Source organism: Streptomyces flavochromogenes, from assembly GCF_000717595.1.
Lineage (GTDB): Bacteria > Actinomycetota > Actinomycetes > Streptomycetales > Streptomycetaceae > Streptomyces > Streptomyces flavochromogenes.
Genome location: NZ_JNZO01000005.1, coordinates 227,168 through 284,051 on the forward strand (window position 1 = coordinate 227,168; position 56,884 = coordinate 284,051).

Annotated in this window: 50 protein-coding genes and 1 tRNA gene (2 of these 51 cut by a window edge); 27 read left to right on the top strand and 24 right to left on the bottom strand. The window is 71.9% G+C overall.

Going from position 1 to position 56,884, the window contains the following annotated elements; all coding sequences use genetic code 11:
- Nucleotides 1-905, bottom strand: the 5' portion of a protein-coding gene (locus IF00_RS0107385; RefSeq protein ID WP_030315539.1) for an MFS transporter. 517 nt of this gene lie to the left of the window's left edge; the window shows 905 of its 1,422 coding nt (coding positions 1-905); its start codon is at nt 903-905; the stop codon falls past the left edge of the window.
- A gap of 169 nt (nt 906-1,074) precedes the next feature.
- Entirely contained in the window at nt 1,075-1,191 is a 117-nt protein-coding gene (locus IF00_RS43460; RefSeq protein ID WP_425338271.1) for a nitrite reductase (NAD(P)H) small subunit, read from the bottom strand.
- Between the two features lie 171 nt (nt 1,192-1,362).
- Between IF00_RS43460 and IF00_RS41005 the strand changes: the two genes are divergently transcribed.
- From IF00_RS41005 to IF00_RS0107410, 4 genes are all read left to right on the top strand, one after another.
- The gene (locus IF00_RS41005; protein ID WP_078944576.1) at nt 1,363-2,085 is read left to right on the top strand and encodes a sirohydrochlorin chelatase; all 723 of its coding nucleotides are present in this window, start codon (nt 1,363-1,365) and stop codon (nt 2,083-2,085) included.
- A gap of 144 nt (nt 2,086-2,229) precedes the next feature.
- Nucleotides 2,230-3,435, top strand: a complete 1,206-nt coding sequence (locus IF00_RS0107400; protein WP_037637705.1) for a low temperature requirement protein A — start codon at nt 2,230-2,232, stop codon at nt 3,433-3,435.
- Between the two features lie 26 nt (nt 3,436-3,461).
- Entirely contained in the window at nt 3,462-4,577 is a 1,116-nt protein-coding gene (locus IF00_RS0107405; RefSeq protein WP_030315544.1) for a P1 family peptidase, read from the top strand.
- A 110-nt stretch (nt 4,578-4,687) separates the two neighbouring features.
- Nucleotides 4,688-5,530, top strand: a complete 843-nt coding sequence (locus IF00_RS0107410) for a DUF6227 family protein (RefSeq protein ID WP_245234455.1) — start codon at nt 4,688-4,690, stop codon at nt 5,528-5,530.
- Between the two features lie 52 nt (nt 5,531-5,582).
- On the opposite strand, the gene IF00_RS47780 is transcribed toward IF00_RS0107410, so the two are convergent.
- Nucleotides 5,583-6,032: a hypothetical protein gene (locus IF00_RS47780; protein ID WP_051819950.1), complete on the bottom strand. Its 450-nt coding sequence runs from the start codon at nt 6,030-6,032 to the stop codon at nt 5,583-5,585.
- A 560-nt stretch (nt 6,033-6,592) separates the two neighbouring features.
- Here IF00_RS47780 and IF00_RS47595 point away from each other — a divergent pair.
- Nucleotides 6,593-6,721, top strand: coding sequence for a hypothetical protein (locus IF00_RS47595; RefSeq protein ID WP_280922606.1), 129 nt, complete (start codon nt 6,593-6,595; stop codon nt 6,719-6,721).
- 224 nt (nt 6,722-6,945) lie between these two features.
- On the opposite strand, the gene IF00_RS0107430 is transcribed toward IF00_RS47595, so the two are convergent.
- The gene (locus IF00_RS0107430; RefSeq protein WP_030315547.1) at nt 6,946-8,478 is read right to left on the bottom strand and encodes an MFS transporter; all 1,533 of its coding nucleotides are present in this window, start codon (nt 8,476-8,478) and stop codon (nt 6,946-6,948) included.
- Nucleotides 8,479-8,540: 62 nt separating this feature from the next.
- Here IF00_RS0107430 and IF00_RS0107435 point away from each other — a divergent pair, with 62 nt between their 5' ends.
- Complete coding sequence (locus IF00_RS0107435; RefSeq protein ID WP_030315549.1) at nt 8,541-9,500, top strand: helix-turn-helix transcriptional regulator; 960 nt, start codon at nt 8,541-8,543, stop codon at nt 9,498-9,500.
- A 73-nt stretch (nt 9,501-9,573) separates the two neighbouring features.
- Here IF00_RS0107435 and IF00_RS0107440 read toward each other — a convergent pair whose 3' ends face one another.
- Nucleotides 9,574-10,575 carry a sigma-70 family RNA polymerase sigma factor gene (locus IF00_RS0107440; RefSeq protein WP_030315552.1) on the bottom strand — a complete coding sequence of 334 codons (1,002 nt, stop codon included), beginning with the start codon at nt 10,573-10,575 and terminating at the stop codon, nt 9,574-9,576.
- A gap of 407 nt (nt 10,576-10,982) precedes the next feature.
- Between IF00_RS0107440 and IF00_RS0107445 the strand changes: the two genes are divergently transcribed.
- Nucleotides 10,983-12,071 carry a questin oxidase family protein gene (locus IF00_RS0107445; RefSeq protein WP_037637706.1) on the top strand — a complete coding sequence of 363 codons (1,089 nt, stop codon included), beginning with the start codon at nt 10,983-10,985 and terminating at the stop codon, nt 12,069-12,071.
- Nucleotides 12,072-12,122: 51 nt separating this feature from the next.
- Here IF00_RS0107445 and IF00_RS0107450 read toward each other — a convergent pair whose 3' ends face one another.
- Nucleotides 12,123-12,929: a dioxygenase family protein gene (locus IF00_RS0107450; protein ID WP_051819957.1), complete on the bottom strand. Its 807-nt coding sequence runs from the start codon at nt 12,927-12,929 to the stop codon at nt 12,123-12,125.
- A gap of 124 nt (nt 12,930-13,053) precedes the next feature.
- Here IF00_RS0107450 and IF00_RS0107455 point away from each other — a divergent pair, with 124 nt between their 5' ends.
- Complete coding sequence (locus tag IF00_RS0107455; RefSeq protein ID WP_030315556.1) at nt 13,054-13,542, top strand: MarR family winged helix-turn-helix transcriptional regulator; 489 nt, start codon at nt 13,054-13,056, stop codon at nt 13,540-13,542.
- Nucleotides 13,543-13,639: 97 nt separating this feature from the next.
- Here the strand turns inward: IF00_RS0107455 and IF00_RS0107460 are convergent, their stop codons facing one another.
- Entirely contained in the window at nt 13,640-15,169 is a 1,530-nt protein-coding gene (locus IF00_RS0107460; protein ID WP_030315557.1) for an MFS transporter, read from the bottom strand.
- Nucleotides 15,170-15,284: 115 nt separating this feature from the next.
- On the bottom strand, nt 15,285-15,950 hold the full coding sequence (locus IF00_RS0107465; protein WP_030315558.1) for a TetR/AcrR family transcriptional regulator: 666 nt from the start codon (nt 15,948-15,950) through the stop codon (nt 15,285-15,287).
- Nucleotides 15,951-16,369: 419 nt separating this feature from the next.
- On the opposite strand from IF00_RS0107465, the gene IF00_RS0107470 reads away from it, so the two are divergent.
- Nucleotides 16,370-17,641 carry a M6 family metalloprotease domain-containing protein gene (locus IF00_RS0107470; RefSeq protein WP_030315559.1) on the top strand — a complete coding sequence of 424 codons (1,272 nt, stop codon included), beginning with the start codon at nt 16,370-16,372 and terminating at the stop codon, nt 17,639-17,641.
- Nucleotides 17,642-17,647: 6 nt separating this feature from the next.
- Here the strand turns inward: IF00_RS0107470 and IF00_RS0107475 are convergent, their stop codons facing one another.
- Nucleotides 17,648-19,351 (bottom strand): class I adenylate-forming enzyme family protein, encoded by a 1,704-nt coding sequence (locus IF00_RS0107475; protein ID WP_030315560.1) that lies wholly within the window; start codon nt 19,349-19,351, stop codon nt 17,648-17,650.
- 232 nt (nt 19,352-19,583) lie between these two features.
- Between IF00_RS0107475 and IF00_RS0107480 the strand changes: the two genes are divergently transcribed.
- The 8 genes from IF00_RS0107480 (at nt 19,584) to IF00_RS0107515 (ending at nt 27,441) form a co-directional block, all read left to right on the top strand.
- Complete coding sequence (locus tag IF00_RS0107480; RefSeq protein WP_030315561.1) at nt 19,584-20,120, top strand: hypothetical protein; 537 nt, start codon at nt 19,584-19,586, stop codon at nt 20,118-20,120.
- 132 nt (nt 20,121-20,252) lie between these two features.
- Nucleotides 20,253-21,089, top strand: coding sequence for a DUF4097 family beta strand repeat-containing protein (locus IF00_RS0107485; protein WP_030315563.1), 837 nt, complete (start codon nt 20,253-20,255; stop codon nt 21,087-21,089).
- Between the two features lie 410 nt (nt 21,090-21,499).
- Nucleotides 21,500-21,961, top strand: coding sequence for a GtrA domain-containing protein (locus tag IF00_RS41015; protein WP_051819973.1), 462 nt, complete (start codon nt 21,500-21,502; stop codon nt 21,959-21,961).
- A gap of 239 nt (nt 21,962-22,200) precedes the next feature.
- Nucleotides 22,201-24,489 carry an MMPL family transporter gene (locus IF00_RS0107495; RefSeq protein WP_030315565.1) on the top strand — a complete coding sequence of 763 codons (2,289 nt, stop codon included), beginning with the start codon at nt 22,201-22,203 and terminating at the stop codon, nt 24,487-24,489.
- Between the two features lie 369 nt (nt 24,490-24,858).
- Nucleotides 24,859-25,902, top strand: coding sequence for an ATP-binding cassette domain-containing protein (locus IF00_RS0107500; RefSeq protein ID WP_078944577.1), 1,044 nt, complete (start codon nt 24,859-24,861; stop codon nt 25,900-25,902).
- Nucleotides 25,899-26,714, top strand: coding sequence for an ABC transporter permease (locus tag IF00_RS0107505; RefSeq protein WP_030315567.1), 816 nt, complete (start codon nt 25,899-25,901; stop codon nt 26,712-26,714). The genes IF00_RS0107500 and IF00_RS0107505 overlap by 4 nt, the downstream gene beginning before the upstream one ends.
- 129 nt (nt 26,715-26,843) lie before the next feature.
- Nucleotides 26,844-26,916: transfer RNA gene (locus IF00_RS0107510), tRNA-Arg, on the top strand.
- Between the two features lie 87 nt (nt 26,917-27,003).
- A complete protein-coding gene (locus IF00_RS0107515) occupies nt 27,004-27,441 on the top strand; it encodes a hypothetical protein (protein ID WP_030315569.1) in 438 nt (145 codons plus the stop codon).
- Between the two features lie 13 nt (nt 27,442-27,454).
- On the opposite strand, the gene IF00_RS0107520 is transcribed toward IF00_RS0107515, so the two are convergent.
- Both IF00_RS0107520 and IF00_RS0107525 read right to left on the bottom strand, forming a co-directional pair.
- Nucleotides 27,455-29,371 carry a DUF2339 domain-containing protein gene (locus tag IF00_RS0107520; RefSeq protein WP_078944578.1) on the bottom strand — a complete coding sequence of 639 codons (1,917 nt, stop codon included), beginning with the start codon at nt 29,369-29,371 and terminating at the stop codon, nt 27,455-27,457.
- 233 nt (nt 29,372-29,604) lie between these two features.
- Nucleotides 29,605-32,031, bottom strand: coding sequence for a D-alanyl-D-alanine carboxypeptidase family protein (locus IF00_RS0107525; protein ID WP_245234456.1), 2,427 nt, complete (start codon nt 32,029-32,031; stop codon nt 29,605-29,607).
- Nucleotides 32,032-32,205: 174 nt separating this feature from the next.
- Between IF00_RS0107525 and IF00_RS0107530 the strand changes: the two genes are divergently transcribed.
- From IF00_RS0107530 to IF00_RS0107540, 3 genes are all read left to right on the top strand, one after another.
- Entirely contained in the window at nt 32,206-32,904 is a 699-nt protein-coding gene (locus IF00_RS0107530; RefSeq protein ID WP_030315572.1) for a GOLPH3/VPS74 family protein, read from the top strand.
- A 212-nt stretch (nt 32,905-33,116) separates the two neighbouring features.
- On the top strand, nt 33,117-33,977 hold the full coding sequence (locus tag IF00_RS0107535; protein ID WP_030315573.1) for a helix-turn-helix domain-containing protein: 861 nt from the start codon (nt 33,117-33,119) through the stop codon (nt 33,975-33,977).
- Between the two features lie 204 nt (nt 33,978-34,181).
- Entirely contained in the window at nt 34,182-34,382 is a 201-nt protein-coding gene (locus IF00_RS0107540) for a DUF397 domain-containing protein (protein WP_030315574.1), read from the top strand.
- A gap of 132 nt (nt 34,383-34,514) precedes the next feature.
- On the opposite strand, the gene IF00_RS0107545 is transcribed toward IF00_RS0107540, so the two are convergent.
- A complete protein-coding gene (locus IF00_RS0107545; protein WP_030315575.1) occupies nt 34,515-35,348 on the bottom strand; it encodes a hypothetical protein in 834 nt (277 codons plus the stop codon).
- Nucleotides 35,349-35,430: 82 nt separating this feature from the next.
- Here IF00_RS0107545 and IF00_RS0107550 point away from each other — a divergent pair, with 82 nt between their 5' ends.
- Together IF00_RS0107550 and IF00_RS0107555 are read left to right on the top strand one after the other, a co-directional pair.
- Nucleotides 35,431-36,213, top strand: coding sequence for an SDR family oxidoreductase (locus tag IF00_RS0107550; RefSeq protein WP_030315576.1), 783 nt, complete (start codon nt 35,431-35,433; stop codon nt 36,211-36,213).
- A gap of 184 nt (nt 36,214-36,397) precedes the next feature.
- A complete protein-coding gene (locus IF00_RS0107555) occupies nt 36,398-37,942 on the top strand; it encodes a sodium:solute symporter family protein (RefSeq protein WP_030315577.1) in 1,545 nt (514 codons plus the stop codon).
- Here IF00_RS0107555 and IF00_RS0107560 read toward each other — a convergent pair.
- Complete coding sequence (locus IF00_RS0107560; protein WP_030315578.1) at nt 37,927-39,045, bottom strand: ADP-ribosylglycohydrolase family protein; 1,119 nt, start codon at nt 39,043-39,045, stop codon at nt 37,927-37,929. The genes IF00_RS0107555 and IF00_RS0107560 overlap by 16 nt on opposite strands.
- Nucleotides 39,046-39,149: 104 nt before the next feature.
- Here IF00_RS0107560 and IF00_RS0107565 point away from each other — a divergent pair, with 104 nt between their 5' ends.
- Nucleotides 39,150-39,329: a tyrosine-protein phosphatase gene (locus IF00_RS0107565; protein WP_030315579.1), complete on the top strand. Its 180-nt coding sequence runs from the start codon at nt 39,150-39,152 to the stop codon at nt 39,327-39,329.
- A gap of 28 nt (nt 39,330-39,357) precedes the next feature.
- On the opposite strand, the gene IF00_RS0107570 is transcribed toward IF00_RS0107565, so the two are convergent.
- Both IF00_RS0107570 and IF00_RS0107575 read right to left on the bottom strand, forming a co-directional pair.
- A complete protein-coding gene (locus tag IF00_RS0107570) occupies nt 39,358-41,943 on the bottom strand; it encodes a bifunctional FO biosynthesis protein CofGH (protein WP_030315580.1) in 2,586 nt (861 codons plus the stop codon).
- A 197-nt stretch (nt 41,944-42,140) separates the two neighbouring features.
- The gene (locus tag IF00_RS0107575) at nt 42,141-42,971 is read right to left on the bottom strand and encodes an LLM class F420-dependent oxidoreductase (RefSeq protein ID WP_030315581.1); all 831 of its coding nucleotides are present in this window, start codon (nt 42,969-42,971) and stop codon (nt 42,141-42,143) included.
- Nucleotides 42,972-43,160: 189 nt separating this feature from the next.
- Here IF00_RS0107575 and IF00_RS0107580 point away from each other — a divergent pair, with 189 nt between their 5' ends.
- Both IF00_RS0107580 and IF00_RS0107585 read left to right on the top strand, forming a co-directional pair.
- Nucleotides 43,161-43,901 (top strand): GNAT family N-acetyltransferase, encoded by a 741-nt coding sequence (locus IF00_RS0107580; protein ID WP_425338274.1) that lies wholly within the window; start codon nt 43,161-43,163, stop codon nt 43,899-43,901.
- A gap of 101 nt (nt 43,902-44,002) precedes the next feature.
- Entirely contained in the window at nt 44,003-44,470 is a 468-nt protein-coding gene (locus IF00_RS0107585; protein WP_030315584.1) for a carboxymuconolactone decarboxylase family protein, read from the top strand.
- Nucleotides 44,471-44,490: 20 nt separating this feature from the next.
- Here the strand turns inward: IF00_RS0107585 and IF00_RS0107590 are convergent, their stop codons facing one another.
- A complete protein-coding gene (locus tag IF00_RS0107590) occupies nt 44,491-44,982 on the bottom strand; it encodes a GNAT family N-acetyltransferase (RefSeq protein ID WP_030315585.1) in 492 nt (163 codons plus the stop codon).
- Nucleotides 44,983-45,051: 69 nt separating this feature from the next.
- On the opposite strand from IF00_RS0107590, the gene IF00_RS0107595 reads away from it, so the two are divergent.
- Complete coding sequence (locus tag IF00_RS0107595) at nt 45,052-45,267, top strand: hypothetical protein (protein ID WP_030315586.1); 216 nt, start codon at nt 45,052-45,054, stop codon at nt 45,265-45,267.
- A gap of 91 nt (nt 45,268-45,358) precedes the next feature.
- Here the strand turns inward: IF00_RS0107595 and IF00_RS0107600 are convergent, their stop codons facing one another.
- The 8 genes from IF00_RS0107600 to IF00_RS0107635 all read right to left on the bottom strand — a co-directional run bounded on the left by IF00_RS0107600 (nt 45,359) and on the right by IF00_RS0107635 (nt 56,695).
- The gene (locus IF00_RS0107600) at nt 45,359-46,942 is read right to left on the bottom strand and encodes an APC family permease (RefSeq protein WP_030315587.1); all 1,584 of its coding nucleotides are present in this window, start codon (nt 46,940-46,942) and stop codon (nt 45,359-45,361) included.
- Between the two features lie 238 nt (nt 46,943-47,180).
- Entirely contained in the window at nt 47,181-48,632 is a 1,452-nt protein-coding gene (locus IF00_RS0107605) for an aldehyde dehydrogenase family protein (RefSeq protein ID WP_030315588.1), read from the bottom strand.
- Nucleotides 48,629-50,368, bottom strand: a complete 1,740-nt coding sequence (locus IF00_RS0107610) for an N-acyl-D-amino-acid deacylase family protein (RefSeq protein WP_030315589.1) — start codon at nt 50,366-50,368, stop codon at nt 48,629-48,631. Before IF00_RS0107610 ends, IF00_RS0107605 begins: the two co-directional genes overlap by 4 nt.
- 504 nt (nt 50,369-50,872) lie before the next feature.
- Nucleotides 50,873-51,997: an LLM class flavin-dependent oxidoreductase gene (locus IF00_RS0107615; RefSeq protein ID WP_030315590.1), complete on the bottom strand. Its 1,125-nt coding sequence runs from the start codon at nt 51,995-51,997 to the stop codon at nt 50,873-50,875.
- Nucleotides 51,998-52,106: 109 nt separating this feature from the next.
- Nucleotides 52,107-52,868 carry an SDR family NAD(P)-dependent oxidoreductase gene (locus IF00_RS0107620; protein ID WP_030315591.1) on the bottom strand — a complete coding sequence of 254 codons (762 nt, stop codon included), beginning with the start codon at nt 52,866-52,868 and terminating at the stop codon, nt 52,107-52,109.
- 10 nt (nt 52,869-52,878) lie between these two features.
- Entirely contained in the window at nt 52,879-53,796 is a 918-nt protein-coding gene (locus tag IF00_RS0107625; RefSeq protein WP_030315592.1) for an LLM class F420-dependent oxidoreductase, read from the bottom strand.
- 216 nt (nt 53,797-54,012) lie between these two features.
- The gene (locus IF00_RS0107630; protein WP_030315593.1) at nt 54,013-55,038 is read right to left on the bottom strand and encodes a hypothetical protein; all 1,026 of its coding nucleotides are present in this window, start codon (nt 55,036-55,038) and stop codon (nt 54,013-54,015) included.
- Between the two features lie 439 nt (nt 55,039-55,477).
- Nucleotides 55,478-56,695 carry an amidohydrolase family protein gene (locus IF00_RS0107635; protein WP_030315594.1) on the bottom strand — a complete coding sequence of 406 codons (1,218 nt, stop codon included), beginning with the start codon at nt 56,693-56,695 and terminating at the stop codon, nt 55,478-55,480.
- Between the two features lie 183 nt (nt 56,696-56,878).
- On the opposite strand from IF00_RS0107635, the gene afsR reads away from it, so the two are divergent.
- On the top strand, nt 56,879-56,884 hold the beginning of the coding sequence (gene afsR, locus IF00_RS42575; RefSeq protein ID WP_030315595.1) for an SARP-family global regulator AfsR. The gene runs 3,288 nt beyond the window's last position; only the first 6 of its 3,294 coding nucleotides appear in the window; the start codon lies at nt 56,879-56,881; its stop codon lies beyond the right edge, outside the window.

The window sequence follows — 56,884 nt, forward strand, 5'->3', positions numbered from 1 at the left end:
ATCGAGTAGTCCGGGAACGTGGTCTTGATCAGCATCGGCAGGGCGGCGGCGAAGCCGATGAAGGAGCCGAAGGTGCCGACGTACAGCCAGGTCATCAGCCAGTTGTGCCTGCGCTTGAAGATGATCTTCTGCTGCTTGAACGGCGTCGAGGCGACCTTCAGGTCGTTCTGTCCGAACCAGGCGACGGCCGCCAGGACCAGCAGGACCGGGACCCAGAGGAACGCGGCGTTCTGCAGGTGGACCGGGGTGCCGTCGGCCTTGTGCTGGGCCGAGCCGATGGCGATGGTCGACCAGGTGATGACGATGGGGGTCAGCAGCTGCACGACGGAGACGCCGAGGTTGCCGAGACCACCGTTGATGCCGGTCGCGCTGCCCTTCCTCGCCTTGGGGAAGAAGAAGCCGATGTTGGCGAGGGAGGAGGCGAAGTTCGCGCCGCCGATGCCGCAGAGGGCGGCGATGGCGACCATCACGGCGTACGGGGTCGCCGGGTCCTGGATGGCGATGCCGAGCCAGATCAGCGGCACGATCAGGACGACCGTCGACAGGGCGGTGAAGCGGCGCTGGCCGACCATCGGGCCGAGGAAGGTGTAGAGGATCCGGGCGGTGCCGCCGGTCAGACCGGGGATGGCCGTCAGCCAGAACAGCTGGGAGGTCGAGAAGCCGAAGCCGACGTCCTTCAGGTTGGTCGCGGTGACCGACCAGACCTGCCAGACGACGAACGCCACGAGGAGCGCCGGTACGGCGATCCACAGGTTGCGGGTGGCGACCTTCCGACCGATCGACTTCCAGAAGAGCTCGTTCTCCGGCTCCCAGTCGGTGATCGGCCTGCCGGGGCGGTACTGCTCCGTGTCGTACGCGGCGGAGGGCCCGCCCGTCCTTCTGCTGTCCTGGACTACGGAACTCATGGCGCTTCCCTGACTTCCCTGTTCGGGGCTGACCTTCGAGGCTTTCCTTGCCCTTCCAGGCTGCGCCGCGGGGTGGTGGGCGGGTCAGTGCCGATGGTCGCCGGACGGGCGGGCCAAGGTCGGGCCGTCGGGCGGGCCGAGGTCGGGCGGTCGGCGGGCCTAGGTCCCCTCAGGGGCGGGCCGCAGGCACCGGAAGCACCGGGAGGGTCACCGCCGGGTCGTCGAGGCAGGCACCGGTCCGCAGGTCGAACTCCTGCTTGTGCATGGGGGACGCCACCACCGGCACCCCGTGGGGCGCGGGATGGGCGTGTCGGAGCCGTGAAGGGCCCGAGGATCCGGGACTTGCGGCCCCCCGGCCGGGGCCGAACGGGGCGGCGGCGCGGGCTTAGCGTGAACGGGTGGGGCCGCGACGACGAACGACACCGTCGCACGGCCCCCGGCCAGGCCGGGGGGTGCCTTGTCGATCGGACCGGGGCGAGTGGAGGCAGGGACGACACGCAACCTGGTCCTCGCCGTGCACGGGAGCGCCGTGCCCGGGGCCGGCGCGACGATCGCACGGCTCGCCGACTCCGTGCGCGGACGGACCGGCGCGCCCGTCACCGTCGGACACCTCGACCACCAGGCGCCGTCGCTGCCGTACGTCCTCGCGGACCGGCCCGGTGCGGTCGTCGTGCCGCTGCTCCTCGGCGACGGCTATCACCGCACCGTCGACATCCCGGCCGTCGCCCGCTCCTTCGACTGCGCGGTCACCCGCGGGCTGAGCGGCGAGCACGCGGTGGCCCTCGCCCTGTACGACCGGCTGCGGGCCGCGGGCGGTCCGGCGGACACGGTCGTCGTCGCCGGCGCCGGCTCCTCGCGGCCGGGCGGCAACGACGGCACCTCGCGGCGGTCCGGCAACTGGGCCTGCTCCTGCCGGTACCGGTCACGGCCGCGTACTGCTCGGCGCGCTCCCCGGCCCCGGCCGAGGCGGTCGCGCTGCTACAAGCCCGTGGCTTCCGCCGGGTTCGCGGTGGCCACCCACCCTCGCCCCGGGCCGCCTCACGCGCGCGCATGCCTCGGTCCCGGGCACCTGGGCGGTCGCGGCGCCGGTCGCCGACCACGCGCGCGTGCGCGGCTCGTGGTGGCGCGGTACGCGGAGGCGGAGGCACGGGAGGCCGCGCGGGCGCGGACCGCCGCCTGAGATCACTCCGGCCCGCGGCCTCCCGCCGCCCTGGGTCCCTCCGGCCCGCGGCCTCCCGCCGCCCTGGGTCCCTCCGGCCCCGGGCCGGTCCCGAATCGCGTGGCATGCAGGCAGGAGAGCCTTCCGTTCTGGTGTGCTGGGGCCATGACACAACCGTTCCTCCCCCTCACCGCACGCTCCCGCGAGGAGTCGCACCGGGCGGCCACGCCCCTGGAGTTGTTCTTCGACCTGTGTTTCGTCGTCGCCGTCGCACAGGCGGGCGCGGAGCTCGTGCACGCGGTGGCCGAGGGCCACGCGGGCGAAGGGATCCTCAACTACGCGATGATCTTCTTCGCGATCTGGTGGGCGTGGATGAACTTCACGTGGTTCGCCTCGGCCTACGACAACGACGACGTGCCGTACCGCGTCGTCACCCTCGTCCAGATCGCGGGCGTGCTGATCCTCGCGGCCGGGGTCTCGCGGGCCTTCGAGGACCACGACTTCCTCGTGGTCTACATCGGATACGTCGTCATGCGGCTCGCGCTCGCCTCGCAATGGCTGCGGGCCGCGCACCACGCCACCGATCCCGCCGAGCGGACGATGTGCCGGCGGTACGCGGGCGGCGTCGTCACCGTGCAGATCGGCTGGATCGCGCTGCTGCTGGTGCCGGAGTCGGCCCGCCCGTGGGTCTTCCTCGTCATGGCGCTGGCCGAGATGGCCGTGCCCCTGGTCGCGGAGAGGGACGCGCCCAGCACGTGGCACCCGCACCACATCGCCGAACGGTACGGCCTGTTCACCATCATCGTGCTCGGCGAGACCGTCGCCGCGGCGACGGTGGCCGTGAAGACCGGCATCGCCGAGAACGACGCCCTGGGCGAGGTGCTGCCGATCGCCGCGGGCGGGCTGCTCCTGGTCTTCGCCGCCTGGTGGATCTACTTCGTCGTACCCGCGCACAACCGGCTGACCTCCAGCCGTGCGGCCTTCCGGTGGGGATACGGTCACTACGTGATCTTCGCGGCGGCGGCGGCCGTCGGCGCGGGCCTGGAGATCGCCGTGGAAGAGGCCGTGGGCAAGGCCCACGTCTCCACGCTCGCGGCCTCGTCGGCGGTGACGATCCCGTCCGCCGTGTTCCTGCTGTCCGTGTGGCTCCTCCACGCCCGCTACTTCAAGGTCGGCATCGCCCAGCAACTCGTCCTGCCCGTCTCGGCGCTCGCGATCCTGATGTGCTCGTTCGCGGGCCGCTGGGCGGTCCTGGCCGCGGGCATCGTCGCGGCGGTGACGGTCGCGGTCGGCGTGACCCTGACGGCGAGGAACCCGGCGACGCGACCGGGTCCCGGCACGGGGGCGGGTACGGGTACGGCCGCCGGCTGAACCGGTCCGCGTGGTAGGCAGGGGACATGACACAGCCCGAACAGCACGGGACGACGGACTCGATCACCGATGTGCGCGGTCTGCGCGTGGGACACGCGCGCGTGGCGGGTGACGGGGCGCTGAGCGGTACGACCGTGGTGCTCGCGCCGGCCGGCGGAGCCGTCGCCGCCGTGGACGTGCGGGGCGGCGGACCGGGCACGCGGGAGACGGACGCACTCGACCCGCGCAACGTCGTCCAGCGGATCGACGCCGTCGTCCTGACCGGCGGCAGCGCGTACGGCCTGGAGTCCGCCGCCGGGGTGATGGCCTGGCTGGAGGAGCGGCACCGGGGCGTGCGGGTGGGCCCCGATCCCTCCCACGTCGTGCCGGTCGTGCCCGCCGCGTGCGTCTTCGACCTCGGCAGGGGCGGTGACTTCACGGCCAGGCCCGGCCCGGCGACGGGGCGGGCGGCGGTGGAGGCGGCCGACGCGAGCGGGGACCACGCGCGCGTGGAGACGGGCGCGGTCGGCGCGGGCACGGGCGCCGTGGTCGGCGGTCTCCGGGGCGGGGTGGGCACGGCGAGCACCGTCCTGGAGTCCGGGATCACGGTGGGCGCGCTCGTGGTGGTGAACGCGGTGGGTTCGGCCGTCGACCCGGCCACGGGTGCTCTGTACGGGAGTTACGGGAGTTACGGAAGTCACGGGGGCCCCGGGAGTCACGGGAGCTCCTTCGACGGCGGCCTGCCCTCCTTCCCCGATCCGGCGGTGCACCAGGCCGCGCAGCGGCGTCTCGCCGAGGCGCGGGAAGCGGCGGCCCCGCCCCCGCTGAACACCACGCTCGCCGTCGTCGCGACCGACGCCGTGCTGACCCGTGCCCAGGCGCAGAAGGTCGCGGGCACGGCACACGACGGCATCGCGCGCGCCCTGCGCCCGGTGCACCTCATGAACGACGGCGACACCGTCTTCACCCTCGCCACCGGGGCGCGCGAACTGCCGGAAGGTCCCGGTCCCCTGGCCCTGAACGAGATCCTGGCGGCCGGCGCCGAGCTGGTGACACGGGCGATCGTCCGGGCGGTGCTCGCGGCCCCCGGCGGCCTGCGCGGACCGGGCGGGGACTTCCCCTCGTACAGTGAGCTCTACGGCGGTCCGCACGCGGCGAACTGACCGCGCCCGGAGTCGTACTCCCGGTAACTGAAGGGGAGTTGAGCGGAAACGGCGCCGAGGGACCGGGAACTTCCCTCCGGCGCCCTTCGTTTTCCGGAACCCCGGACGCGATGCCGGACCCAGGGACTACGTTAAGCAAGCACCGAGTGACATGCGGCGACGGCCTGGAGACCCTCTTGAACGATCCGCAGGATCCTCACGATCCGTACGAGACAGCCGAGACGCACCTTGAGCGCCTCCTCGGCCGGGCGCTCAACTCCTTCGATCTGCCCGACTCGACCGTCGAGCGCCTCGGCGCGGCGCTCGCGCACTCCAGCGCGCTCCACTCCTCGCACCACAGCGCGTCGCTGCACCGCGCCACCTACCGCCACACCTATCTGCTGAGCGACGGCTCCGCCCTCAGCCTCTGGGAGCTCACGCACAACGCCGGCCGGGACGGCGCGGAGCAGCACGAGCTGTACGCCGAGGAGTCGGAGGCCCGGCTCGCCGCCTCCCGCCTCCCCACCGGCTCCCTGCCGGGCTGGACCGCCGAGCGCTCCGACGGCCGCGCCCTCGACGAGGACGACGACATGGCGCTGCTGAGCGCGCTGCTGGCCCGCCCGATACCCGCCCAGCCCCGGATGTACGTGCCGGACAACTCCGCCGACCACGCGCGCCGCGTCCTGCGGCGCGCGGAGAACGCGGACCGGCCGGGCCGGGCGACGGCCCGCCGGCTCCGGCTGGCCTTCGCCCACCACATCACCCAGGCCTTCGGCCGCCACTGCCCGGTGGAGGGGGGCCGGGACGCCGGATTCACCCTCTACGAGCACCAGTTCCTGCTGCTCGACGGCAGCGAGGCCAGTCTCTGGGAGGTCGAGCACACGGCGACTCCGGACGGACGTCACATGTGCGAGGTGTACGAGGACGAGCGCGCGGCCCGCGACGCGATGGAGTCCCGCTCCCGGGTCCGCTGACGTCCGCGCGGCCGTCCCCGCGCCCGTCCTCGCCCCCGTACGACTCCGGGTGCTAGACCAGCGCGGGGACGTCCGCCGCCTCCGACAGGCGCTGGACGGCGAACGCCCGGTTGGCGCGCGTCTGTTCGCGGTACGTCTCCGGCAGGTCCGGCAGGCCGAGCAGCCGGTCGCAGGCGGCGAGGGAGGCCGCGTACTCGCCGACCCAGTACGCGGTGATCGAGTACTCGAAGAGCAGCCCCCACCGGTACACCCAGGGCTGCATGAACAGCAGGTCGTCGGGCTGCTTCCGGTCCAGGACGGCGGAGACCACGGCGTGGGCCGCCCGGTAGCGGCGCATCGTCCGCAGCCGGGCGGCCAGCTCGTAGCAGGCTTCGAGGCGGTCCGGCCGTGACTCCCAGGCGCGGGAGAGCGCGTCCATCGCGGTCGGCCAGTCGCCGGACTCGGCGCGGAGGACGCCGGACTGGAGCAGGGAGTAGTAGACCTCCTCGCCCCAGCCGCCCATGGCCGCGCGCCGCTCGTAGAGCTCGGCGGCCCGTCGGCACGGCCGAGGTCGCGGAAGGTCTGCGCGAGATAGAAGACGGTGCGCGGATTCGCCGGGTCGCGCTCCAGCTCGGCACTCAGGAGGCGGGCGTCGCGCTCGAACGTGTCGTGGCGTGAGCCGCCGTCGGCGTAGTCCTCGATGACGAGGGCGTCGAGGTTCTCCTGGACGCGGTCCCCCTCGGCGGTCAGGTACTCGTGGGTGACACCTTCGTACCGCCATGGCAGACCGTCCCTGACCAGGCGTTTGATCCGGTACTCCAGCGCTCCCTCGTGGCGGAGCATGCACCCGTCGGCGGAGAGTTCGGGCAGCGGGCCCTCCTGGCGGAGGACGTGGTCGGCGTCGAGGAGCAGGAGGTAGCGCGTCCCGGACCCATCAAGTCCCCGCCACCGCGATCCGATGATCCGACAGGAAGCTCGTCATCATCGCTTCCGCCTTCGTCCCACCCCCCACATCGTGGCGTCGGCGACCGAAGCCGGCGGAGGAAAGGAGCATGCCTGCGTCCTGATCCCTGGACTCTGTCCATGTCCAAGCTCGGTCCGCTGCCCCGGCGGCGTGTCTGGGTGAGCGGCGGTGCGCCGGCCTCGGTCGCACTCGTCCTCACGGGCCTCGCGCCTTCGGCGTCGGCCTGGGCCGGCTCCCGCGGACTCTGACCCGCTCATGACGGAGCGGTGACACACCGAGGGGCGGTGCGATCGCCGATACCGCACCGCCCCTCGCGCCCGGCCCCGCGCCGGGACCGGGTCAGGGCGCCACGGCCACCCCGAGCCTCGCCCGCCTCGGCGACCTGATCCGGACATGACGAAGGGCCCTGCTCCCGGGGCGATTCCCGGGAGCAGGGCCCTTCCGCGGCCGCTGCAGTGCGTCAGCGGCCGGCTCAGTGCGCCAGCGCCGGCTCCTTCTCGATCACGGCGTCGCCGTCATCGCCGCCCTCCAGGTGCTGCTTCGGCTTCGCCGGAAGCGCGAACATCACCAGGAAGATCACGGCGAGCACGCCCGCCACCCAGCCCATCGCGTTCTGGAAGGCGTCGGCGAACGCCAGGCCCGCCTCGGTCGGGGACTTCGGGGCCGGCTTGCCGTCGATGACGCCGAAGAAGACCACCGACACCAGCCCGAGCCCGAGCGCGTTGCCCATCTGCCCGGTCGTGTTGATCAGACCCGAGGCCGACCCCGCGTGCTCCTTCGGCACCTCCGAAAGGACCGCGTCCGTCAGCGGCGCCACGATCAGCCCCATGCCGAGGCCCATGACCACCAGCGGCGGAATCATCTGCCAGGACTCGATGTCCGTCCCGTACCGGCCCGCCTCGAAGAGGTAGAGCAGCACGCCCGCGATCATCGTCAGCGCGCCCGCCTGGAGCACCTTCCGGCCGAAGCGCGGCACCAGCTTCTGCACCGAGAGGCCGGCCGCCGTCGACACGGCGATGGAGAACGGCACACCGGTCAGCCCCGCCCGCAGCGGGCTCCAGCCGAGGCCGATCTGCATGTACAGCGTCCAGACCAGGAAGAAGATGCCCATCACGACACCGAAGGTCAGCTGCACCGCGATACCCGCCGCGAAGCTCTTCACCTTGAACAGCGACAGCTCGACGAGCGGCGAGCCGTCCTTCTTCGTCTTGTACTTCTCGTACGCGATGAGCGCACCGAAGACGACCAGACTGCCGGCCATCATCACGTGGCCCCACAGCGGCCAGTCCAGCTCACGCCCGCGCGTCAGCGGGTAGATCAGCATGAGCAGCGCGGTCGTCACCAGGAGCACGCCGACCATGTCGAGGCGGAGGGCCTTCGGGGCCTTCGACTCGGTGATGAACTTGCGGCCCAGGAGCAGGCCCGCGATGCCGACGGGCAGGTTGATGAGGAAGATCGGGCGCCACTCCAGGCCCGCGATGTTCCACTGCGTGAGCAGCGCGCCGAGCAGCGGGCCGGAGACCGCGCCCAGACCGATGATCGCGCCGAACATGCCGAAGACCTTGCCGCGCTCGTGCGCGGGGAAGGTGACGTGGATGATCGACAGCACCTGCGGCACCATCATCGCGGCCGCCGCGCCCTGGAGCAGGCGGGAGCCGACCAGCATCTCCTGGTTGGCCGCGAAGCCGCAGAGGGCGGAGGCGAGCGTGAAGCCCGCCGTTCCGAGGAGGAAGAGCCGCTTGCGGCCGAAGATGTCACCGAGCCGGCCACCGGTGATCAGACCGGCGGCGAACGCGAGCGCGTAACCGGCGGTGATCCACTGGATGGCACCGAAGGTGGCGCCGAGATCCCGCTCGATGCTCGGGATCGCGATGTTGACGATCGTGGCGTCGACCAGGTCCATGAAGGCGGCCGTCATGACGATGGCCAGGGCTATCCAGCGTCGCTTGTCGGACGTGTCGGTGGGGGCCGCGTCCGTGACGGCGTCGGCTTCGTGTGCACTCATACGGAGAAGATAAAGGCCATCTAGGTCAAATGATGGCCTAGATGACCCTCATCCTGAAACGTATGACGGACACCCCGGTACGACTCCTGAATCTGCTCTCGCTCCTTCAGACCCCGCGTGAGTGGCCCGGAAGCGAGCTCGCCGAACGGCTCTCGGTCTCCCCGCGCACCATCCGCCGGGACATCGACCGGCTCCGTGACCTCGGCTATCCCGTCGAGGCGACGCTCGGCGCGGTCGGCGGCTACCGGCTCGTCGCCGGTACGGCCATGCCGCCGCTGCTGCTCGACGACGAGGAGGCCGTCGCCATCGCGGTCGGGCTGCGGGCGGGGGCGGGGCACGCGATCGAGGGCGTCGAGGAGGCGTCGGTACGGGCCCTGGCGAAGCTGGAGCAGGTGCTGCCGGCGCGGCTCCGGCACCGGGTCTCGACGCTCCAGAACGCGACGATCCCGCTGACGCGGGGGGACGGCGCGACGGTCACCCCCGCCACTCTGACCACCCTGGCCGGCACGGTCACCGGCCGCGAGAAGCTCCGCTTCGGATACCGGGCGGGCGACGGGGCCGAGTCGAAGCGCCTGGTCGAGCCCTACCGGCTGGTCTCCACAGGGCGCCGTTGGTATCTGGTGGCGTACGACCTGGGGCGGGAGGACTGGCGGACCTTCCGGGTGGACCGGGTGAGCGACCCGCTCGCCACGGGGGCCCGCTTCACACCGCGGGAGCTGCCCGCGGGCGACGCGGCGCAGCTCCTGGTGCGCTCCATGTCGCGGGCGCAGCCGGAACTCGACCTGGACGTCGCCTTCGAGGCTCCGGCCGACTTCGTCACGGCGCGGCTCCCCTCCCACCTGGTCCCGACGGCGACGGGCCCGACGACCTGCCGCCTCCGCGCCCGCTCGGCGGACTCGGTCGAATGGCTGGCCATCCGCCTCGCCCTGGTGGACGCCCCCTTCACGATCCACAGCCCGACGTCGCTGCTGACGTACGTGGAGGACCTGGGGGCACGGCTGACGGCGTCGACGGTGAGGTGAGGACGGCGCGGGCCCGGGGGCCGGGGGCTCGCCCCGGCCCCCGGCACGTGCCGGCACCGGGCCGCCGGCCGCCCTAGGCCACCGCGTCGAAGCCCGTGTCGTGCGCCATCTTCTTCAGTTCGAGGAGCGCGTGCTTCTCGATCTGCCGGATCCGCTCGCGCGTCAGGCCGTGCTGCTTGCCGACCTCCGTCAGCGTCCGCTCGCGCCCGTCCTCGATCCCGTACCGCATGCGGATGATCGAGGCCGTCCGGTGGTCGAGCTTGTCGATGAGGTCGTCGAGTTCCTCGCTGCGCAGCAGCGTGAGCACCGACTGCTCCGGCGAGATCGCCGACGTGTCCTCCAGGAGGTCGCCGAACTGCGTCTCGCCCTCGTCGTCCACCGACATGTTCAGCGAGACCGGGTCACGCGCCCAGTCGAGCACGTCGACGACCCGCTCGGGCTTCGTGTCGAGCTCGGCCGCGATCTCCGCCGGCTCCGGCTCGCGGCCGTGCTCGCGGTTGAACTCGCGCTGCACCCGGCGGATCCTGCCGAGCTCCTCCACGAGGTGGACGGGGAGCCGGATCGTGCGGGACTGGTCGGCGATGGACCGGGTGATGGCCTGGCGGATCCACCACGTGGCGTACGTGGAGAACTTGAAGCCCTTCGCGTAGTCGAACTTCTCGACCGCGCGCACCAGGCCCGCGTTCCCTTCCTGGATCAGGTCGAGCAGCGGCAGCCCGCTGCGCGGGTAGCGCCGGGCGACGGCCACCACGAGCCGCAGGTTGGACTTGATGAAGAGGTCCTTGGCACGCTCGCCCGCCTCGTAGAGCGCTTCGAGCTCCTCGCGGGACGCGCCGCCGGCCTCGGACTCCACCTCACCGTCGAGTATCTGCCGGGCGTAGACGCCCGCCTCGATCGTCTGGGAGAGCTCGACCTCCTTGGCGGCGTCGAGCAGGGGCGTGCGCGCGATCTCGTCGAGGTACATGCCGACCAGGTCGCGGTCGGCGATCTCCCCGCCCACGGCGCGAACGCTGCTTGCCCGTGCGGCCCCGCTCTTGGCGGAGGTCTGACGACGGGCGACGGCACGGGTTGCCATGCGTGCTCCCTTGCTGAGTAGGTCGCGACACCTTTTCGGGTGCCCTGCATCCGACGGAAACAACGACTGGAATCAGGACAGAATTCCCACCCGGCGCATGGATTTTCGCGATCATGCAGTATCCTGCGCGGCCGCCGCCCCTGTGGGCATGCCTTCGGCACCCACGGAGGCGCAGGTCAGACCGGGCACGGGGGGTGATCCGACGCCGCTCGCGGGGTCCCCGACCACACCGTCGGTGAGACCGCGATCACATGCGGCGTCATCCCTCTAGACGCGTGGGCGGGCCATCGGGTTGCCCGTGGACGGGCGGAGCCGTCTCGGTCTCCCGGACTAGGTCCCGGGCCGCCTCCCGGCCTCGGTCCCGAGCCCGTTACGGCCCGCCCCTCCCCCGCCCTAGCGTCGCCCCCATGAGCGACGCATCCGGCACCGACACATCCGGCACCGAAGCCGGCACGGCCCCTGCGGCCCCCGACGCCTCCGGCACCCTCGACGAAGCCCTCGAACGCCTCCACACCACGGGCCCCGAGCGCAACGGCTGGCTCACCAACCACGCCCCCATGGCCGTCGAGGCCCTGGTCCGCAACGGCCAGGCCCCGACCGTGCACCGCTGGCTGGACCACTACGCGCACAAGCTGGAGGAGCTGCCGCCCCCGTCCCGGCCGGTGACGGCCGACGGCTGGCGCGAGGCGCTCGGCGACCCGGCCCGGATCACCGACTGGACGCGCTTCTTCGGCCGCGAGCTCGCCGGGCGCCCCTGGCGGGAGGTCCTCGCCGAGTGGTGGCCCCGGCTGCTCCCGGGCATCTCGGCCTCGGCGACGCATCCCGTGATCCGGACCGGTCACGCCGTGCGGACCCTCCTGTCGTCCGAGGAGGCGTCCGGGGGCGGGGGAGCGACCGCCCCCCGCCTCGCCGAGCTCGCCCACGCCCTCGGCTACTGGGCGGCCCGCAACACGCCACTGCCCCCGCTCGCCGCGCTGTCCGTGGCACCCACGGCGGCCACCGCGCTCGACGCCGTACCGCCGGTTCCGGTACAGGAGGGCGGGATCCGTGACCGGCTCCCGCAGCTGACGGCGTTCCCGGTCTGGGGTGCGGCCGCGGACCCCGACACCGCGAAGGCCCTGCTCACCGAGCTGGTCACGGCGGCCACCCACCGGTACGCGACCCACGGCCACGGCGAGCCGATCATGCTGGTCCATGCGGCGACCGCGCCCAACGCGGTCCTGCGCGCCCTGCCCGCGCTCCCCCGCGAGCTGTGGGCGCCGAGTCTGGCGGCGGCGTGGACGGCGGCGGCCGCGGTGACCGCCGCGTACGCCCCGCCGGAGCCCGCCGCGTACACGCCCACGCTCCTCACCGCCGAGGAGGTCTTCGAGCGGGCGGCGGCACACGGCGACGACCACACGATCAAGTTCACGGACACGGCGCTCGACGTCGGCGACCCGATCGCCCTGGCCGCCGCGACCCGCTCGATCGAACTGAATCCACCGCTGCTCCGGTGAGCCCGTGCACGGCCCGGCCCGGCCCGAAAGGCGGACTCAGGAACCCGTCGGCTACCCGAACTGCACCGACCGCTTGGCGAGCCCCATCCAGAATCCGTCGATGACCGACCGCTCCTCGTCGAGGTCGCCCGCCGCGTCCGCGGCGCCCATCGTGACGAAGAGGGGGGCGAAGTGCTCCGTACGCGGGTGGGCGAGGCGTCCGGCCGGCGACTTGTGCTCGAAGTCGAGCAGCGCGTCCACGTCCTGCGCGGCGAGGGCCTCGTGCCCCCAGGCGTCGAACTCGGCCGACCAGCCCGGCACGCCGCCGCCGGTGTGGCGGAGCGCGGCCAGGTTGTGGGTGAAGAAGCCGCTGCCCACGATCAGGACGCCCTCGTCGCGGAGCGGGGCGAGCCTGCGCCCGATGTCCATGAGGCGGCGCGGGTCGAGGGTGGGCATGGAGATCTGGAGTACGGGGATGTCGGCGCCCGGGAACATCTCGACGAGCGGCACGTACGCGCCGTGGTCGAGGCCCCGGTCGGGGATGTCCTGCACGGGGTGGCCGGGGGCGCGGAGCAGCTTGTGGACGGCTTCGGCGAGCCGGGGCGCGCCGGGGGCCGCGTACCGGACGCGGTAGTAGTGCTCGGGGAAGCCCCAGAAGTCGTAGACGAGTGGGACGGTCTCGGTGGCGCCGAGGGCCAGCGGGGCCTCTTCCCAGTGGGCGGAGACCATGAGGATGGCCGTGGGGCGGGGAAGGCCCGCGGACCAGGCGGCGAGCTCTCCGGGCCAGACGGGGTCGTCGGCGAGCGGCGGGGCGCCGTGGGACAGGTAGAGGGCGGGCATCCGCGCGCGCGTGGCCTCTGTTTCCAGCGTGGCGTCCATGGCGACCACCTCCGGTTTCTCGGTCTCGGCAGGTTCTTGAAACTTCAAGCGTCCTGCCGTACACCGTAGACCTATGTAGTTCAACTTTCAAGAACGAGTCGTACGATTGGGCACCATGGGAGACATGACCGAACCCCGCTGGCTCACCGACGAGGAGCAGCACGTCTGGCGCGCGTACCTGCACGCCACCACGCTCCTGGAGGACCACCTCGACCGCCAGCTGCAGCGCGACGCCGGGATGCCGCACATCTACTACGGGCTCCTCGTCCAGCTCTCCCAGGCCCCGCGCCGCCGGCTGCGGATGACCGAGCTGGCGAAGAGCGCCAAGATCACCCGCTCCCGTCTCTCCCACGCCATCGCCCGCCTGGAGAAGAACGGCTGGGTACGACGCGAGAACTGCCCCTCCGACAAGCGGGGCCAGTTCGCGCGGCTCACGGACGAGGGCATGGAGGTCCTCCGGCAGAACGCCCCCGGCCACGTGGCCGCGGTCCGCCAGGCCCTCTTCGACCGGCTCTCCCCCGATCAGGTGAAGCAGCTCGGCGCGATCATGCGGGTCATGGCCGAGGGCCTCGAACCCACGGACGCGGACGCGGACCTGCCCTGGCTCCGCTGACCAGCAGCGGAACCAGGGCAGGCATCACACGACGTACGGGATCACGGGCACGGGATCACCGGCACGCGATCACGGGCACGCGACCGGATCTGCGGGATCAGTGCGCGATGACCGGCACCTTCACCTCGTCCTCCGCGCCCTCGCCGGACCCGGCGACGATCCCGGTGTCCGGCTTCCCGGTGTTGATAAGGGTGAAGGCGATCACGGCCGAGGCGGCCAGGATGCCGACGGCCCACCAGATGGCCGCCGTGTAGCCCTCGACCATGCCCTGGAGCTGCAGCAGCTTCTGCGCGGCCGGAGTGGTCGCCCCCGCCGCGTTGTCCGTGAGGTACGCGGTGGTCGCCGAGGCGGCGATCGTGTTCAGCAGGGCCGTACCGATGGCGCCGCCCACCTGCTGCGAGGTGTTGACCATCGCGGAGGCCACACCGGCGTCCCGCGGGTCCACACCGTGCGTGGCGAGCGACATGGCCGGCATGAACGCCGTACCCATGCCCAGACCGAGGAGCAGCTGCGCGGGCAGGATCAGACCGGCGTACGACGTGCCGACCTCCAGCTGGGTGAGCAGCAGCATGCCGACACCGGCGGTCAGGAAGCCCGGGGCCATGAGCAGCCGCGGCGGGACGCGGGTCATCAGCCGCGTACCGATCTGCGTCGAGCCGATGATCATGCCCGCGATCATCGGGAGGAACGCGAAGCCCGTCATGACCGGGGAGTAGCCCTTCACGACCTGCAGGTAGTAGGTCAGGAAGAGGAACAGCCCGAACATCGCGATGACCGCGAGGCCCAGCGACAGGTAGACACCGCCGCGGTTGCGGTCGGTCAGGACCCGCAGCGGCAGCAGCGGGGACTTCACCTTCGCCTCGGTCAGCACGAAGGCGCCCAGCAGCACCACGGAGCCGACGAACATGCCGATCGTGCCGGCGTCGCTCCAGCCCTCGGACTCGGCGCGGGTGAAGCCGTAGACGAGCGCGACCAGACCCAGGGTGGACAGGATCACACCGGGGATGTCGAGCGTGGAGCGGTTGCGGCTGCCCGCGGGCTCACGGATGACGAGGTACGCGCCGACGGCGGCGACGATCGCGAACGGGATGTTGACGAAGAAGGTCCAGCGCCAGTTCAGGTACTCGGTGAGGAAACCGCCGAGGATCAGACCCACGGCGCCGCCACCACCGGCGATCGCGCCGTAGATGCCGAAGGCCTTGGCGCGCTCCTTGGCGTCGGTGAAGGTCACGGCGAGCAGCGACAGCGCGGCGGGCGCGAGGAGTGCGCCGAAGGCGCCCTGGAGCGCGCGGGCGCCCAGCATCATGGCCTCGCCGGTCGCGGCGCCGCCGAGGGCGGACGCGAGGGCGAAGCCGATCAGGCCGACGACGAAGGTGCGCTTGCGGCCCCACAGGTCGGCGATGCGGCCGCCGAAGAGGAGCAGACCACCGAAGGCGAGGGCATAGGCGGTGATGACCCACTGCCGGTTGCCGTCCGATATCCCCAGGTCCTGCTGGGCGGAGGGCAGCGCGATGTTCACGATCGTCGCGTCGAGCACGACCATCAGCTGGGCGAGCGCGATGAAGACGAGCGCCTTCCAGCGGCCCGGATCGGGGTGGGTCACGGTGTTGTCGGGGACTTTCGGCATGGGGGTAGCCACCTCTTGGCGCGTACTGGTGAAAAAAGGACGTATAGGTAAGTCGGGCGGAGCGCGGGTTACGTAGGCCGGGCCCCCCGGGGGAGGACGCTCACGACGACGGCGCTCACGACGAGCAGGAGTCGCGTCTCAGGTCCTCCAGGGTCGCGGCCTTCCCGGGCAGCTCGGAGCGCGCGGGCGCCTCCAGGCCGTCGAGGAACAGCAGCAGATGACGGCGGACGAACTGGTCGAAGGCCGCGCAGCCCGATCCGGGCAGCGGTCGGGTGAGCTGGGAGAGCGCCACCATCAGGTCCCCCACGCCCACGTCGGTGCGCAGCCGACCGGCCCGCTGGGCCCGCTCGACGAGGCCCTGGACGGCCTCCTCCAGGCGGGCGCGCTCGGCGATCAGGTCGGGGTGGTCCTTGTCGAAGGCGCCGTCGAGCATCGGGCACAGGGCGCCGACGCGCTCGTCGGCGGCGCCGAGGGTGAACCGGCGGAGGGCGGCGAAGGTGTCGCTCTCCTCCTCGGCGGCCCGTTCGGCGACCTCGGTGACGCGGGCCATGAGCGAGAGGACGACCTCGTGGACGAGGTCGGTGCGTTCGGGGAAGTTCCGGTAGAGCGTGGCGTTCCCGACGCCGGCCCGGCGTGCGATCTCGTCGTAGGGCACCTGGGACCCGAACTCGACGAACATCTCGCGGGCCGCCGTCACGATCCGCTCGCGGTTGCGCAGGGCGTCCGCGCGCGGGCGGGGTACGCGCCGGGCGGACGCGGAATCGGCGACGGTGCTGGTCACGCCACGACCTCCTCTGAGGGTCATTCGGGGGGATCCCGGAAGCCGTCTCCGGGATATCCGGGGAGGGACTCCCCACTTCGCTGAACACAGTCATAAACGGGGACCTGGTCCCCGGTTATTTCCCCGTCGTCGTGTGACCTGAGCCACACACCCGGGACCTCCCGGAGCGCCCGCCCTCCGGTCCCCGAACAGACCCCGCGCGCCGGTCCCCGGCAGGTCCCCGGCCGGCCCTCGGCACGTCCTCGGCACGTCCTCGACAGGTCCCCGGCCGGCCCTCGGCAGGTCCTCGGCAGGTCCACCGATCGGGCCACCCGGCGCGCGCGCCGGAAGCGCTCGTCACAGAGTGATCGCACAGCGCGACCCCGCGAGCACCGGAAGGGGCCGTGCCGCCGACCTGCCCCCACCGGAGAGGCGCCCGTATGCAGCACCCCCGACGACGGATACGCAGACCCGTCGCCATGGCCGCGACCACGGCGCTCTCCCTCACGCTGCTCGCCTCCGCGAGCACCACCCTCCCCGGGCCCGCCCCGGCCTCGGCGGGCCCCGTGGCCGCCGCGCCGGACGGCGCCCAGCTGGGGCCCTGCCGGATCGCCACCATGATGGGCGTGCAGATGTCGGAGGGGCTCCCCACGGCCCCCGGGTACGTGCGCTCCACGGGCCGGGTCAGGGCCCTGAACCTGATGATCGACTTCCCCGACGCACCCGGGGACGGCACCGCGATGAGCCGCTTCCGCGAGTTCTTCCCGCAGACCGCCGAGTGGTTCCGCGTCAGCTCGTACGGGCGGCTGCACTACCAGCCCGAGGTCCCGATACCCGACTGGCTGCGCATGCCGAAGGCCTTCTCGGCGTACGGGATCGAGCGCGGCTCACCATACGAACCGGGCTACCGCTCCCTCGTCGAGGACATCGTCACGGCGGCCGACCAGAAGGTGGACTTCAGCGCGTACGACCTGGTCAACGTCCTGGTCACACCCAATGCCGGGCCCTCCGCCCTCGACACCGTCCTGTCCGTGACCTTCTCCGGAAACGACGACGCCCCCTACGCGGACGGCGTGCCCCTGGCCAACACGTCCTTCGTCTACAGCCGCCAGGACGACGGCTCCGGCAGCTTCGGGGAGACCGGCTACCGAGTCCTGCCGCACGAGAACGGGCACGTCTTCGGCCTGCCCGACCTGTACACCTCGGACGGCGGCGGGACCGTCGGCCACTGGGACATCATGTCCGAGGACTGGGGTGCCAACAACGACCTGCTCGGCTGGCACAAGTGGAAGCTGGGCTGGCTCGACAACGACCAGATCGGCTGCGCGTCCGGCACCGGCACCGGCGACTACACGCTCACCCCGCTGGCGGTCTCCGGCGGCCCCAAGCTCGCGTTCGTCCCGCTCTCCGACACGTCGGGGTACGCGGTCGAGGTCCGCAGCAAGGAGGGCAACGACGAGGCGGTCTGCGAGCACGGCGTCCTCGTCTACCGGGTGGAGTCCGACGTGGACACCGGCCACGGCCCGGTGACCGTCTCCGACAGCGAGCACGCGAGCGGCGGCTGCACACGGCGCGCCAACGTCCACGCGGAGCTGTCGGACGCGCCGTACCGCCCGGGAGAAACGTTCACGGACCGGGCCAACGGCATAAGGATCAGCGTGCTCGACGAGGACCCGAGCGGTACGTACCGGGTACGGATCACACGGAGCTGAGTCACCTCACGTGCCGCAGGCCAGGCTGCCCCGCAACTCCCGCTTGAGAAGCTTCCCCGTCGGGTTCCGCGGCAGTTCCTCCTCGCGTACGAGGACATGGGCGGGCACCTTGAAGGCGGCGAGGCGGGCGCCCACGTGCGCGCGCAGCTCGTCGATGCCGACGACGGCGCCGGGCCGCAGCCGGACGACGGCCGCGACCTCCTCGCCCAGGAGCGGGTGCGGTACGCCGAGGACGGCGGCGTCGACGACGTCCGGGTGCTGCTGCAGCACGTCCTCGACCTCGACGCTGTACACGTTCTCACCGCCGCGAATCACCATGTCGGTGAGACGGTCGACGATGGTCACCCGCCCGTCCGCGTCCACGCGCGCGAGGTCCCCGGTCCGGAACCAGCCGTCCTCGGAGAACGCGGCTCGGGTCGCCTCCTCGTTGCCCCAGTAGCCGCGGACGAGAGACTGCCCGCGCAGCCACAGCTCACCGACACCCTCGGCGTCGGGCCGGTCGATCCGCACCTCGGTGACGGGCGTGGGCCGGCCGACGCTGCCGGGATGGGCGCGGTACTCGGCCCCGACGTTGGACAGGACCCCGCCGCTGGTCTCGGTGAGCCCGTAGCCGTTGCGGGGCTCGAGCCGCTCCCCGTACCCGGCGGCGATCCCGTCGACGATGCCGGGCGGAGCGGCGGCGCCGCCGGTGCTGAGCAGGGTGAGGCTGTCGAGCGGGTCGCCGGTGGCACGGGCACGGGCGAGCAGCTGGAGGCCGGTGGTGGGGACACCCGCGTAGTGGGTGACCCGGTGCTCCCTGATCAGTTCGAGGGCCCGGCCGGCGTCCCACTTCCGCATCATGACCAGGGTGCCGCCGGCCGCCATCACCCCGTAGAAGGAGGTGAACGCGGCCACGTGGAAGAAGGGGAACGTGGTCAGCGACACGGGCACGGGCCCCGCCCCGGGCACGTCCCCGCGCGCGAGGGCGGCCGCGGCGGCGAAGTACCGCGGGTTCATGGCGGCCCCGGCCTGCGCGAGGTGGGTGGCGACGGCGCCCTTGGGGCGCCCGGTGGTGCCGGAGGTGTAGATGATGGTGGCGTCGTGCTCGGGCAGGACGTCGACGAGGGGCGGCCCGAGGTGCGGATCCGCGTCGGGGACGTACGGCACGAAGCCGGCCGCCGCTCCGGGAGCGCCGCCCTCGCCCTCCGCCGTGCCCGGCACGTCCGCCGCGCCTGCTCCGTCCGCGGCGTCCGCCGCGCCCTCTCCGTGGAAGACGATCCCGGGCACATGGTTCCTGGCGGCCCACTCCCGTACCCGCCCGACCCGCTCCCCGTCGACGAGGAGCACCGCGGGAGCGCAGTCGTCGAGGGCGTACGTGAACTCGTCCTCGGTCCACCAGGCGTTGAGGGGGACGGCGACGAGCCCGGCGAGCTGGGCGGCCCAGAAGGCGACGTGCCACTCGGGGTGGTTCCGCATGGCGACGACGGCCCGGTCCCCGGGCCGCAGCCCGTACTCCCCGACGAGCCGCCGGGCGAGCCCGCAGGCGGCGTCGAAGAACTCGCGGTAGGTCGTCCGCCCGTCCTCGGACACGAGGAACACCCGGTCGCCGTAGCCCCAGACGACCTCGACGAACTCCCTCAGCGTGCGGGGCCCGGAGGCGTACACCCCGTCCTCGACGGCGAAGGGAGCCCCGTCCGCAGTGAGCCGCTCGTCTCCACCTGTCGCCGCCACCGCATAACCCCCTGAGCATCCGCTCGTCGTCCCAGCGCGGCGACGCTATGCGCACCCCCGAACCGGGTCAACCCCGACGGCCCGCCACGAAGCGCCGGGGCGGGGCGGTGTGGCGGTTGCGGCGACTAGCAGTGGCCGCTGTGGCGCCAACCCGGCAACACTCTGGCGCACTGTGGCGCAACATGGCGCCAGATGACTTGCAATGGCGCCACGATGGTGCCACTATTGCGTCATGGACCTCACCCCGTACGTGGACAATCTCCGCCATGAGCTCGGCGTGGCCGCCCAGGCGGGCGGCGACGAAGCCCGCGCCCTGGCGGACCGACTCACCGGACAGCTCGAGTCGGCCGCCCGGCTGACCCTGCTCAACGCCCTGTCCGACGCGATGGACGAGATCACCCGCGACCTCGCGCCCGGCTCGGTCGATCTGCGGCTGCGCGGCCTGAACCCCGAGTTCGTGGTGACCGCGCCGCCGACCGCCGACCCCTTCGAGGAGGCCGAGGCCCTGCCGGCCCCGCCGCCCCCGGTCACGACCCCCGTGGAGGGCGAGGACGGCGCCACCTCCCGCATCAACTTCCGGCCGCCGGCCCAGCTCAAGATCCGGGTCGAGGAGGCCGCGAGCCGCGAGGGACTCTCGGTCAACGCCTGGCTCGTCAGGGCCGTGGCCGCGGCCCTCGAACCGGGCGCCACGGCGGGTCGCACCACCCGCAAGGGCACGACGGGCGTGGGCCCCGCCGTCGGCCAGGGCTTCACCGGCTGGGTCCGCTAGCCCGGCCCGCACATCCCGGCAATCCGGCGCCACCGGGGCTCACCCACGAACACCGGGCCCGGCCACATCACCGCCGCACCGAGGCACGTCACCCCGGCACTCACCTCTCCTCAGTCAAAGGACGGCACAGCCATGCCTACGTTCGACACCCCCGCACCCCTCTCCGCCACCATCGAGATCGAGATCGGGCGGGCCCGGATCGTCGCGGGCAAGCGCACCGACACCGTCGTCGAGGTGACGCCGAGCGACCCCGGCGACAAGCTCGACGTCCAGGCCGCCGCCGAGACCAACGTGTCCTGCACGGGTGGAAAGCTGCTGGTCAAGGGGCCCAGGAAGCGTTCGCTCTTCGGCAAGATCGGCGCGGTCGACGTGACCGTCGAACTGCCCGCCGGCTCGGACCTGACCTGCAAGACGGGCCTCGGCGAGCTGATCGGCGAGGGCCTGTTCGGGAACTGCCGCCTCACCACCGCCGCCGGAGACATCCAGCTGGACGAGGCCGCGGCCGTACGGCTGAAGACCTCGCACGGCGACATCCTCGTCGACAGCACCAGCGGCGAGACCGAGATCCACGGCTCCGGCCGGGTGCGCATCGGAAGGATCGACGGATCGGCGACGATCCGGAACCTCAACGGCGAGACCACGGTCGGCGAGATCACCGGCGAGCTGCAGGTGAACTCGTCCAACGGGCCCATCGGCGTGGGCCGTACGGAGTCCTCGGTGACCGCCAAGACCGCCAGTGGCGCCATCCGTCTCGGCGAGGTCGTCCGCGGCCGGATCACGCTCGACTCCGCCGCCGGGGGCCTCGAGGTCGGCATCGCCGAGGGAACGGCGGCCTGGCTCGACGTACGGTCCACGGCCGGCCGCGTACGCAACGAACTGGGTGCGGCGGAGGGCCCGGGCCAGTCCGAGGAGACGGTCGAGGTCCGCGGTCGCACGAGCGTCGGCGACATCGTCATCCGCCGCGCGTAGACGCCCGGAGACAACGAACCGAGGGGGAAGGAAGCCCGATGGAACGCGGATCACGGCCCAGCACCACCGGCGCTCCCGGCGCCACTCGCACCACGGGCACCACCGGAACCACCGGCGCTTACGGCAACCCCGGCGCCACCGGCGCTCCCGGCACCACTCGCACTCCCGGTGCCACCGGCGGTCTCGGCGCCACCGGCACCACGGGCATCACCAGAGCCACCGGCGCTTGCGGTACCCCCGGCGGTCTCGGCACCACCCGCACTCCCGGCGCCACCGGCGCTCCCGGCGCCACTCGCACTCCCGGTGCCACCCGCACTCCCGGTGCCACCGGCGGTCTCGGCACCACCCGCACTCCCGGTGCCACCGGTGCCACCGGTGCTCCCGGCGCCTTAGCCTCCTTCGTTCGCTTCGTGATATGCGGCGGCGGAGTCGGCCTCGCGTCCAGCGCGGCCGTCGCCCTGCTCGCCGCCCTCCTGCCGTTCGCCCTCGCCAACGCGCTGGTCACCGTCGTCTCGACGATCCTCGCGACCGAGCTCCACGCCCGCTTCACCTTCGCGTCGGGGCTCCGGCCCTCCGCCGGGCGCGGCCTGCTGCGCTGCGGCCTCCGCCACCACCTGCAGTCCGCCGGAACGGCCGCCGCCGCCTTCTCCGTGACCACGCTCGCGATGCTCGTCCTGCACGCGATCGAGAGCACGCCCGGTCTCGCCGTCGAGCAGACCGTCTATCTCTCCGCCTCGGGCCTCGCCGGCATCGGCCGCTTCCTGGCACTGCGCCTGTACGTCTTCGCCACGGCCCGCAAGCAGCCCGTGCCGGTCGCCCTCGACCTCCACCGGTCCCCGACGCGCCGCGAGTCGCTCACCACCGCGTCCTGACCCGACCGGGAGCGGCGGCGCCCCCGCCCCGTACCGTTCGCGCCTCTCGCGCCCCGTGCCTCTCGCCGCACCGCACGCGAGCCCACCTCCGTACCGCCCCCGCGCCGCCATGGCGCCATGGCGCCATGCCGTGCTGCCCCACCGACCCGGGCACGCACCCGGCCTCCCCGCCCCCGGGCCGCGAGCCCACTCGCCCTTTCACCCCGCCCGACCCTCAACCACCCGACGGGAGCCCCACCGTGGCTACGTTCCTCTCCAAACTGGGCCGCCTCGCCTTCCGCCGCAAGGGGGTGACGCTGCTGCTCTGGCTGCTGGCCTTCGTCGGCATGGGCGTCGCCGCCTCCTCCGCGCCGACGCCGCCCGCCGACACGTTCTCGATGCCGGGCACCGAGTCGCAGGAGGCCTTCGACCTGCTGACCGAGAAGTTCCCCGACGCGAGCGTCGACGGCGCCACCGCCCGGGTCGTCGTCCGCGCCCCCCAGGGCACGAAGATCACCACCCCCTCGACGCGCACCGCGGTCGAGCGTCTCGTCACCGGGCTGGGGACGTCGTCCCCCCAGGTGGTGGGCGTCGCCGACCCGTACAGCTCCCCGGCCGTCAGCATCAGCGAGGACGGGACGACCGCCTACATGGTGGTGACCTACAAGGTCCCCGCGGCGGCGGTCGACGACAAGGCGCACGATGCCCTCGACGCGGCCACCGAGCAGGCCCGCGAGGCGGGACTCACCGTCGAGGCCGGCGGTGACGCCGTGAAGATCGAGCAGGCCATGGGCGGCACCGGCGAGCAGATCGGCATCCTGGTCTCCGCGTTCGTCCTCGTTCTGACCTTCGGGTCGATGATCGCGGCCGGAATGCCGCTGATCACCGCGCTGATCGGGGTCGGCATCGGCATCTCGGGCATCACGGCCCTCGGATCCACCTTCGGCCTCTCCGGCACCACGGGAACCCTGGCGATGATGATCGGCCTCGCGGTCGGCATCGACTACGCGCTGTTCATCGTGTCCCGTTTCCGTGCCGAGCGGGCCGAGGGGCGTACCCCCGAGGAAGCCGCGGGACGGGCCGTCGGCACCGCCGGCTCGGCCGTCGTCTTCGCCGGTCTCACCGTCATCGTCGCCCTCGCCGGGCTCGCCGTCGTGAACATCCCGATGCTCACCAAGATGGGCCTGGCCGCGGCCGGCACGGTCGCCGTCGCCGTACTCGTCGCGATCACGCTGGTCCCCGCCCTCCTCGGCCTCGCGCCGGTCAAGGTGATGGCCCGCAAGGGACGTCTGCGGTACGCCGTGAAGCCACTGTCGGACCGTCAGCGGCGCAGGGCGGCCCGGCACGAGGCGAAGGCGGCCCGGAACACGAAGCCCAACCTGGGCACCCGCTGGGCCCGTTACGTCCTGCGCCACCCCGTCGTCGTCCTGCTCGTCGGCGTGATCGGCCTCGGCACCATCGCCGTACCTGCAGCGAGCCTGGAGCTCGGCCTGCCGGGCGAGGGCCAGATGTCGACGCAGACGACCCAGCGCAAGGCGTACGACCTGCTCTCGGAGTCCTTCGGGCCCGGCTTCAACGGCCCCCTGACGATCACGGTGCAGACGAAGTCCACCGGCGGCGCCGGGACCGCGGGTGCCGGCGCGGGCGCCAAGGCCGCCGGCGACACGATCGGCAAGGCCCTCGCGAGGACGCCCGGCGTGGCCTCGGTCTCCCCGGCCACCGCCAACAAGGCGGGCGACACCGCGATCCTCACCGTCGTCCCCGCCACCGGCCCGACCGAGAAGAAGACCGAGGAGCTGGTCCACGCACTTCGCGACATTGCCGACGACCTGGAGCGGAGCACCGCCTCGCGGATCCTCGTCACCGGCCAGACGGCCATGTTCATCGACTTCTCGCAGACCCTCGACGACGCGCTCCTGCCCTATCTGGCCCTGGTCGTGGGGCTCGCCTTCCTCCTCCTGATGGTGGTCTTCCGCTCCGTCCTGGTCCCGCTCAAGGCGGCCCTCGGGTTCCTGCTCTCGGTGGCCGCGGCACTCGGCGCGGTCGTGGCGGTCTTCCAGTGGGGCTGGCTGGCCGACGTCTTCGGCATCGACGCACCGGGCCCGATCATGAGCACGATGCCGATCTTCATGATCGGGGTGGTCTTCGGCCTCGCGATGGACTACGAGGTCTTCCTGGTCAGCCGGATGCGCGAGTCGTACGCCCGCGGCGCCCGCCCGGGCGAGGCGGTCGTCGACGGCTTCCGCTACGGCGGCCGGGTGGTCGGCGCGGCCGCGGTCATCATGATGAGCGTCTTCTCGGGCTTCATCGTGGAGGACAACGACTTCGTGAAGATGATCGGCTTCGCCCTCGCGATCGCGGTCCTCTTCGACGCCTTCGTGGTCCGGATGGCGATCGTGCCGGCGCTCTTCGCCCTGCTCGGCAGGTCCGCCTGGTGGCTGCCGACGTGGCTGGACCGGATCCTGCCCCGGGTGGACGTGGAGGGCGAGAAGCTCGCCACGACGCAGTCGGCGCCACGCGCGCCGCGGGAGAGCACTCTGGTCGGCTGAGCGCCTCGTAGACACCCCACCCGTAGACCCGACAGCAGGCGCCTCATGGCACCGGCCCGCCCAGGCCGGCGCCATGGGGCGCCTTTGCGCCGGAGGGGCGGAGCCGGGCGAAAGCACAGGTCAGAGCCGCAAGGCGCCACGTGGCGACACCAGAACACAAGAGTGGCGCCACTATGACTCGACATGGCGCCATCACTGTGCCACGATGATGGCGCAAGCACGGCACGGAGTGGCGCCAAACAAACGCCACTCCACGACCGAGCGCCACGCACAAGCCTCACCGCCCAGCCCAGCCCCACCGCTCGACCCCAGCATTCGACACGGCCCAGCACCGCCCCCCGGCCCCCAGAAGAGAAAGGCCCGCAGACCATGAGCACCACGAACCACCCCACGCACACGGCCACCGCAGCCGCAGCGGCCCCCGGCACGCGCTCCACGGCGATCTCCGCGACCGGCCTGCGGAAGTCGTACGGCGACAAGGTGGTGCTCGACGGCATCGACCTGCGGATCCCCGAGGGCACGATCTTCGCCCTGCTCGGCCCCAACGGCGCCGGCAAGACGACGACGGTCGAGATCCTCTCCACCCTCATCACGGCCGACGGGGGCGAGGCCCGGATCGCGGGCCACGACGTGAAGTCCGACGCCGGCTCGGTACGCACCCTGATCGGCGTCACCGGCCAGTTCGCCGCCGTCGACGGGCTGCTGACCGCCGAGGAGAACCTGCTCCTCATGGCCGACCTCTACCACCTGAGCCGCAGCGAGGGCCGGCGCCGCACCGCCGAGCTCCTGGAGCGGTTCGACCTGTCCGAGGCGGCCCGCAAGAACGTCGCGACCTTCTCCGGCGGCATGCGCCGCAAGCTGGACCTGGCGATGACGCTGGTCGGCCGGCCGCGGATCATCTTCCTCGACGAGCCGACCACCGGCCTCGACCCGCGCAGCCGCCGCGACATGTGGGAGCTGATCAGGGACCTGGTCACGGAGCAGGGCGTGACGATCTTCCTCACGACCCAGTACCTGGAGGAGGCCGACCACCTCGCCGACCGCATCGCGGTGCTCGACCACGGCAAGCTCGTCGCCGAAGGCACGGCGGAGGAGCTGAAGCGGCTGATCCCCGGCGGCCACGTACGCGTCAGGTTCGCCGACGAGGCCCATCTGGCCACGGCGGCCGCGGTGTTCGGCATCGCGACCCGGGACGACGAGGCGCTCGCCCTGCAGATCCCCAGCGACGGCTCGGTCACCAACCTCCGCGCCATCCTCGACGCCCTGGACGGCACCGGGGTCCAGGCGGAGTCGCTCACCGTCCACACCCCCGACCTCGACGACGTCTTCCTCACCCTCACCGGCAGGCAGAACGCCCCCACCGTCCCCGCCCCGTCCACCGCCACCACCACCCAGAAGGAGTCGACCCGATGAGCACCGCGACCCTCGCCCCGGCCAAGCCCACCCGCTCGTACGCCCTGCGCGACTCCCTGACGATGCTGCGCCGCAACATCAAGCACATGCAGCGCTACCCGTCGATGACGATCTCGATCCTCGTCATGCCGCTCCTGATGCTGCTGCTCTTCGTGTACGTCTTCGGCGGCGCGCTCGGCGCCGGCATCGGGGCGGGCGGCGACCGCGGCGACTACATCAACTACCTGGTCCCCGGCATCATCCTGATGGCCGCGACCTCGGGGGCCGTGGCGACGGCCGTGTCGGTCTGCACCGACATGACCGAGGGCATCGTCAACCGCTTCCGCACGATGTCGATCTCCCGCGGCTCCATCCTCACGGGCCACGTCATGGGCAGCGTCCTCCAGGTCGCCGCGGTCCTGGTCCTGGTCACCGGCGTCTCCCTGGCGATCGGCTTCAGGCCCGACGCCTCGGTCGTCGAGTGGGCGGCCGCCGCGGGCCTGCTCCTCTTCCTCGCCTTCGGCATGGCCTGGCTGTCCGCCGCGATGGGCATGGGCGCCAAGACGGTCGAGTCCGCGAGCAACGCCCCGCTTCCGCTCACCTTCCTTCCCTTCCTCGGCAGCGCGGTCGTCCCCCCGGAGTCCATGCCGACGGCCCTGCGCTGGTTCGCCGAGTACCAGCCCTTCACCCCGATCAACGAGACCCTGCGCGGCCTCCTGCTCGGCACGGAGATCGGCAACGCCGGCTGGATCGCCCTGGCCTGGTGCACCGCCCTCGCCGCCCTCGGCTACTTCTGGTCCCGCGCGGTCTTCAACCGCGAGGTGACCCGCTGACCCCACCGGCCGACCAGCCGGCCGACCACAAGCGGAGGGCGGCCCCGGGAAACGATCCCGGGGCCGCCCTCCACAACACCCCATCACCTCAGCACGCCCCCACGCCCGTCCGCTACGCTGTCTCCGTCCGCCTTCGTAGCTCAGGGGATAGAGCACCGCTCTCCTAAAGCGGGTGTCGCAGGTTCGAATCCTGCCGGGGGCACAGACGAGAAGACCATCCGGTGACGTCACCGGATGGTCTTCGTCGTGTCGGCCGCGCGTATCCCGTAGCCGACCGGAGGGAGGCGTCATGAGCGTGTTGCCGTTCGTCGACGAGCACGGCGTCGTCGTGGACGCCGGGGTCGAGGAGTTGTGGACGCGGTTGGTGGTGAAGGTGGGGCGGTCGCTTTCCACCGGGGGCGGGGCGCGGTACGCGCGGGTCGTGGGAGCCGTGCCACGGGAGAGCGGCGGAGTGCGGCCGCTGGGCGTGGGGTCGGAGTTTCCCGGGTTCCGGGTCGTCCGGTTCGTGCCGGGTCGGGAGCTGGCGCTCGAGGGGCGGCACCGGTTCTCCTCGTACAGCCTCGTCTTCCGGGTCGAGGAGCTGTCGGACGGGCGCTGTCGGCTGCGCGCCGAGACCCGTGCCGTCTTTCCCGGGGCGGCGGGGCGGGTCTACCGGGCGCTCGTCATCGGGAGCGGTGGGCACGCCTTCGCCATGCGGCGGATGCTGGCCGGGTACCGGCACCCGTGACGCGGCCTCCGGCTCAGCGGAGTTCTTCCGGGCACGGTGTGCCCCGGGACAGCTTGTACGGGGCCGCCAGGCGGTAGACGCCGGCCTTCGGGGCGACGAGTTGCGTCCATTCGTCGCCCTCCGCGTCGGTCTCCGTCTTGAAGAGGCAGCCCTCCTCGTTGGCGAAGACCTTCGGGATCTCGGTGTCCGACTCCTCGCGGGCCAGCTTCGACGCCTCCGTCTCCTGCGGGGGCTCGATCTTGCCGCCGTGCTCGTCCACCAGGGCCAGCCACGGCGAGTACGGGACGCGGATGAGGACCCGGCCGGGGGTCTCGACGCGGATCACGACCTCGTTCTCCTCCGCGCTCTGCACCGCCGCCGGCGGGTCCGCGAGGGGCGTCGGGTTCGCGACCTCGTACAGGCGCCAGTTCTCGTCCGACCACACCTGCTTCAGGTACGTCAGGCCCTCGCCGACCAGCTCCGCCTCCTGCGCCGCGCCCGAGTCGGGCGCGCCCGTCGGCAGCACCACGTAGTGGACGGCCCAGCGGTGGAGCCATTCCTCGTAGTTCACGGAGTTCAGCGTGTCGTCGTAGAAGAGCGGGTTGCGCTCCATGTCCGCCTGACGGTTCCAGCCCCGCGCCAGGTTGATGTACGGGCTCAGCGCCGAGGACTCGCGGTGGCTCGACGCCGGTACGACCTCCACCCGCGCCTTGCGCGCGTCCCGCACCTGGAGCTGGTTGATCAGCGGCGCGAGCTCGCGCGCCCAGGAGGCGTCCGGGGCCGTGCGGATCACGTCGTCGACGCCCTTGAAGCCGATCCAGAAGTTCAGGCCGACGAAGGCCAGCAGCAGCGCGTACCAGCGGCGTGAGCGGGGCGCCGTGTAGGGCAGGGCCGCCAGCAGCACGACGCCCGCGAAGAGCATCGGGAGCCGCGAGATGTTCGAGCCGATCTGCGAGTCGATCAGCCAGGTGAGCAGGGTGCCGATCGTGTACACCGCCGCCGCGGTGCGGACCGTCCGCCAGTCCCTCGGGACGAGGAGGAAGGTCAGCACTCCGAACAGCAGCGGCAGCGCCGTCGAACCGAAGGCCATCGGCTGCGTGCCCGAGAAGGGGAACAGCCACGAGGACAGGGCCACGACCGCCACCGGGGCGAGACCCAGCGCGTACGCTCCCGGCCGTCGGCGGTTCAGGAACAGCGCCGCCGCCGCGACCCCCAGGAACAGGCCCGCCACCGGACTGCACGCCGTCGCCAGACCGGCGAGCGGCGCCGCGACCGCGGCCTTCGCCCAGCGCTTGTGGCGCCAGCGGTACGGCCAGCAGAACACCGCCGCGACCGCGCCGACCGCGAACATCATGCCGAGGCCGAACGTCACCCGCCCCGACAGGGCGTTGCAGAGGAAGGCGAAGACTCCCGCGACCGAGCACGCGAGTGGATTGCGGACCGCCCGCACCCGCACCAGGATCAGCGCGGTCAGGCCCGCCGACAGCGTCCCCGCGATCATCATCGTGCTGCGCACACCGAGCACCGACATCAGGTACGGCGACACGACGCTGTACGAGACCGGGTGCATCCCGCCGTACCAGGCCAGGTTGTACGCCGAGTCGGGGTGCCGGCCGACGAACTCGGCCCACGCGTCCTGCGCCGCCAGGTCGCCGCCGCTGTTCGCGAAGAAGAAGAACCACAGGATGTGGGTGACGGCCGCGAGGCCGGTGGCTGCCAGGACCGTGTAGCGGCGCTTCCGCCGCGGGGCCGGGGCCGGGACGGTGGACGCCGGGGCTGGCCGCTGTGCCGGAAGCACTATTCGCGGGAGCGAATCAAGCGACGCGTCGGATTCCGCGTGGGCTCCGGCGCCGGAGGGGGCGTCGGCATGGGAATCCGTAGGGCCGTCGGCATGGTCGGAGTCAGGGGCTGAGTCCGCGCGATCGGCGCGTGTCGGCTCGGCGGTGGTCACTGCGGCCCTTTCCCATGCTGCCCGTCTCGCATCTCTCGCGTGTGTCACGCGTCGTACTCGTCCCCGGGAAAACGCTAACAGCTGGGCTCCCCGGAGAACCGGGGAGCCCGGCCGAGCGGGTGGTCGCCCGGCCCGGAGCGGCCACCCGTTCGGGGCTCGGGCGGCTCTGCCCACACGGCCGGACGAGCGCGTCGACCCGACCGCGTCGACCCGAGCCCGTCGACCCGAGCCCGTCAGCCCACGCGCGTCAGCTTCTTGTCGAAGCCGGGCTCCGCCAGGTCCGCCTGGAGCGCGACCGGGGAGCTGACCTTGCCCGCGCCCGTGCCGATCGACACCTGGCCGACGATGTCGCCCGCCTTTCCGGTGTGCGGGACGACCTTGCCCCCGTCCGTCAGCGCCAGCTTCACCTGGAGACCGGGCCAGCCGATCGCCTTGAGCTCCTTCGTCGCCACGACCGGCGTCCGGCCGCCGAGGCCGTCGTCGATGTAGCCGAGGACCTGGCCCTTGCGGATCACGGTCGCCGACGTGACGTCCTTCTGGGCCTGCTGGATCAGCTTGTAGCTGTTGTCGATGGCGAGCTGGAGCTTCTGGCCGAGCTGCTCCGCGTCCTTCGCACCCATCACGATGCCGAGGATGCGCCGGTTCTGGCCGTCGACGACGGTGTTCGCCGCCCAGAGCAGATTGCCGCCCGCGGGGGTCGACGATCCGGTCTTGATGCCGCTCACACCCGGCTTGAGCAGGATGTTGTTGTTGTTCTCGATCCGGCCGGGGATGCCCTCCACCGTCACGTTCGGCATGTTCACGATCTCGCGGAACACGTCGTACTGCATGACCGCCTTCGCCAGCTTCAGCTGGTCCTGCGGGGTCGACATGGTGCTGTCGAGCAGACCCGACGGGTCGGTGTACGTGGACTGGGTCATGCCCAGGTCCTTCGCGGCGGCGTTCATCTTCTTGACGAACGCGGCCTCCGAACCGGCGTCCCAGCGGGCGAGCAGCCGGGCCACGTTGTTCGCGGAGGGGATCATGAGGAGCTCCAGGAGCTCCTTCTCCGAGTACGTCTGGCCCTTCTGGACCGCCGCCGTCGACTCGTGCTCCGCCTTGCCCTGATCGGCGGCCTTCTGGTCGATCTCGATCTCGGGGCCCTTCTGGCTCCCCTTGAGCGGGTGGTCGCGGAGGATCACGTACGCCGTCATCGTCTTCGTGACGCTCGCGATCGGGGCCGGCTTCTGCGCCCCGTACGTCCCCATGGAACCGACGCCCTCGACCTCGACGGCACCCTGCCCCTCGGTGGGGAACGGCAGCTTCAGCTCGCCGCCGCCGAAGGTGTAGGTCGGCGCGGCCGACAGCGTCAGCACGGGCGCGGGCAGCGGGCGGACCATCTGCACGATCGCAAAGACGATCAGGACGAGCAGGACCAGCGGGGTCCAGATCCGCACCCGGCGCACGGTCGTCCGCAGCGGGGTCGGCGGCGGGGGCGGCGTGTTCGTCAGCTCGGCGAGGAGGTCGAGCGGGGGCAGCGGCGGGAGCGGCTGCTGCCGCGTCCGCTCCGGCTCGGCGAGCGCGGGCGCGGGCGCGGGTGCCGCCGGGGACGGCGCCTTCGGCTGTACGGGGGCGGGGGCGGCGGGCTTGGGAGCCTCGGGCGCCTTGGGGGCCGCCGCGGCCGCCTGGGCCTTCTGCTCGGCCGGGATGTCCGCCCGCAGGGGCAGGAAGGTGCTGGTGCGCTCGCTGTCGGCGCCCCCGGCACCCCCGGCGCCGGTCAGGGAGGACGGGAGCTTCAGCGCGGTCGTGGGCTGGTCCACGGGCAGCCGGACGGCCTTGAACATGGTCGTCGGCTGGTCGACCGGCGCGTCCTCGACGTCGTCGGAGTCGTCGACGCCGGAGTCGGCGTCGGCGTCGGTGTCGGCGTCGGCGACGTCGCTGGGGGCGTCGGCCGGCTGCCCGGCCGCGGACTTCCGCGCCGCGAACCAGGATTCCGCGGAGGACTTCTCCGCCGAGGGCTTCTCCGTGGAGGACTCCGTGGTCGCCTTCGCCTCGACGGGCGCCTCGACGGGCGCCTCGACGGGCGCCTCGACGGGCGCCTCGACGGGCGCCTCGACGGGCGCCTCGTCGGACTCCTCGTCCGACTCGTCGTCCGTCTCGTCCTCGGGCTCGTCCTCGGGCTCGGCCTCCTCCGACGCGACCTCGGCGGACTCGTCCGCCTCCGCCTCGTCCTCGACGGACTCCTCGTCCTCGACGGGCTCCTCGGTCGCCACGGGCGCGTCCTCGGACTCGGACTCGGAGTCCGACTCCGGCTCCGGCTCCTCCGCCGTCGCCACCCACGCCGCCACCGCGGCCTTCAGGCGGTCGCTCTCGGGCTCCGGAGCCTTCTCCGGCTCCGACTCCGGCTGCGCCGCCCTCTCCGGCTCCTGCGCGGCCGCCGGTGCGTCGTCCTCCGGAGTCCGCGGCGTCAGCGTCTTGAAGACGGCCGTCGGCTGGTCCACCTGGACCGCCGGCGCCGAGGACGACGCAACCGGAGACGCCGACGAGGCGTCCGACTCATGGAGCACGGAAAGCCGGGGATCCCTGCCGCCGCCGCCCGAGGCCGTCGTCTCCTGAGACGACCCCTGCTGCTCCGCCTTGTCGGGGGACTCGCCCGCCACCGTGCCTCCTCCATGCGTCATGCGTACGTACGGACCATGTACCGGTCCGTGTACCAGTGTCCTGTGTGAACCCCTTGGCCCCCGTGCTAGACGAGAACGACATACCTACTGGTTCCCGGATGAACCACCCAGGCACTCTCGACAGATGAATGTGAGAGGGGTCACCCTGTCATTCATCCACGCGGGGAGGCATGGATGGGCAGGAGCCGCAGAACCATTCCGGAGGAGCTTCTGCTGCTCGCTCTGGACCCGACCACGGGTACCACAGCGCAGCCGCAGTCGCTCGACCTCGGCCTGGCCGGTGCACAGCTAGTGGAGCTGGCGCTGGCAGGCCGGATAGCCCCTGACGGGGATCGTATCGCCGTGGTGATGCCACGGCCGACCGGAGATCCGACCTTGGACTCCGCACTGGAGCTGCTGCGCAGGCGTGGCAGTCCGGTTCGGGCCGTCCACTGGATCGGCGGACCCCGACTGGGGCTTCGCCAGACGTATCTCTCGCATCTGGAGCGATGCGGCATGGTGCATGCCGTGGAGGGCCAGATGTGCGGGGTGTTGCCGACGACTCGCTACCAAGCGACGGACACGGCGATCAGTCGGGAGATCCGTTCCCGGCTGGACAGTGCGATCCGCACCGGCGTACCGCCGGACCCGCGGACCGCGGCGCTTGCCGCGCTGGCCCACGCGGTCGGTCTCGGGAAGCACCTCTACCCCGGTAACGAAGGACGGTCGTCGCGGTCCCGGCTGCGCGATCTGATCCGGCACGACCCGATGGGCGGACTCGTGGCGCACGCCGTGATGGACGTCCAGAACGGCGCGGCGGCACAGCCGCGTCGGAGCGCCGCGGGTGTCCCGGCGCAGCCTCGCGGCAGCATGGCCCGCGCGGCGGCGCACTAGGCACCACGCACAGCACAGAACCAACCCGGGAGCCGCACAAGTGTGCGGGGCGGTCTGGACGGCTGCCCCGCACACGTGCGTCCCGGGCGTTTCCGGCGTTCAGCCGTGCATACGTTGTGGTCATTTTCCAGCGCACACCTGGCTTTTGGTGGCAGTCTGCCAAGCGGTAGATACCCACAGCTACGCAGCAGACAGCCGGAGGTGCAGTTTCCGTGGCGTCCAACGTCAATCCCACCGTCAGGCGACGCCGATTGGGCCAGGAGCTGCGCAAGCTCCGGGAAGCGAAGAACATGACGGCCGAGCAGGTCGCCGAGCGCCTTCTCGTCTCCCAGTCCAAGATCAGCCGGCTGGAGAACGGCCGCCGCTCCATCAGTCAGCGCGATGTGCGCGACCTGTGCGGCGTGTACGAGGTCGAGGACGAGCGCATGGTCGACTCGCTCATGCAGATGGCCAAGGACTCGCGCCAGCAGGGCTGGTGGCACGCCTTCGGCGACATCCCGTACAGCGTCTACATCGGCCTGGAGACCGACGCGGAGAGCCTGCGGATGTACGAGCCGCAGATCATCCCCGGGCTGCTCCAGACGCACGCGTACGCGGAGGCGGTCATCACCGGCGCGCTGCCGGAGTCGACGCCCGCGGACATCGAGAAGCGGGTCACGGTCCGCACCCGCCGCCAGGAGCGCATCCGGGACGAGGAGCGTCCGCTGCGTCTGTGGGCGGTCATCGACGAGGGTGCGCTGCACCGGATCGTCGGCAGCAGGCAGCTGATGGTGGAGCAGCTGGAGCACCTCATCGAGCAGTCGCACCTGCCGCACGTCACGGTGCAGGTGATCCCGTTCGAGATGGGCGCGCACCCCGGGATCAGCGGACAGTACTCGATCCTGGAGTTCCCGGACACGTCCGACTCCAGCGTCGTCTACATCGAGGGCGTGACGAGCGATCTGTACCTGGAGAAGGCGCAGGACGTCGGCAAGTACAGCGTCATGTACGAGCACCTCAGGGCGCAGGCCCTGAACGTCGAGCAGACCCGTGACTACATCTCGGAGATGGTGAAGAAGCACGCCAGGGGCTGAGCCGGAGAACACCCCCGCGCGGGTCCGAAAGTCAGCGGGGCAGGCACGGTACACCGCGTACTCGCTCCCACGGAAGCCCAGTTGGAATATGCCACTCGGACGTGTGAACGCCAGTCCCGCCGGACGGGACCGGCGAGTAGCGTCGATCACGCCGGCAAGAACGTTGGCGCGACACATCCACTGGCAGAACCGGAGCTGAGCAGCATGGCGATTATTCAGGGTGGCACCGACACCTGGACGAAGTCCTCGTACTCCGGAGGGAACGGGGCCTGCGTCGAAGTGAAGTCCCCCCTCGTGACCGCGATCGCGGTGCGCGACTCCAAGGCCCCCGAGGGTCCCTCCCTCTCTTTCGGACCGGGATCGTGGAACGCCTTCGTCGGCGAGGTGAGCGACGGGGCCCTCTGAGCCCCGTCGCTCAAGCCGTCACCGCAAGCACCACCCGTAGTACACGCACCACACGCACCACCAGCAGTACGAAAGAGCCCTCTCGACCGGTCCGCCGTCCTGGCCGAGGGGGCTCGGCCTTGCACGGAGCGGTCAGCGCAGTCGGTCCACGTACAGGTCCGTCCCCGGTACGGTCGGAAGGAAGGGCGCCACCAGCTCCACCCGGCCCGCGCCCGCCCCCAGTGACTCCAGGTCCGTGAAGTGCTCCGTCCAGCACTCCCTCGGGTCCTGTTCGAGGAACCACAGCAGGGTCAGCCGGGTGTCGACGCCCTCGACCTGCTTCACGTACGTCATGCGGTCGCCGGGAAGCGGGGTCGGGCGGAAGAGCGTGACCATCGCCGCCGGTGAGCCGGCGAGCCGGCGGGGCAGTTCAACGGTCCGCAGTCGTTCGAGGAGGGCCGTGCGCTCCTCGGGGCCCTCCGTGTCGACGACCTGGAGGATCAGCCCCGCGTAGGGGTGGTCGAGGGCGTGGAAGTCGCGCGGGCCGGCCGCCCCGTCGCGGTAGACGGTCGCCTCGTGGTCCTGGAACGCGGTGAAGACATGGGTCCGTTCCTGGTGGACGCGGGCGTCGCGATTGAGCCGCTTGTTGATGCCGACGGTCCACTTCATGTGGTCGTCGTAGCGGCCCTCGGTGATCCAGTACGTGGAGAGGTAGCAGCCCGCGGTGACGGGCCGGGCGACGGCGGACTTCTCCGGGACGCGCAGTTCCTGCAGTTCGCGGGTGGCGACCCAGCGGCGGCCCGCGTACATCCAGGGCATGGCCATGGCGCCGGCGTAGTAGTGGTCGTCCTCGTACCAGCGGTTGTACGCGTACTCGTGGCCCGGATGCGGCTCGACCATGGTGATCAGCGCGTGGCCGGGCCGCACCCCGTACGGGCCGACGGACGCCAGCTCCGCGTACGTCTCACTGCGGGTCTCCTCGCTCATCCTCGTTCCCCTTCCCTTGTCGGCGACTCGGGCCTACTCTGACGGACCGTCAGATCGATGAACAGGCCCAGGGAGGACCCGGATGCTGCTCCAGGGGAAGACGGTCGTCGTGTCGGGTGTCGGCGCGGGACTCGGTCATCGCATCGCCGAGACGGTCGTACGGGACGGGGGCAACGCGGTCCTCGGCGCCCGCACCGAGGCGAACCTCGCCACGTCCGCCGCGGAGATCGACCCGGAGGGGCGCCGTACGGCCTACCGGGCCACCGACATCACCGACGAGGCGCAGTGCGACGCCCTCGCCGCGCTCGCGACCGACCGTTTCGGCGGGATCGACGCGGTGGTCCACGTCGCCGCCTGGGACTCCTACTTCGGCGGTCTGGAGGATGCCGACTTCGCGACCTGGCAGGGGGTTCTCGACGTCAACCTGCTCGGCACGCTGCGGATGACCCGCGCCTGCCTGCCGACGCTCAAGGCGCGCGGGGGTTCGGTGGTCCTGATCGGCACGCAGTCGGCGGTGGCCGCGCCCACACAGGTACGGCAGGCGGCGTACGCGGCCTCGAAGGGGGCCCTGACCTCGGCGATGTACTCGCTCGCGCACGAGCTGGGGCCGCACCGCATCCGGGTCAACACCGTGCTGCCCGGCTGGATGTGGGGTCCGCCGGTGCAGGCCTTCGTCCAGTTCACCGCGCACACCGAGAAGGTCCCGGAGGCGGAGGTGCTCGCCCGGCTCACCGAGCGGATGGCGCTTCCGGAACTCGCGACGGACGGGGACGTGGCGGAGGCCGCGGCCTTCCTCGCCTCGGACCGGGCGCGCGCGATCACGGGTCAGTCCCTTCTGGTCAACGCCGGTGAGCTGATGCGCTGATACCCGCAGGAACCTTCCGATTCCCCGCCGATTCCCCTCGGGAAAGTTCATGGACATGAACAAGAGTCAGTAAGTAGAACGATTTTACTGTCCCTTGACCCTCCATTGCATTGTCCCTGCCTTGTGACTCGCCACACCATGAACGGCGTTCACAAGGCGGACCAGAACCCCTGGAGGGGGCTCCATGAACAGTCTCGACTGGGCCGTGCTCATCGGCTATTTCGGCGTGATGGTCGCGATCGGTGTCTGGTCCCACAAGCGGGTGGACACCGTCTCCGACTTCTTCACGGCCGGCGGCCGGATGCCCTGGTGGCTCTCCGGCATCTCCCACCACATGTCGGGCTACAGCGCGGTGATGTTCACCGGGTACGCGGGCATCGCCTTCACCTACGGCGTCACCTCCTACGTCACCTGGTCCTTCCCCATCGCGATCGGCATCGCCATCGGTGCGAGCCTCTTCGCCCCCCGGCTCAACCGGCTGCGCTCCCGCCTCAAGGTGGCCTCCCCGCTCGAATACCTCAAGGACCGCTACAACCTCCCCACCCAGCAGGCCCTCGCCTGGTCCGGCGTCCTGCTGAAGATCGTCGACGTCGGCGCCAAATGGGCCGCCATCGCCACCCTGCTCTCCGTCTTCACCGGCATCTCCCTCAACCAGGGCATCCTCATCACCGGTGTCGTCACCGGCATCTACTGCACCGTCGGCGGACTCTGGGCCGACGCCCTCACCGAACTCGGCCAGTTCGTCATCCAGCTCCTCGCCGGCGTCGCCATGCTCGTCGCCGTCCTCGGCAAGCTCGGCGGCTTCAGCGCCCTGTGGACCGTGTGGGACCGGCCCGAGCTCCAGGGCCACACCGCGCCGACGGCCGGCCCGTACACGCTGACCTTCCTCCTCGCGTACCTCTTCATCAAGACCTTCGAGTACAGCGGCGGCATGTGGAACCAGGCCCAGCGCTACATGGCCACGCCCAACGCCCGCGAGGCCACCCGCTCCGGCCGGCTCTCCGCCGTGCTCTGGTTCATCTGGCCGCTGGTCCTCTTCTTCCCCATGTGGGTCGCGCCGCTGCTCGTCGACCCGAAGAAGCCCGACGCCTCCGACTCGTACGCCCTGATGACCGAGCAGCTGCTGCCCCACGGCCTCCTCGGCCTCGTCGTCGTCGGCTTCTTCTCGCACACCATGGCCATGTGCTCCTCCGACGCCAACGCCATCGCCGCCGTCTTCACCCGTGACATCGCCCCCGCCGTCAGCAAGGCCGCCCGCGGCTGGAGCCAGAAGGCCGGGCTGCTCGCCGCGCGCTGGTCGACGATCGCCTTCCTCGCGCTGTCGATGGCCATCGCCACCCAGGTCAACTCCCCCACCTTCAAGGACATCATCACCGTCGTCATCAAGTGGGTCGCAGGACTCATGGGGCCGATCGCGATCCCCTTCATGCTCGGTCTGCTCCGCACCTTCCGGAAGTCCGGCCCGACCGCGGCGCTCGTCTCCTGGGCCGCCGGCCTCTTCGTCTTCTGGCTCACCAACTACGGCCTCGACGGCATCGAGCTCCAGATCCAGATCGTCTCGCCGCTCGCCACGTCCCTCGTCCTCTACGTCCTCATCGGCTTCGTCCGGCCCGAGGACACCCCGGAGCGGGACGCGCTGCTCGCCCGGATCGGCACCGACCCGGACGACGAGGGCGCCGCCGCGATCCCCGCGCAGGGCGGCGAGCGCGCCGATCAGCCCCTCGGGTAACGCGCCAGCCAGCCCGGCGACGACTCCGTCGGGCTGTGCAGGGCGGCCCCCTGCGTCATCTCCATCGAGAAGTCGTCCGCGAGCTCCAGGACCGTCGCACGGCCCTCCAGTTCGGCCAGCCAGGCCGGCGGGAGGGCCGTCTCGCCGTGCAGGGCGCCGAGCAGCGCGCCCGTGAGCGCCCCGGTCACCGCCGACGGCCCGTCGTGGTTCACCGCGAGCCGCAGCCCGTGCCGTATGTCCTCGCCGACCAGGGCGCAGTACACGGCCGCCGCCAACTGCCCCTCCGCCCGGTCCTCGGCCGCCCCGAGGGCGGCCACCCGCTCCGGATCCGGAACCCCTTCCCGTACGGCTCCGAGGGCGCGGCCCAGCGCCTCGGTGACCGGCTCGTGGCCGGGACGCGCCGCCAGCTGCCCGAGAGCCCGGTCGACAGCCGCCTCCACCGAGCCGCCTCGCGCGAGACCGTGGACGACGACCGCGAAGGCGCCGGCGGCGAGGCCGGCGGCGCCTGCGCCATGGGTCTGGGCCGCGCACTCCACGGCGAGCTGGCAGACGAGCTGCGGCTCCCAGCCGACGAGCAGTCCGAAGGGGGCGGAGCGGACGAGCGCGCCCGAGTCGACGGCTTCCGGGTTCTTGGGCCTGTCGAGGGTGCCGAGGGTCTCGTCGCCGAGACCGGTGAGGCAGGCGCGGGGCGGGTTGCGGCGGGCGTAGAGCCATTCCTCGCCGGCGAGCCAGCCGTTGTCCTTGCGGCGCTCGTCGGGGCCCCAGTCTCGCTGGGTGGCGGCCCAGCGCAGATGCGCCCGGTGGACGTCGGTGGGCGGGTGCCAGGCGCCGGCGTCGCGGCGGACCTGGGCGCGGATCAGGCCGTCGACGGTGAAGAGCCCCATCTGGGTGGCGGAGGTGACGGCGCCGCGGCGGCCGAACGCGGGCGCGGGCTCGCCGAGTCCGTCAGGTCCGTGCGCGTCCCTGATCTCGGCGAGGGTGAGCCCCTCGACGCCCGCGCCCAGGGCGTCGCCGAGGGCTCCGCCGAGCAGACAGCCCCGTACGCGGGCGCGGAAGTCCTGCTGTTCGGCACGGCCCCACACGGCCGCGGCTGTCGTGGCCACGATGTGCCCTCCCCCGTAGACCGGTCTGCGCAGCACTGTAATGGACCGGGTACGTCCGTTCGGGGGCCGGAACGTTATGTGATCTGAAGCCCGTCAGTCCACTTTTGACCGCAGTTCACCCGAGGTTCGGGCATGACGACCGCAGCCGTGGCGTCCTCTTCCCCTGCACCGCCGGCAGGGACCGCGACGGCTGGTCGAACGCCGCCCTGCTCACCGCCCTCGGGGTCCCCGAGGAGACGGTCATGGCCGACTACCTGGCCGGCAACACCTACCGGGCGGGCTGAAGAAGGACCTCCTGGTCGGCTGACCCTCCTATTCCGCCGGAAGGACCGGCAGCAGTTCCGGGAGGTGCCCGTCCGACGCCCTCGCCGTGCGCTGTCGTTCCTCCGGTACGTCGCCGTAGAGGGTGGTGCGGGGCTTCGCGGGGCGGCCCGCTGCCTCGGCGATGGCCTCGAGGTCGCGGATGGACCGGTAGGAGCCGTAACTCGAACCCGCCATACGGGAGATGGTCTCCTCCATGAGGGTGCCGCCGAGGTCGTTGGCGCCGGAGCGGAGCATTTCGGCTGCGCCTTCGGTGCCGAGTTTGACCCAGCTGGTCTGGATGTTGGGGATGTGGGGGTGGAGGAGGAGGCGGGCCATGGCGATGACGGCGCGGTTGTCGCGGGCGGTGGGGCCGGGGCGGGCGATGCCTGCGAGGTAGACGGGTGCGTTGGTGTGGATGAAGGGCAGGGTGACGAACTCGGTGAAGCCTCCGGTCTCCTGCTGGATGCGGGAGAGGGTGCGGAAGTGGCCGAGCCAGTGCCGGGGCTGGTCGACATGCCCGTACATCATCGTGGAGGAGGAGCGGATGCCGAGTTCGTGGGCCGTGGTGACGACCTCGATCCAGGTGGCGGTCGGGAGTTTGCCCTTGGTGAGGACCCAGCGGACTTCGTCGTCGAGGATCTCGGCGGCCGTGCCGGGGATGGAGTCCAGCCCGGCCTCCTTCGCTGCGGTGAGCCATTCGCGGATGGACAGACCGGTGCGGGTGGCGCCGTTGACGACTTCCATGGGCGAGAAGGCGTGGACGTGCATGCCGGGAACACGCTTCTTGACCGCGGCGGCGATGTCGAAATAGGCGGTGCCGGGCAGGTCGGGGTGGATGCCGCCCTGCATGCAGACCTCGACGGCGCCGACGTCCCAGGCCTGTTCGGCGCGGTCGGCGACCTGGTCGAGGGAGAGGGTGTAGGCGTCGGCGTCGGTACGGCGCTGGGCGAAGGCGCAGAAACGGCAGCCGGTGTAGCAGACGTTGGTGAAGTTGATGTTCCGGGTGACGATGTACGTCACCTCGTCACCCGACACCGATGCGCGCACGTCGTCCGCGATCCGGGTGAGGGCGTCGAGGGCCGGCCCGTCGGCATGGAGCAGGGCGAGGGCCTGGGTGTCGGTGAGCCTGGTGGGATCGTCGGCGGCGACGGCGAGGGCCTCGCGGACGTCGGCATCGACGCGTTCGGGGACCATGCCGGGTGCGGCGGCTTCACGCAGGGCGTCCCAGTCGCCGTAGACGTCGTCGAAGTCCTCACGCCGGTCGTGGGTGCGGCCGGTGGTGTCGATCGTGGCGTGCAGGTCCGTGCGGCCGCTGGAGGTGAACGCCTCGTCGGGTTCCTGCCACGGCAGGCCGCGTACCGGCGCGTCCGGGTCGGCCAGGCCGGTGGCGGGGTCGGCGAGCGCGCGGACGTGCGGGAGGAGGCGCGGGTCGAGCCAGGGCTCGCCGCGGGTGACGAACTCCGGGTACACGCAGAGCCGTTCCCGCAGCTCGAACCCGGCCGCCCGGGACTTCGCGGCGAGTTCCTCGATGCGGGGCCAGGGGCGTTCGGGGTTGACGTGGTCGATGGTGAGGGGGGAGACGCCGCCCCAGTCGTCGATGCCCGCGGCGATGAGGCGCTCGTACTCGGAGTCGACGAGATTGGGCGGGGCCTGGAGGCAGGCGGAGGGTCCCATGATGTGCCGGGCGACGGCGACGGTCGCGACGAGGTCGTCGAGCTCGGCGTCCGGCATCCCGCGCATGGCCGTGTCCGGCTTGGCACGGAAGTTCTGGATGATCAGCTCCTGGACGGAGTGATAGGCACGCGAGACCCGCCGCAGCGCGAAGAGCGACTCCGCCCGCTCCTCCAGCGTCTCCCCGATGCCCAGCAGCAGTCCGGAGGTGAAGGGGACGGAGGACCGCCCGGCGTCCTCAAGGACACGGAGCCGGACGGCGGGCTCCTTGTCGGGGGAGCCGTAGTGGGGGCCGCCGGGCTCCGACCACAGCCGGGTCGCGGTCGTCTCCAGCATCATCCCCATCGACGGGGCGACGGGCTTGAGCCGCTGGAAGTCGGTCCACGACATCACCCCGGGATTGAGGTGCGGCAGCAGCCCCGTCTCCTCCAGGATCCGGATCGACATGGCCCGCACATACGCGATGGTGTCGTCGTAGCCGTGCGCGTCGAGCCACTCTCGGGCCTCGGGCCAGCGGTCCTCGGGCTTGTCCCCGAGCGTGATCAGCGCTTCCTTGCAGCCCAGTTCCGCGCCGCGGCGGGCGATGTCGAGGACCTCGTCCGGCGACATGAACATCCCGTGCCCGTCCCGGCGGAGCTTCCCGGGCACGGTCACGAACGTGCAGTAGTGGCACTTGTCCCGGCACAGCCGGGTCAACGGTATGAACACGCTCTTCGAGTACGTGATGATCCCGGGCCGCCCGGCCGCCTCGAGCCCCGCGTCCCGCACCCGCCCGGCGGACGCGACCAGATCCGCCAGGTCCTCCCCCCGCGCCCGCAACAGCACGGCCGCCTCACCGACATCGAGCGCGACCCCGTCCCTGGCCCGCTTCAGGGCACGGCGCATGGCGTTCGCGGTGGGGCGAGCTTCCTGGTCATCCGTCATGAACCGAGCATACGAGCGGGCGCCACGAGGCGGCTTCGGGTCCCCGCAGGAAGCGGCTGATCCGGCCATCCGGACAGTCCGCGCCCCCGGCCTCGGTCTCGGGGATCGGCCTCGGCCGCGGGGATCGGCAGGGCGAGCCGCGCCCTGAGCTCCGGGCGGGCGAGGACCCGGGCCGCCGCCCGCCACCCCGCCGGCACTCAGAGGTACTCGGCGTACGCGTCCAGGACGCGCAGGACCTCCGGTTCGGTCGCCGGGGGGAGCTGGAGGACGACCTCCTCGCACCCCAGTTCCGCGTAGTGCGCGAGCTTGCCCGGGGTCGGGAGGACCGCGTACGGGACGATCTCCAGGGTCTTCGGGTCCCGGCCCGCCTTCTCCCAGGCCTCCTTCAGGACCGGGAGCGACTCCGTCAGGCCGCGGCCGCCGATCGGCATCCAGCCGTCCGTCTGTGCGGCGATCTGCGCGAAGAGCTTCGGTCCCGCCGCGCCGCCCAGGAGGATGCGGGGCGCGCCTCCCGCCGGCTTCGGCCAGGCCTCCGAGGCCCGGACCGAGTGGCCGAACTCGCCTGCGTACGCTGTGGGTTCAGGAGCCCAGAGCGCTCGCATCAGGTTCAGGCGGTCGCGGCCCAGCTCCCGGCGGGTGCGCCAGTCCACGCCGTGATCGGCCGCCTCCTCGCGGTTCCAGCCGAAGCCGAGGCCGAGGGTGAAACGGCCTCCCGAGACGTGGTCGAGGGTCGCGATCTGCTTCGCGAGGGCGATCGGGTCGTGCTCGGTGATCAGCGTGATGCCGGTGCCGAGCGCCAGCCGCTCGGTGACCGCCGCGGCCTGGCCGAGGGCCACGAAGGGGTCGAGGGTGCGGCCGTACTCGCGGGGCAGCTCGCCGCCCGCCGGGTAGTCCGTGTCCCGTGCGACGGGGATGTGCGTGTGCTCGGGGAGGTAGAGCCCGCCGAACCCGCGCTGTTCGAGCTCGCGCGCGAGCCGCACGGGGCTGATGGTCTCGTCGGTCAGGAAGATCGTGGTCGAGATCCGCATAGCGGCACGTTAGGGCGTAAGGCCTGGATTTCCGAGGGGTGCGACACGAGTGCGTTCCGCGTTGGCCGGGCGTTCACGGGTACGCACCAGGGTGCCTCCATGAGCGAACCGGGCAGACGTGCGCACCCGCCCCGCCGGGGCGGGGAAATCCACGGGCGGGTTCGTGTGGCGGGGCCTACCGTGGCCCCCGTGCTGAAGCGAATCGAGACGTACTACGACGCCGTCCCCCGTTCCGCCGCCCGTGCCGAGGAGTTCGGGCCACTGACCCTGTTCGTACGGGAGGGGGCGGGCTGGCCGTACTACGCGCGGCCCGCGCTCGGGTACGACGGGGAGGTGACGGTCGCCGACGTGGACCGGGTCCGGGCGCGGCAGCGGGAGCTGGGGGCGCCCGAGGCGTTCGAGTGGGTGGCGGAGACGACGCCGGGGCTGCGGGCGGCCGTGGAGGCGAGCGGGCTCACCGTCCACGAGCATCCGCTGATGGTCCTGGAGGGCGACGGGCTCCCGGTGGCCGGGCCCGAGGACGTCACCGTACGGATGGTCGGCGCGCGCGATCCGTTCCTGGCGAGCGCGGTCGCCGCCCCGTACGCGGCCTTCGGTGCCGAGCCGGCACCGGACGACGTCGCCCGGGTCGCCGAGCGCATCACGGCGGGTCTCACCCATCTCTCGGCCGCCCTGGACGACGCCGGTACCGCGCTCTCGGCGGGGCAGCACCAGCCCGTCGGGGACGTCTCCGAGGTCGTCGGTGTCGGCACCGTCCCGGCGGCCCGGCGGCGGGGTCTCGGGCTGGCGGTGACGGCGGCCCTGGTGGCCGACGCCCGGTCCCGCGGTGTGGAGCTGGTGTTCCTGTCGGCGTCGGACGCGGACGTGGCCCGGCTCTACGGGCGGCTCGGTTTCCGCACCGTCGCCACCGCGCTGATCGCGGAGGCGTAGGGCGTCCGGGCGGAGGGGGTGTCACATCTTCCGCGTCCGCTCCGTCAGTGCGGTGAAGGCAGCCGAAACGGCGCACCGAGAGACGCTGAGGAGCGATCACCATGGCGCACGCGACCACCCCCCGGATGACCAACCCCGCCTACGTCCTTCCCGGAGCCGGTCCGGCGATCCAGGAGCTGGTGAAGGCGACCCGTGAGGGCGGCGTTCCCGAGTCGACCCTGGAGCTGGTGCACCTGCGGGCCAGCCAGATCAACAGCTGCGGGTTCTGCGTCGACTACGGCGCGAAGAGCGCCCGGAAGAACGGGGTGAGCGACGAGAAGCTGTTCGCCGTCGCCGCGTGGCGCGAGGCCCCGTACTTCTCCGACGAGGAGCGCGCGGCCCTCGCCCTTGCCGAGGCGGCGACCCGGCTCGCCGACACCTCGGACGCCGTGCCGGACGAGGTCTGGGACGCCGCCGCCGACCACTACGACGAGAGGCAGCTCGCCGCGATCGTCCTGATGGTCGCGGTCACCAACCTGTTCAACCGGATCAACGTCACCGTCCGCCAGCCGGCCGGAGTCGGCCTCTGACGGGGGCAGGCGGGGGCCGGTCAGGCGGGAGCGGCCGGTCGGGCAGGGGCGGCGGCGGCCCGTGGCCGGCGGGCGAGCAACACGTCCACCGGGTCCTCGGACTCGTACGTGAAGCCCTCCCGCTCGTAGAGGCGGCGGGCGGCGCTGCCCTGGAGCACGACCAGGCGGACCGGGGCCGCGGCCTCGTCCGCCCGGGCGAGGAGCTCCCGCAGGACCGCCGCCCCGAGGCCCCGCCCCTGGACCTCGGGGGCCAGGTAGAAGTGCTCCAGGTAGAGCCCTTCACCGCCTTCGTACGGGCGGAGCGTGACGCAGCCCGTGAAGGCGCCGTCCACCTCGATGACCGAGGTGTACTCGGCCGAGAAGCCGTCCCGCAGCCGTTGCCGCACCCGGTGCGCGTCGTAGCGTCCGAGGCGCACGAGGTCGTCGCGCATGACCACGGCCCGCAGCTCGGCCATCGCCTCGATGTCGTCCGCCCGCCCGGGGCGCAGCGACCAGTTCGTTTCCCCATACATGGATGCATCCTAGGAAGGCTTCGAGAGCGGCTTCGTAACCGGATCCACGCCGTCCGCGTTGGTGCGGGCATGAAGAAGATGCTCACCGCAGTCGCCCTGACCTGTTTCGCCGCGACCGGCGGCCTGGCCGCCGCCGGAACCGCCGCCGCCGACGCGGGCGGGGTGAACCTGCCGTCGGTCGTGCCGCTCAGCGGCGTCCTGACCCCGAAGGCCAAGCCGGCCGGTACGCCCGACCTGCCGCCCGCGAACGCGGCGGTGGAGCGCCTGCTCCCCGGACACCGCTGAGCCGTACGCGGGTGACGCAGGACGAAGGTGGCGGGACCCCCCACGGGCCCGCCACCTTCGCGTTTCCACGACTCGGGAAGACGCGCCCGACTCAGTCGGCGACGACCAGCGACGGCGTCTCCTTCGTCAGGACCTCGCCGCGGAAGAACGCGGGGCTCCGGCGCTGCATGACCAGCATGATGACCACGCCGATGAGCAGCAGTCCGACGCCGATCACGAAGACCGAGCCGACGCCGAGGACCGCGGAGCCGGAGCCGTACGCCGGGTCCCACATGTCGTACAGCGTCTTGCCGAAGACGGCGGTCAGCATCAGTCCGCCGAGCAGCGGCATCAGGCCCTTGTAGGCGAAGTCCCGGCCGGAGCGGAAGAGCTCGCCCCGGAAGTACCAGACGCAGGCGAAGGCCGTGAGCGCGTAGTAGAAGCAGATCATCAGGCCGAGCGCGTAGATGGTGTCGACCAGGACGTTCTCGCTGAGCAGGGTCATCACGGTGTAGAAGACGCCGGTGGCGACACCGGCCACGACCGTGGCCTTGCCGGGGGTCTTGAAGACCGGGTGGACCTTCGTGAAGGACTTCGGCAGGGCCTCGTACGTGGACATCGCGAGCACCGTGCGGGCGACCGGGATGAACGTGGTCTGGAGGCTGGCGGCCGCCGAGGCGAGGACCGCGACGAAGAGCAGGATGCCGAGCGTGGGGCCCATGACCGGGCCGGCGAGAGCGGCGAAGACGTTGTCGGAGGTCTCCGGGTTGGCGAGGCCGAGGCCTTCCTCGCCGGAGCCGACGACCATCTGGGCCGCGATGCCGGTGGCCAGGTAGGAGCCGACCAGGACGACCATCGCGATGAGCGCGGCGCGGCCGGGGGTCTTGGCGCTGCCGGTGGTCTCCTCGTTGGTCGCCATGCAGGCGTCCCAGCCCCAGTACATGAAGATCGAGAGCGAGAGGCCGGCGGTGAAGGCGGCGAAGGACTGCACCGCGAAGGGGTTCATCCAGGACCAGGAGAAGTCGACCGAGGTCTCGAAGGAGCCGGCCTTCGTCAGGGCCATGCCCACGAAGACGGCGAGGACGACGAGCTGGAGGCCGACGAGGGTGTACTGGACGCCCTTGGTGGCGGTCATGCCGCGGTAGCTGATCGCGGTGGCCGCGGCGATGAGGGCCAGGCAGGTGACGATGTGGACGGCTTTGTTGTCGTCCAGGGCGGCGATGGACTCGTTGCCGCTGATCTCACCGGCGAGGAGCCAGAAGTAGGAGGTCGCGACGCCCGCCAGGTTGGAGAGGACGATGATCGTCGCGATGACGAGGCCCCAGCCGCACATCCAGCCGATCCGGGGCCCGAAGGCCTTCACGGTCCAGGTGAACGAGGTGCCGCAGTCGGGCATGACCTTGTTGAGCTCCCGGTACGCGAAGGCGACGAGGAGCATCGGGAGGAAGCCGGCGAGGAAGATCGCGGGCATCTGCAGTCCGACCTCGCCGGCGGTGGAGCCGAGCGTCGAGGTCAGGCAGTAGACGGGGGCGACGGTCGAGATGCCGATGACGGCACTGCCGAGGAGGCCGACGGAGTTGCCGCCGAGGCCTTTGGTGCGCACGCCATGGGCACCGGCCGCGCCGTCGGTGTCACCCGGGGCGTTGACGCCCCTTACCGTGTCTCCGGCCTGGGGCCGCGCTTCCACCTGAGTCATGAACAGGACGTTAAATGCTGCGGTTTCCATATCCGGAGGATGAAAATCCGCTCATCTGATCGATCGCCGCCTTGCATTGCGAGGGTCGAAGCGGACACGTACCAATGATTGAAAGATCGACCAACGGCACGGGCCGACCAACTGGTAGGTCGGTCGACCCATGTCCGATATGCGGGAACCGCAGCCAGGTCCGGAATGTCCGTTTCGAAATTTTCCCGAGGAATTTTCGAGGACGTCGTCAGCCCGGCCACACCACCGCTTGCAGCTCGCTGTACGCGTGCAGCGCGTACGAGCCCACCTCCCGTCCGACCCCGCTCCGCTTGAATCCGCCGAACGGCGCCTCCATGTTCCGTCCGATCGTGTTCACGCCCACCCCGCCGGCCCGCAGCCGGGCCGCGATCCGGAAGGCGCGGGCCACGTCGCCCGACCACACGTAGTCGAGGAGCCCGTAGTCGCTGTCGTTGGCGAGCGCGATCCCCTCCTCCTCGTCGTCGAAGGGCACCACCACGACGACCGGCCCGAAGATCTCCTCCCGCACCACCCGCATCTCGTTGGTGCAGTCGGCGAGCAGCGTCGGCGCCACGTAGAACCCCTTCGGAAGGTCCGGCCGCTCGCCGCCGACGACGACCCGCGCCCCTTCCTTCCGGCCGAGCTCCACGTACGACTCCACCCGGTCACGGTGGGCCGCCGAGATCACCGGGCCGACGATCGTGCCCTGCTCCGCCGGGTCCCCCACCTTCATGAAGGCCAGATAACCGGTGAGCTTCTCGATCAGCCGCTCGTAGATCCCGCGCTGGGCGAGCACCCGGGTCGGGGCCGTACAGATCTGTCCGCTGTAGAAGGAGAACGTCGTCCCGATCCCCGTCACCGCCGAGTCCAGGTCGGCGTCGTCGAAGACGAGCGCGGCCCCCTTGCCGCCCAGCTCCATCAGCTGCCGCTTGAGCGTGCCCCCGCAGACCTCGCCGATCGCCTGCCCGACCGCCGTGGAGCCGGTGAACGACACCATGTCGACGTCCGGCGAGTCCACGGCCGCCCTCCCCGCCTCCACCGAGGAGCCGGTGACCACGTTGACGACACCCGGCGGGACGCCGGCCTCCTCCAGGGCGCGGGTCATCGCGTACACGGAGAGCGGGTCCTGCGGGGCGGGCTTCACCAGGACCGTGTTGCCCATCGCGAGCGCGGGGGCGACCTTGCCGGCCGGGTTGGCCCAGGGGTTGTTGTACGAGGTGATGCAGGTGACGACCCCGACCGGGCGGCGCACCGCCACCGCGCCGAACACCCCGGCCTTCCCCATCGGGCCCGCCTCGTTGATCTGCGGGGGCAGCGCCTGCTCGACCGGCTCCATGGCCCCGCGCGCGTACCGCCGGAAGCGGGCGGAGCCGACCGCGACCTGCATGCCGCGCGCCGTGCCGGTGGTGGCGCCGGTCTCGGCGCGGGCGAGGAGGGTGTTCGCCTCGGCGTCCCTGGCCATCAGGTCGGCGGCCCGGTCGAGGATGGCCGCCCGCTCCTCCGGTCTCGTCCGGGACCAGGAGCCGAAGGCCTCGCGGGCAGCCGCGGCCGCGTCGTACACCTGGGCGCGGGAGGCCTCCGGGGCGAGGCCCACGACCTCCTCGGTGGCCGGATCGATCACCTCGTAGTGGCCGCCGTCGGGCTCGACCCACTCGCCGCCGATGAAGAGCTTCTGGTTCACCTGGTCGCCACCGTCCTCGTGTCACGGCCGGAGCGCAGTACCTTCCCCGGGACCGCGCCGGTCACCTCGTCGTCCCGTACCGTCTCCACGCCGTTGACCCGTACCGACACGATGCCGACCGCCCGCGAGTCGAGCCGCGGGCTGTCCCCCGGCAGGTCGTGCACGAGGGTCGCCGGACCCGCGTCGATCCGCTCCGGGTCGAAGAGGACCAGGTCGGCGTGGAAGCCCTCGGTGACCCGGCCGCGCTCGCGGAGCCCGAAGAGCCGGGCCGGGTCGTCGGTCAGCATCCGCACCGCCCGCTCCAGGGGCACGAGCTTCCGGCCGCGCAGACAGTCACCGAGGAACCGGGTCGTGTACGGCGCCCCGCACATCCGGTCCAGGTGGGCGCCCGCGTCGGAGCCGCCGAGCATCACGTCCTCGTGGTCCCAGGTCTCGCGGCGCAGCGCCCAGGACGCCGGGTCGTTGTCGCTGGGCATCGGCCACAGGATCGTCCGGAGCTCGTCGTTGGCGCAGATCTCGACGAGGCACTGGAACGGGTCCTGGCCGCGCTCGGCCGCGATGTCGTCGACGACGCGGCCGGTGAGGCCCTCGTTCTCGGGGCTGTACGTGTCCCCGACGACGTACCGCCCGAAGTGGGCGAGGCGCCGGAAGACCCCGGCCTCCTTGGAGTCGGCGCGCCGCAGCATCTCGGCCCGCACGTCCGGGTCGCGGAGCCTCGCGATCCGCTCGGGGACGGGAAGGCCGAGGATCTCGCCCCACCCCGGGATGAGGTTGAGGGCGCAGAAGGTCCCGAGCGACATGTTCATGGGGGTCAGAATCGGCATGGTGAGGGCGACGATCCGGCCGCCGGACTTCCGGGCCCGCTCGGAGGCGGTGAGCTGGCGCGGGACGCGCTCGGGGACGGCGGCGTCGATCGTGAGGACGTTCCAGTTGAGCGGGCGTCCCGCGGCGGCGGTCATCTCGACGAACAGCTCGATCTCGTCGTCGGAGAACTGGTCGAGACAGCCGGCCAGGATCGCTTCGAGCTGGGTGCCCTCGTGCTCGCCGACGGCACGGGAGAGCGCGATGAGCTCCTCCGGGCCGGCGTGCCGGGAGGCGACGGGGGCGCCGTCGCCGTCGGAGTGGGTGGACGACTGGGTGGTGGAGAGCCCCCAGGCACCGGCCTCCATGGCCTCCTTGAGGACGGCGACCATGTGCGCGAGCTGCTCGGGGGTGGGCTGCCCGCCGACGGCGTCCGGGCCCATCACGTAACGGCGCAGGGCACAGTGGCCCACCATGAAACCGGCGTTGACGGCGATACGGCCGTCGAGGGCGTCGAGGTACTCGGCGAACGACGACCAGGACCAGTCGACGCCCTCCTCCAGGGCCTTCAGGGCCATCCCCTCGACCTTGGACATCATGCGACGGGTGTAGTCGGCGTCCTCGGGCCGGTCCGGATGGAGCGGGGCCAGGGTGAAACCGCAGTTGCCGCCGGCGACGGTGGTGACGCCGTGGTTCATGGACGGGGTGGCGTACGGGTCCCAGAACAGCTGGGCGTCGTAGTGGGTGTGCGGGTCGACGAAGCCGGGCGTGAGGACGAGACCCGTGGCGTCCTCGGTGGTCCGGGCCTCCTCGCGTACGGTGCCGGGCTCGGCGACGACGGCGATCCGGCCGTCGCGGATGCCGACGTCGGCGGTGAAGGCGGGGGCGCCGGTGCCGTCCACGACGGTGGCGCCCGTGATGAGGTGGTCGAGCATGACGGTCCCTTTCTGGACGTGGACACGGGTGTGCCCCGGACCGGGGGCCGCCGCGGAACGGCCTCCGGCCGGGGCCGGTACGGGGCAGCGGTCCGGGAAGACACCACCCCGCGCTTGGCGCACACGGGCCGCGCCGGCACACGACCCCCACGCTGCGGGCTTGCGGGCTGCGCCGGCGCGGGCCGCGTCGTCCCGCGCCTCCCCGTTGCGGGCCGCTGGCTGCGGGCCGCGCCCGCCCCGCCGCCCCCGCTGTGGGCTAGGCCCCCGCTGCCCCCTCGTTGCGGGCAGCTGTTCCGCTGGGGCGTGGGGGTCCCCCCGGACGGAGTCCGGGGGGGTGGGCACAACGGAACGGCGCCCGTTGCCGGGCCCGGGCTTCCGCGCCCTGACCCGCACCCGGGTGCGCGCCGCACTGTGGGTGCGGGTCCAGGCACAAGGGGCGGAGGCGCCGCCAAGGGCGCCGGCCCGTGGGGTGGCGGGCGCGGCCCGCCGCGGGCATGTTCCGGTCTACGCGCCCGACGACTGACGGAAGCGGGTCGTGCGGTGGACCGGGTCCGTGTCGATCTTCGGGATCACATGCTCACCGATCAGCTTGATCGAGTTCATCGTGTCCTCGTACGAGATCCCGATCGGCAGCCCGAAGGACAGCTGGTCCGCCCCCGCCTGCTCCCACCGCTTGCACTGCGCCAGGACCTCCGACGGGTCGCCGCAGATCATCAGTTCCTCCTGGATGAGGAGTTCGATGATCTCGGCCGAGTACTCGGGCAGGAGCTCCGGCCACTCGGGGATGCCCTCCGGCCGCGGGAAGGTGTCGTGGTAGCGGAACAGCAGGGACTGGAGGTAGTTCAGACCGCCGCCCACCGCGATCTCGACCGCCTTGTCGTGCGTCTCGGCGCAGATCGCCGTCGAGGTCACCATGACGTTGTCGTTGACGAAGTCGCCGATCGCCTTGGCTTCCTTGATCGCGGTCTTGTACGACTCGACGACCCATTCCATGTCGGAGACCTTCTGCACGCTGAAGCCGAGGACGCCGAGGCCCTTCTTGCCGGCCATGGCGTACGAGGAGGGGGATCCGGCGGCGTACCACATGGCGGGGTGGGACTTCCCGTACGGCTTCGGGAGGACCTTGCGGGGCGGCAGGGACCAGTGCTTGCCCTGGAAACCGACGTACTCGTCCTGGAGCCACATCTTGGGGAACTCGGCGATCGTCTCCTCCCACAGCTCCTTGGTGTGGTTCATGTCGGTGATGCCCGGCATGAACCCGAGGATCTCGTGGGAGCCCGCACCCCGGCCGGAGCCGAACTCGAAGCGTCCGCCGGAGAGATGGTCGAGCATGGCGACCTTCTCGGCGACCTTCACCGGGTGGTTGACGGGGGCGAGGGGGTTGAAGATGCCCGAGCCGAGGTGGATCCGGTCGGTGGCGTGGGCGAGGTAGCCCAGGTAGACGTCGTTGGCGGAGAGGTGCGAGTACTCCTCCAGGAAGTGGTGCTCCGAGGCCCAGGCGTACTTGAAGCCGGACCTGTCCGCCTGGATGACGTACTCGGTCTCCTCCATGAGCGCCTTGTGCTCGGCTTCGGGATCGGTCTCGGCGCGCTTGCCGACGTATCCCTGTACGAAGATCCCGAATTCCAAGGGGGTTCACCGTCCTCGTGAGTTTCTGACGTGTCGTCAGATTCGTGATGTGCCCGACTGTCGCACCGCGGGGTGGACCCGTCAATACCTGACGAGCCGTCAGATAGGGTTAGAAGAGGCTGACTCCCGCCAGCCAGCCGCCGTCGATCACGAACGGCTGCCCCGTGATGTACGCCGAGTCCTCCCCGGTCAGGAACAGCGCGAGGGCCGCCACCTCGTCGGGGCGCCCGATCCGTCCGAGCGGCACGAGCTTGCGGTACAGCTCGGCCGTGGCGGCCGGGTCCACGCCCTCCGGGTTGCTCATGGGGGTGTCGATGGCGCCCGGGCACACGGCGTTCACCCGGATCCCCTTCGCGGCCAGCTCCAGGGCGGCCACCCGGGTCAGCCCGAGGACGGCGTGCTTCGAGGCGGCGTACGCGCCGACGCCGGCCATCCCGGTCAGGCCCGTGTACGAGGCCGTGTTGACGATCGTCCCGCCGCCGGCCGCCGCGATCTCGGGCGCGACGGTACGGATACCGAGGAAGCAGCCGGTCTGGTTGACGGAGACGATCGCCTGGAACTCCTCCAGCGGAGTGGAGAGCAGCTCGTTGAAGCGGAGGATGCCGGCGTTGTTGACCAGCCCGTCGATCTTCCCGAACCGCTCCTTGGCGACGGCCACGGCCGCGACCCAGTCGTCCTCCCTGGTCACGTCCAGACGGACGTAGACGGCCCGCTCCTCCCCCAGCTCCTTGGCCAGCGTCGCGCCGGCGCCGTCGAGGACGTCCCCGAGGACGACCCTGGCCCCCTGCCCGGCGAACAGCCGGGCCTCCTGCTCGCCCTGTCCGCGCGCCGCACCGGTGACGAGGACGACCCGCCCGTCGAGTGTGCCCATGTCCGTACTCCTAGAGGTGAGGGGCGACCTCCGTACCGAAGGCCGCCATCTGGTCGATGAGTTCGGTACGGCTCCGGGAGCGGAACCGGACCTGGATCTGGTGCACGCCCATCTCCCCGTACGCGCGCAGGGAGGCGGCGATGTCCTCCGGGCGGCCACTGAGGGTGCGCCGGCCGACGGGCCAGCCGGGCGTGCCGATGTACAGCGGCTCGGCGATCGCGCCGACGGTGATCGGCTCCGCGATCCCGGCCTCGGCGCGCAGCCGCAGCAGCTTCTGGATCTGTACGGCGAGCCGCTCGCGCGGGTCGCCCTGCGGGAGCCAGCCGTCACCCTTGAGCGCCGCGCGGCGCACGGCGGCCGGGGAGGAGCCGCCGACCCAGAGCGGGACGCGCTCCTGTGCCGGCCGGGGCAGCTGCCCGAGGTCCTTGAAGGCGAACCGCTCGCCCAGGTGCTCCGGGTACTCCTCGGGCCCGAGCGCGGCCCGCAGCGCGTCCATGGTCTCGTCGAGCACGGCGCCCCGGCGCGCGAAGTCCACGCCGAGCGCCTCGAACTCCTCCTGTACGTGCCCGGCGCCGACACCCAGGACGAGCCGGCCGCCGGAGAGGCGGTCGAGCGTCGCGTACGCCTTGGCGGTGACGAGCGGATGGCGCAGCCCGACGACGGCGACGTGGGAGAGCAGCCGGACGCGTTCGGTGGCGGCTGCGAGGAAGGAGAGCGTGGCGACCGGGTCGTACCAGACGGTGCTCATGGCCTCGGCGAGCCGGCGCGGGATGGCGACGTGGTCGCAACCGGCGAGGTAGTCGAATCCGTGATCCTCGGCGGCGCGGGCGACGGCGAGCAGATCGGCGGCACCAGCGTCCGCCTCCCAGGGCTCGGCGTAGATCGCGCTCTGCGACTGGACCGGCAGCTGCATCCCGTAGACCACCATGAGGAACCCCCTTGAGCCCCGGCCGCCCGGCGACCGCACATCTGACGAACCGTCACTTCGACGAGCGGGGCCCATGCTCGTACCTGACGGCCCATCAGGCAAGGGGGGTGCGCATCCCGGGAACGCGACGACGCCCCCGCCCGGGCAGCGGGGAGCTGCCCGGGCGGGGGCGGATCTTCGTCCTCGCCCTCCGATACGTGAGGCGCGTCAGGGGCGTCAGGCGCCGCCCGTCGCGCCGGACGCCTTCGCGTGGCGCACCAGGGCCGAGGCGGCCAGGCAGACGATGCCCACGGCACACAGGAGCCCCAGCGCCTTCGCCCAGGCGAACGTGGTGCCGAGGCTGCCGCTCAGCAGCTCGACGGTGCGTGCGCCCGCGACTCCGTGGACCGCGATGACGAAGACGGCGGCACCCGCGGCGGCGGCCCAGGCGATGAGGGTGTCCCTGGCCGCGAGCCAGGCCGCGCACGCCAGGCAGAGCACCGTGACGACCACGGAGAGCGCCTGCGCGTCGCCGCCCGAGCGCAGGCCCGGGAGGTCCGTCGGCAGGTGGATCACGCCGCAGACGAACAGCGCGAGCGCGGCGGGCCAGCGCAGCACCGACCTCAGCGCGGGTGAGGCGACGTGGCTGCCGGGGCCCGCCGCCAGCGCGCCGTCCAGGGTGGACCTCCACCCCTTGGCGGCGTCCCGGTCACGCCTCTTCGGGGCGGTCACGGTCGGTGCGGCAGTCCCGCCGGCGCGCGCGTGGTCCTGCTCGTCGGCTTCGGCGTCCCGCGCCGCCCCGGCGTCCCCGCCCGCGGTGGAGTGCCAGTCGCTGCTGTCGGCGCCGAGGATGCCGACGAGGCGGACCACGTCCTCGACCGGCCGGCCCACCGCAGCGGCGCGCAGGGTGGTCTCGGCCTGGCGGAGTTCGTATCCGGACGCGTTCAGCAGCGCGAGCAGTTGGCGCACCTCGTCCAGCGGACGGGTGACGGCCGCCGCGCGGAGCGCCACGTCGGCGGGACTGGAGAGTTCGCCGGTCTCCTGGAGGCGCGCCACCAGGGCGGCGACCTCCTCCACCGGCCGCTCGGTCGCCGCGGTCCGCAGGAGGGTGTGGACCGCTTCGTCGCCGGACTCCTCGTGGGCCGACGCCTCGGTTCCGGGCCGGGGCCTCGGGGCGTCCGGGGCCTTCGGGGCGGCGGCCGCGGAGGGCTCGGGCCCGGAGCCCGCGGCCTGCGGCTTCGGGGTGGCGGGCGGCGCCGTCACGGGCGGAACCGTCGCAGTGACAGGGGACTTCGGCGCGACGGGGGACACCGGCACGGCCGGGGACTTCGGCTCCGCGGGGGGCGCCGTCGGCCGGTCGGAGAGGTCGGGTGCGCCGAGCGTCGGGGGCGAGGAGACAACCGGGTCGCGGGACGGACCCGGGCGGGGCTCTGTGGTCGGTTCTATGTCGTCGGGTTCCATCTCGTCGTCCGCGGGATGAAGGTGCGGGAGGGGGTGGGGGGTCATGTCACAGGCTCCGTTCGTGGACGCCCCGGAGGACACCCACTGGCTGTCTCGTGATGTGCAAGAAACGCACACTTGATTACGATTTGCGCGCACTCGATGACACTCCGCCATCAGGGCGGCCTCCCGCTGGGCCATTCGGGCGACAGAGCGGCCGGGCTCCCCCGCCGAAGGGGGAAGCCCGGCCGTGGTCGCGGTACTAGGCCCGCCAGAGCCCTTCCGGGGTCAGCCCCAGCAGGTCGATCGCGTTGCCGCGCACGATGCGCTCGACGACGTCCGGGGCCAGGTGCCCCATCTGCGCCTCGCCGACCTCCCTGGACTTGGGCCAGGTGGAGTCCGAGTGCGGGTAGTCCGTCTCGTACAGGACGTTCCCGACCCCGATCGCGTCGAGGTTCCGCAGGCCGAACGCGTCGTCGAAGAAGCAGCCGAAGACATGCCCGGCGAAGAGCTCGGACGGCGGGCGCAGCACCTTGTCGGCGACCCCGCCCCAGCCGCGGTTCTCCTCCCACACGACGTCGGCGCGCTCCAGGATGTACGGGATCCAGCCGATCTGCCCCTCCGCGTACATGATCCTGAGGTGGGGGAAGCGCTCGAACTTGCCGCTCATCAGCCAGTCGACCATCGAGAAGCAGCAGTTGGCGAAGGTGATGGTCGAGCCGACGGCCGGCGGGGCGTCGGCGGACGTCGACGGCATCCGGCTGGACGAGCCGATGTGCATCGCGATGACCGTGCCGGTCTCGTCGCACGCGCGGAAGAAGGGGTCCCAGTGGTCCGTGTGCACCGAGGGGAGCCCGAGGTGAGGCGGGATCTCCGAGAACGCGACCGCCCGCACCCCGCGCGCGGCGTTGCGGCGGACCTCGGCGGCGGCCAGTTCCGGATCCCAGAGCGGGATGAGGGTGAGCGGGATGAGCCGCCCGTGCGCCTCGGGCCCGCACCACTCCTCCACCATCCAGTCGTTGTACGCCCGGACGCAGAGGAGTCCCAGCTCGCGGTCGCCCGCCTCGGTGAAGGTCTGGCCGCAGAAGCGGGGGAAGGTCGGGAAGCAGAGCGCGGACTGGACGTGGTTGACGTCCATGTCGGCGAGCCGCTCGGGCACCGAGTGGGAGCCGGGCCGCATCTGTTCGTACGTGATGACTTCGAGCCGTATCTCGTCGCGGTCGTAGCCGACGGCGGTGTCGAGGCGGGTGAGGGGCCGGTGCAGGTCCTCGTAGACCCACCAGTCGCCGACCGGGCCCTCGTCTCCCCTGGCCCCCATGACGGGGGCGAACTTCCCGCCGAGGAAGGTCATTTCCTTGAGCGGGGCGCGGACGATCCGGGGTCCGGTGTCGTGGTACCGGGACGGGAGCCGGTCCCGCCAGACGTGCGGGGGCTCCACGGTGTGGTCGTCCACCGAGATGATCTTCGGGAAGGTCTCCATGGCTTTCACGGTAGCGCCGATCTGACGACCCGTCAGCTAGCGTGCGGTGAATCGGCGGTATGACGGGCTCACTACGGCCGTATCACGGCCCGGACTCGGCTGACCCGATGCTGACGGACTCCCTCCGTACAAGGCAGACTGTCCAGGGCGAAACAAGCGTTGGCGGTACGGGCAGGGGGAGCTATGGAC

What these genes read in the sequence shown, in the direction of transcription:
- IF00_RS0107400 (WP_037637705.1), top strand. Translation starts at nt 2,230, where the DNA reads ATGACACAACCGTTCCTCCCCCTCACCGCACGCTCCCGCGAGGAGTCG.
- IF00_RS0107405 (WP_030315544.1), top strand. Translation starts at nt 3,462, where the DNA reads ATGACACAGCCCGAACAGCACGGGACGACGGACTCGATCACCGATGTG.
- IF00_RS0107410 (WP_245234455.1), top strand. Translation starts at nt 4,688, where the DNA reads ATGCCGGACCCAGGGACTACGTTAAGCAAGCACCGAGTGACATGCGGC.
- IF00_RS47780 (WP_051819950.1), bottom strand. Translation starts at nt 6,032, where the DNA reads ATGGGCGGCTGGGGCGAGGAGGTCTACTACTCCCTGCTCCAGTCCGGC.
- IF00_RS47595 (WP_280922606.1), top strand. Translation starts at nt 6,593, where the DNA reads ATGTCCAAGCTCGGTCCGCTGCCCCGGCGGCGTGTCTGGGTGAGCGGC.
- IF00_RS0107430 (WP_030315547.1), bottom strand. Translation starts at nt 8,478, where the DNA reads ATGAGTGCACACGAAGCCGACGCCGTCACGGACGCGGCCCCCACCGAC.
- IF00_RS0107435 (WP_030315549.1), top strand. Translation starts at nt 8,541, where the DNA reads ATGACGGACACCCCGGTACGACTCCTGAATCTGCTCTCGCTCCTTCAG.
- IF00_RS0107440 (WP_030315552.1), bottom strand. Translation starts at nt 10,575, where the DNA reads ATGGCAACCCGTGCCGTCGCCCGTCGTCAGACCTCCGCCAAGAGCGGG.
- IF00_RS0107445 (WP_037637706.1), top strand. Translation starts at nt 10,983, where the DNA reads ATGAGCGACGCATCCGGCACCGACACATCCGGCACCGAAGCCGGCACG.
- IF00_RS0107450 (WP_051819957.1), bottom strand. Translation starts at nt 12,929, where the DNA reads ATGGACGCCACGCTGGAAACAGAGGCCACGCGCGCGCGGATGCCCGCC.
- IF00_RS0107455 (WP_030315556.1), top strand. Translation starts at nt 13,054, where the DNA reads ATGACCGAACCCCGCTGGCTCACCGACGAGGAGCAGCACGTCTGGCGC.
- IF00_RS0107460 (WP_030315557.1), bottom strand. Translation starts at nt 15,169, where the DNA reads ATGCCGAAAGTCCCCGACAACACCGTGACCCACCCCGATCCGGGCCGC.
- IF00_RS0107470 (WP_030315559.1), top strand. Translation starts at nt 16,370, where the DNA reads ATGCAGCACCCCCGACGACGGATACGCAGACCCGTCGCCATGGCCGCG.
- IF00_RS0107480 (WP_030315561.1), top strand. Translation starts at nt 19,584, where the DNA reads ATGGACCTCACCCCGTACGTGGACAATCTCCGCCATGAGCTCGGCGTG.
- IF00_RS0107485 (WP_030315563.1), top strand. Translation starts at nt 20,253, where the DNA reads ATGCCTACGTTCGACACCCCCGCACCCCTCTCCGCCACCATCGAGATC.
- IF00_RS0107500 (WP_078944577.1), top strand. Translation starts at nt 24,859, where the DNA reads ATGAGCACCACGAACCACCCCACGCACACGGCCACCGCAGCCGCAGCG.
- IF00_RS0107505 (WP_030315567.1), top strand. Translation starts at nt 25,899, where the DNA reads ATGAGCACCGCGACCCTCGCCCCGGCCAAGCCCACCCGCTCGTACGCC.
- IF00_RS0107515 (WP_030315569.1), top strand. Translation starts at nt 27,004, where the DNA reads ATGAGCGTGTTGCCGTTCGTCGACGAGCACGGCGTCGTCGTGGACGCC.
- IF00_RS0107525 (WP_245234456.1), bottom strand. Translation starts at nt 32,031, where the DNA reads ATGACGCATGGAGGAGGCACGGTGGCGGGCGAGTCCCCCGACAAGGCG.
- IF00_RS0107530 (WP_030315572.1), top strand. Translation starts at nt 32,206, where the DNA reads ATGGGCAGGAGCCGCAGAACCATTCCGGAGGAGCTTCTGCTGCTCGCT.
- IF00_RS0107540 (WP_030315574.1), top strand. Translation starts at nt 34,182, where the DNA reads ATGGCGATTATTCAGGGTGGCACCGACACCTGGACGAAGTCCTCGTAC.
- IF00_RS0107545 (WP_030315575.1), bottom strand. Translation starts at nt 35,348, where the DNA reads ATGAGCGAGGAGACCCGCAGTGAGACGTACGCGGAGCTGGCGTCCGTC.
- IF00_RS0107550 (WP_030315576.1), top strand. Translation starts at nt 35,431, where the DNA reads ATGCTGCTCCAGGGGAAGACGGTCGTCGTGTCGGGTGTCGGCGCGGGA.
- IF00_RS0107555 (WP_030315577.1), top strand. Translation starts at nt 36,398, where the DNA reads ATGAACAGTCTCGACTGGGCCGTGCTCATCGGCTATTTCGGCGTGATG.
- IF00_RS0107570 (WP_030315580.1), bottom strand. Translation starts at nt 41,943, where the DNA reads ATGACGGATGACCAGGAAGCTCGCCCCACCGCGAACGCCATGCGCCGT.
- IF00_RS0107575 (WP_030315581.1), bottom strand. Translation starts at nt 42,971, where the DNA reads ATGCGGATCTCGACCACGATCTTCCTGACCGACGAGACCATCAGCCCC.
- IF00_RS0107585 (WP_030315584.1), top strand. Translation starts at nt 44,003, where the DNA reads ATGGCGCACGCGACCACCCCCCGGATGACCAACCCCGCCTACGTCCTT.
- IF00_RS0107590 (WP_030315585.1), bottom strand. Translation starts at nt 44,982, where the DNA reads ATGTATGGGGAAACGAACTGGTCGCTGCGCCCCGGGCGGGCGGACGAC.
- IF00_RS0107595 (WP_030315586.1), top strand. Translation starts at nt 45,052, where the DNA reads ATGAAGAAGATGCTCACCGCAGTCGCCCTGACCTGTTTCGCCGCGACC.
- IF00_RS0107600 (WP_030315587.1), bottom strand. Translation starts at nt 46,942, where the DNA reads ATGACTCAGGTGGAAGCGCGGCCCCAGGCCGGAGACACGGTAAGGGGC.
- IF00_RS0107610 (WP_030315589.1), bottom strand. Translation starts at nt 50,368, where the DNA reads ATGCTCGACCACCTCATCACGGGCGCCACCGTCGTGGACGGCACCGGC.
- IF00_RS0107620 (WP_030315591.1), bottom strand. Translation starts at nt 52,868, where the DNA reads ATGGGCACACTCGACGGGCGGGTCGTCCTCGTCACCGGTGCGGCGCGC.
- IF00_RS0107625 (WP_030315592.1), bottom strand. Translation starts at nt 53,796, where the DNA reads ATGGTGGTCTACGGGATGCAGCTGCCGGTCCAGTCGCAGAGCGCGATC.
- IF00_RS0107635 (WP_030315594.1), bottom strand. Translation starts at nt 56,695, where the DNA reads ATGGAGACCTTCCCGAAGATCATCTCGGTGGACGACCACACCGTGGAG.